Below are 55525 nucleotides of genomic sequence, written 5' to 3' on the forward strand. Positions count from 1 at the left end.
TCCACACCAGCACGGGCCGCTTCGATCCGGCCGTCTTCGGGGTCGGCGTCGTGACGTTGAGGTAGAGGCAGTCTTCGGACCCGCTGACGGCGCCCGCACCCGGTGTCGGCATCTGCACGCAGCGCTGCGCGGCCGTCGTCGCGTCCCGCACACCGTGCCAGGTGGTGGAGGGCACCGGGGCCCGCCAGCGCAGTGGTCCGGTCGGCGGCGCGGCGTAGGGAATGCCGAGGAAGGTGGCGTACGAGCCGTGTGACACGCCGCGTACCAGGCCGTGGTCGGTACGTACGACGGTGCCGTTCGGTCCTGCGGTGTACGGAGAACCGTGCGATGTGGCGGTCGCCGGTACGGCGGTGGCCGTGAGCAGGGCCAGGGCGCAGAGCAAGGGGAGGAGCACCGCACGGAGGCCGTGGCGTCGCCATGGACGCTGTGCTGTCGTGGTCGGGGACATGCGTATCCACCGTTCTTGGCCGGAGGGGACCGTACGCGGGCGCGACGCCGGCCAGGACGGAACGCCTGCCGGTATCGCCCCCCGTCGCTGCGGTCGGTCCTCAGTACGCTAGGACCTCCCCCACGCAGGAGATTCAACAGACTGTGATGCACGACACATGGACCATTGGCGAGCTCGCGGCCGGTACGGGGGTGCCGGTGAAGACCCTCCGCTACTACTCCGACAGCGGTCTGCTGCCCGTGGCCGGACGCAGCACCGGCGGTCATCGGCGCTACGGTCCCGACGCGTGGGAGCGCATCCGCCTCATCAGGCGCCTACGGGCGCTGAACACTCCGATCGCGACCATCACCCAGGTGGTCACCGGTGAGTGCTCGCTCGGCGAACTGGTGTCGACCGAGCTCGAAGCGGTGCAGGAACGGCTGACCGAACTGCGGTGGCGCCAGGCCACGCTCATGTCCCTCGACGACTGCACGAGCGAGGAACGGCTCCGGCGCCTGGAGATCCTCTCGCGCGTGCAGAAGCTCCCCGAGGCGCATCGCAGCCTCACCGCTCACTGGTATCGCGAACTGTCCCCGACCATGCCCGGGCACCGGCTCGACATCATGGTCGCCATGCTGTCCCCCGGCCCTCCGCAGGATCCCGGTCCCGCGTCGGCCCTGGCCTATGCCGAGCTCCATCTGCTCGTCGCCACGCCCAGCTTCACCCGCTGGACCCAGGACCACGACGAAGAGATGAGGGACGCCCCGGCCTTCTACGGGGAAATCGACGAAGTGGCCGCCCTGACTGCCGCCGCGGTGGCCCAGGGTCTGCCGCCGGGGCCGGGAGACGCGGTGAACGCGTTCGTATCCGCCCATGCACGAGCTCGGCGGGAGTCGGACACCCCCGCGTTCCGCGCGTACCTGCACGGGCTGGTGTCCAGGTCTTCCGGCTTCGACCCCCGCCTGGAGCGCTATTGGGCCCTGGTCGGCACGGCGACGGGCGGACGCGTGCTGAACATGACGGTGGCTCATCGATGGCTGACCGAGGGACTGTCGATGTCGATGTCCCCCGAACCCGTTCACGTCCAGGGTCTCCACACGCGCCCGTCGGCGCCGGTGCCGGACGAGATCCACGAATAGTCACCCTCCGCGTTTAGGTGGCGGGTATTTGGTAACAAGGAGTAGTGACGGCAAGTCAATACCCGGCGAAAGGCAGGAACATGAACCTCGTAGCCGTACTCATCCTCGTCGTGGCCCTCGTCCTCGTCGGTCTTCTGATCGTGGCCCCGAGCGCCACCGTCCGGCGCAACCCCTTCCCCGGCCGCCGAGCGCGCGCAGACCATCGCCGCTCGGCCGCTCCCCGGTCGACCCGGGTTCCCGGTCAGCGGGACGTCTGGCACCACGCGCGCTGACCCCGGGGTGGACTGCCGCCCTCGCCCCCGCGGTCAGGCCGGCGGCGGGGGCGGGGGCGGGCCCTGTGCGAGGATCCGGGCCGCGGCGAACTCCTCGCGGGAGGCCTGTTCGGCCAGGTCCAGGTAGCCGTACGCGTCGTCGCCGACCGGGATCCGCAGCGGTGTCGGGCCCTGGGCCGCGACGATGCCGAGAACCCGCGCGGCGAAGTCCTCGGGGCGCCCCGTCTCGGGGTTTTCCGCGAGACCTCGGGCACCCTCGAGCATCTCGCGGTTGGTCACGTCGTAGACCGGGATCCGGTGCTGCGCCTGCGCCATGGACGTGCCGTAGCGCGTGGCGAACATGCCCGGTTCCACCACCGTGACCCGGATGTTGTGCGGTGCGGCCTCGATGGCCAACGCCTGGCTCATGCCCTCCAGCGCGTGCTTCCCGGCGACGTAGGCGCCCATCCCCGGGAACGCGATCCGGCCGACCACGGAGGAGATGTTGACGACGTGGCCGTGGCCCTGGGCCCGCATCAGCGGCAGGACGAGCCGCGTGAGCCGCCACGGGCCCACGACCAGGGTCTCCAACTGATCGCGCAGCTCGGCGTCCGACACCTCCTCCACCGCGCCGAAGAGTCCGATGCCCGCGTTGTTGACGAGGATGTCGATGCCGCCGAGACGGTCGGCGGCTCTGCGGACGGCTTCCTCGCAGGAAGCGGCGTCCCGCAGTTCGAGCGGGATCGGGACGATGCGGCCGGGCCAGGCGGCGGCGAGGCCCTCCAGGTCGGCGGTCTTGCGGGCGGTGACGGCCAGTTCGTCCCCGGCCCGGGCCGCGGCCGAGGCCAGCGCGCGTCCGAGGCCGGAGGAGCATCCCGTGAGCAGCCAGCGTCGTCCCATCGTTACCCCCGTGACGAGCGAGTGTTCCGAACCGTGGTGGTGACGGTCATGGTGGTGGCGCGGGGGCCCGCGGTCATCCCTCCCTGCGGGGGCGTGCAGAGGCGCGCGAGCGCACGTACGGGCGCGCGGGGCACGGGCTGCCCGCGCCGCGACGGGGCCACGGCGCGACCGCGGCGGCCCGGCGCTCGACCGGTCAGACGGATTCGGTCGCGAAGAGCTCCAGGTGGCCGCAGTGCGGGCAGCGGTACGCCTCGATGCGCCGCCGGGGCCTGCCCAGCCGTTTGGCACCGCCGAACAGGCCGCGTTCCAGCGGCCCGGCGATCCAGCGCGCGTACCCCCGCGCTCCCTCCCCGGCGTCCTCGACGAAACCCGGCTCCAGGCCGACGCCACCGCAGTACGTACATCTCATCGCTTCCACGGGGCGAGTGTATGAAGCGGACCGCCCGCCCCCGCGCTCTGTTCCCCGGTGGAAGGGGGCCGGAATGGGGTGGACCGACGAGGGGGACGACGCCGTGGATCCGGTCACGCCGGCCGGCATCACCGCCGGGAGGTGGTTGCCCGCTCCCCCGGCGGCCAGGCTGCGGGCCAGCGCCTCCCACGGCCGCCGTGGTGCGGGCGTCGTGCCGCGAGGTGAGCGCGAACCGCAACGGGAGCCGGTCGGCAGGTCGGCAACCATGCTCGAAGCGCAGGCCCGCACCGACTGCGCCGAGAGCCCCTCAGGTCGCCGTCGGCCGCCGGGGACGACCACGGCTGCGGTGTCAGACCGCTGAAGTATCCTTCCCGCCACCGCACACCGACTCGGAGGACCAAGAGAATTGTCCGGCCTGTCTGCTTTCCCATTGCCCTTTCATGCATCCCGTTCCATATCTTTCGCGACTCCCCGAACGCTGCGGGAACTCCAGATGATGCAGTGCAGCTCGCATATCCGGGCGAAGCCGGGCTGGTTCGACAAGATGAACGACGCCGACGTCGTCGCCAGGTGGACACGGGAAGCGGTCGCCCAGGGCCTCACCGAAGCACAGGTTCGGTACGTGCTCGCCGAACTCGCGCATTACGCCGCGCTGCGGGACGGACGAACCGGCATCGAGGTGTCCGGCGTCGACGGGGTGTGGCAGTCGGACACGCTGGTCGGCGACGGGCTCAGGTCCCGGCTGAGCCAGGCGGTTCAGGTTCTGGAACAGGTCCCCGAAGCGGAACGGGACTGGCATCCCGGCTCCGACGGCCAGGTACTGGATCTGGTCCACCCCTCGCTGTTCTGCTTGGTGAGAGAGGTGAGCGGCGCGCCCGAGCGGGCTTGGCACAATCCGACGGACCGCTATTCGAAGTACGAGTTCTCGGAGAAGTTCCAGTGGCTGCCGACGGACGTGGACGTCAGTGACGACGGCGATGTCGCCTTCCGTTCGTACGTCAACAACGTCCACCCCGACGTACACGGCGAGCTCGCCTCCGTCCTCCCGGACGTGTTCGCGCGCATGCTCCCCCTGCTGGAGAACGTGCTCACCGATCTGCGCCATCCGCGGCCCTTGCGCATCAAGGCCGATCCTTACGGCTGGTACGACTCGAAGCCGGAGTATCCGAGCAAGTCGTCGTACGGCGATGACGGGGCCTACGCGGAGGCCCTCAGTGCGTGGGAACAGGCCCAGGACGACTGGTGGGAGAACCGGTGCCCGGTCATCCCGGACGCCCCGGCCTTCACCCCGCCCGGGCTGCCCGACGCTTCCGCCCGAGTCGATCTGCGCGGCCGCCGCCTCCAGGTCATCGTGAAACTCGCCACCATTCACCTCACCCCGGACAACCCCGAGTACACAGGCGGTTCCTGGCACGTCGAGGGGATGATGAACGAGCGGATCGTCTCGACCGGCATCTATTACTGGGACAGCGAGAACATCACCGAAAGCCGGCTGAGCTTCCGGGCTGCACTCGACGACCCGGACTACGAGCAGAACGACGACAACGGCATGCGCGAGGTCTACGGCTTGGAGGACGAGGACGCGCTGAACCAGGTGCTGGGCTCGACATCGACCCCGGCGGGCCGTTGCCTGGCGTTCCCGAACATCCTGCAGCACCGAGTCGGACCGTTCCGCCTCACGGACACGACCCGCCCGGGGCATCGCAAGATTCTCGCGTTCTTCCTGGTCGACCCGTCGGAGAAGATCGTCTCGACCTCCGATGTACCGCCGCAGCAACCATGGTCCGACACCTCGACCATGACGCTCGAACAGGCCAAGACCTACCGCGAACAGCTCATGCAGGAACGCAAGTTCTTCGTCGACGAACACAACGAGCAGCTGTACGAACGGGAATTCTCCCTCTGCGAGCACTGAGTTCCGCGCACTGCCACGTGTGCGATCTCGTTCGCCTTCGCCCGGTGTCCGTCCCCCCAGCCCCGGTCGCCACCTCCGTCACCCGGACATACGCTGGCCGTAGGGGAGGCGGCCACCGGCCGCCCTCATCAGAACACCGCGTTGCCGATGGCTCAGTCACCATCGCGCCCGCCGGCCGTGTTGCCCCCTTTCATGACCGTTGACCGTCGTGAACCGCGCCGGCACTCCCCGCAATTTCCGTGCGACCAGGGAGTCGCCATGACAAGACTTTCTCGTACACGCCGTCGAGCCGTGGCCATTGCGGCAACGCTGATGGCCGGAGGAATGGTGTGGGGGGCGGGCCAGGCGGCGTCCGCCGCCGTCTCGGCCAACGTTCCCGCCGAGGTCAGCCCGGCCGATCAGGCGGCCCTGCTGAGCGACACCAATGCGATACGCCAGACGGAAGGCGCGCCACCCATCACGTGGGACGCGGCTCTCGCCTCGGGCTCGCAGGCATGGGCCGACAACCCCGCTTCACACGCCGATGGGCTCGCGCACGACGACAGCTTCAACAACGGCGCCGAGAACATGTCGAGCGTCGGGCCGTCCCAGGCCGTATCGCAGTGGGCCGGAGAGAAGGCCGCCTATGACGCGGCCGGCCCGAACTGGAACACGGATGACCCCAGCTACAGGAACTGGGGCCACTACTGGAACATGGTCCAGAAGAACTACACGAAGATGGGGTGCGGTGCCACGGCCGGCGTGACCGTCTGCCGCTACGCCTGACCGGATCCTGAGACCACGGGCGGCGCCGGGCAGGCGTGGCACGCGGTGATGGTTACGCAGGGCTTCCGGATCGCCACCGAACGATTGCGGCCGCGCCCGGCACGCGGACCGCCGGGAAATTCCGTCGAACACGGGCCGGGCGATGCCGTAGGGTGGGGTTCACCGACGCGGGGTGGAGCAGCTCGGTAGCTCGCTGGGCTCATAACCCAGAGGTCGCAGGTTCAAATCCTGTCCCCGCTACTATCCGGAAGGGCCCGGATCCTCAAAGGATCCGGGCCCTTCTGCCGTACCAGGGCACCTGTGACGGGGGCCCGCAGATCAGTCGGTCCGTTTGCCCCGGCCGGAGAGGCGTGAACCGGCTCAGGAGTGGTAGACGCAGGGCGTCCGCGCCTCGGCGGACATGGGAGGTTCTCATGATTGTCCTCGGCGTTATTCTGCTGATCCTCGGCTTCGTCTTCGGGATATCCATCCTGTGGACGATCGGCCTGATTCTCCTCCTGGTGGGTCTGGTCCTGTGGGTGCTCGGTGCCCTGGGGCACGCGGTCGGAGGCCGACGGCACTATTGGTGACGCCCGGGGCACCGGGCCGTCCGCGCACCCGGCGACGTGAAGCAGCGCCATGATCCACCGATCGACAACCGTTTCGACCCGCCGGTGCACACCGGCGGGTCGGAGCGTTCACGGCCGACGAACCCCGCACCGCACCCGCGTGGTGCCCGCCGATCTATCCCAGGGGTCCGGTGGAGCCGTCCGGGGCGAGGTCTTCGCCGACCGCGGCGAGCACGAAGGCGTGACCGGCCGGGTCGGCGTACCGGCGCCAGGTGGTGCGGCTGCCCGGCGCGCCGCCGTCGTCCTCCGCGGCCACCGGGCGGGCGCCGAGGGCCACGGCCTCGCGCTCGGCCTCATCGAGGTGTCGCGCCCCGACGAGCATGTGCACGTGGGCCTGTTGGGACCCCTCCGGGAGCGGCCAGCTCGGCGGAACGTGGTCCGGATCGCGGCGGACTCCGAGTACGACGCCGGTGCGGCCGGTGACGAGGAGGAGCTCCTCGTCACCCGGGGCAGGTCCCGTGGTGCCACCGAGCAGTTCGGCGTAGAAACGTGCCAGCAGCTCGGGCTCGGCTGCGTCCAGGACGAGAACGGTTGTCTTGGGTACGGTCATGCACCCCGTTTGCCCTGTGTCGCCGCCCGTACACGGCACGTGCCCGCAGTCGCCGGACCGGACGGGCCCTGGACGACGTGAACCGGGAACCGGCTGTTCCGCCCGATCGTCAGGAGCGGGAGCGGACGCGCAGTTCGATCTCCGTTTCCTGGTCACCCGACACGGCTCCCATGTCCTCGACGGTGAAGAGCGCGGCGAGCGCGGCCCGCACGTGCTCCACCGCACGAGGACTTCCTTGGAGGGTGACTTTGACGGCGTCCTTCAGCCGAACGGGGGCCGCCCGGTCCTCCGCCGGTTCCGTCGGCTTCGCCGCGTCGAGGGTCGCGCTCCACACGGTCGCGGCCTGACCACCCTGCACCGCGCCGCCCGCCCCGGCGTCTGCGGGGAAGGAGCGCTCCAGCAGGCCGAGGACGGCGCGCGCGTCCTCCTCGGAGCAGTCGCCGGCCGCCACCAACACTTCGGCCACCGGGTTGTCCTTGTCATGGCTGTCCATCGAGAACCTCTCTCCTGCCGTGCAGCTCGGTGCGGAGCCCGGGAACAGGGACGTCGCGCGGGCCGCGGCCGAGCGCATCGGGGTCGCCCCTGGAGGCGGCGCCTCCACGCTCACACAGGGAACCGGGCCCCGCATCATCTGCCTCACGGAGGGTGCGCCCCCGAGCCTCGCCGACGCGGCGGGCGCGATGCCGGGCGGGGCGGGGTCAGGCGGGATCCGGGAGGGCGACGAACCAAGGGCCCGGGGACGGAGTGCGGCCCCGCGACGCCGAGGCGTCGGGGGCCGCGTCCTGGCCGCCCGTGAGCCCTGAGGGGGCTCACGGGGGTGGCGTCAAGTCCTGTCGCGCTTGTCGCTCAGGGAGTCCCTGACTCCGCGAGCGCGCTCCTCGGTCTCGCTCAGGGCTTCCTTCGCCTTGCCCTTGGCCTGGTCGGTCTTTCCCTCGGCCTTCATCCGGTCGTTGCCGGTGACCTTGCCGACCGCCTCCTTGGCCTTGCCCTTTGCCTGATCCATCTTTCCCTTGTCAGCCATGACGCACTCCTTTGGTGTGGGGATCCCAACTGGGCCCAAACTAGATGAAAACGGATGATTGCGCGCAGTGGAGCCCGGCAACCGTCCAACGGGCTTCCGCCTTCGCCGTGGCTACCAGCGGTACCAGCGGCCACCACCGCCTGCCGGGCGGGCCACGAAGCCGATGAGCCAGAGCACCAGTACCGCGATCGCGACCCACCACAGGACCTGGACCGCGAAACCCGCTCCGAAGAGGACCAGGACGAGCAGAAGGACGAGCAACAGGGGAACCATCGTTTCCACCTCCGACAGCCGTCTGCCCTGTCGTCCTCCCGGCATGCGCATGGATTCGCGATCCTCCGGATGCCCCGAGACCACCGACAGGGCCGAGTGGCGGAGTTCCGGGTGCCGGGGCCGGGGTGGGCGGGCACAGTGGGCGCGGAGGGGGGAGGCGGCGCGGCGGTGCCGTGCACGCGGGACGGCGCGTACTGCGCGGCGCGGGCTCGCGAGCTCGCGGCCACGCCGGGTACGCCGGGTACGGAGAGACGGGAGCACGGCGATGACATCGGACGCACCCATGCAGCTCGGCATGGTCGGACTCGGCCGGATGGGTGCCAACCTGGTGCGCCGGCTCATGCAGGACGGCCACCGGTGCGTCGTCAACGACGTCAGCCCCGATGCCGTACGGGCGCTGGAGGAGGAGGGCGCGACACCGGCCTTCTCGCTGGAAGAGCTCGTCCAGCGGCTGGAACGCCCCCGCGCCGTGTGGCTGATGGTGCCGGCGGGCGTGGTCCAGGAGACCCTGGACCGGCTGGTCGGGCTCCTGGACCCCGACGACACGGTCATCGACGGCGGCAACTCCTACTACCGGGACGACATCGCCCGGGCCCGGGCCCTCGCCGATCGCGGCATCCACTACGTCGACTGCGGCACCTCGGGCGGCGTCTGGGGCCTGGAACGCGGCTACTGCCTGATGATCGGCGGCGAGCGGGGCCCCGTGGAACGGCTCGGCCCCCTCTTGCGCACCATCGCGCCCGGCACCGGCAGCGCCGAGCCCACCCCCAGCCGGACCCGGACCGACGGCACCGCCCCGCACGGCTACCTCCACTGCGGGCCCAGCGGCGCCGGCCACTTCGTCAAGATGGTCCACAACGGCGTGGAGTACGGGATGATGGCCGCCATCGCCGAGGGCCTCGCCATCATCAGGCACGCCGACGCCGGCCTGCGCACGCGTACCGCCGACGCCGAGACCGCTCCCCTGTCAGATCCCGAGGCCTACCAGTACGAGATCGACGTGGCCGAAGTCGCCGAGGTGTGGCGCCGCGGGTCCGTCGTCGGCTCGTGGCTGGTCGACCTCACCGCCGACGCCCTGGCCCGCTCCCCTCGGCTCGACGACTTCTCGGGCCGCGTGTCCGACTCCGGCGAAGGGCGCTGGACCGTGCTGGCGGCCATCGAGGAGAGCGTGCCCGCCCCGGTGATCAGCGCTTCCCTCTACGAGCGCTACGAGTCCAGGGGCCTGGGCGAGTTCACCGCCAAGGTGCTGTCCGCGATGCGCAGCGAGTTCGGCGGCCACGCCGAGAAGCGCCCCGGCGCGGACGCGTGAGGGGGCCCGCCGTGGACAGGGATTCCGACGCTTCCCGGCCCCAGCCCCAGGCCCAGCCCGGACCGCGCCCCGCGGACCACGTCGTCGTGCTCTTCGGCGCGACGGGCGACCTCGCCCGGCGCAAACTCCTGCCGGGCCTCTTCCACCTCGCCAAGGCGGGGCTCCTGCCCCAGCGCTACCGCATCGTCGGTTCGGCCCCGGCGGCCGAGGCCCTGAGCGACGAGCAGTTCCGCGCCCACGCGCGCGAGGCCGTGGCCGAGTTCGGCCGCTCGAGCCCCGAGGGCCCCGCGTGGCAGGAGTTCGAGGCCTCCCTGTCCTTCGGCGCGGCCGACACGGGCGCGACGGAGCCGCTGGTGACGGCGGTGCGTGAGGCCGAGCGGGCCGTCGGCGGCACTCCGCGCCGGTTGTTCCACCTCGCCGTCCCGCCCGTGGCGTTCACTTCCGTCATCGAGCTGCTCGGGGCCACGGGGCTGGCCCAGGACGCGCGCGTCATCGTCGAGAAGCCCTTCGGAACGGACCTCGCGTCCGCCCGCGCGCTCAACTCGGCCGTCCAGGCCGTCTTCGACGAGTCCCGGGTGTTCCGCATCGACCACTTCCTCGGCAAGGAGGCGGTGGACAACATCCTCGCCCTGCGGTTCGCCAACGGTCTCTTCGAACCGCTCTGGAACCGCGAGCACATCAGCCACGTGCAGATCGACGTGCCCGAGCGGATCGACATCCAGGGCCGCGCCCACTTCTTCGAGGGCACCGGAACCTTCCGCGACATGGTCGTCACGCACCTGTTCCAGCTGCTCGGATTCGTGGCGATGGAGCCGCCGGTCGCCCTCGAAGCGCAACCGCTCCGGGACGAGCAGGTCAAGGTCTTCCGCAGCATGCGGCCCCTGGACCCCGCCCACGTCGTACGCGGCCAGTACAGCGGCTACCGCGCCGAGCCGGGGGTCGATCCGGCCTCGGACACCGAGACCTTCGTCGCGCTGCGCGTCGACATCGACAACTGGCGCTGGGCCGGCGTGCCCTTCCACCTGCGCTCGGGCAAGGCGCTGGCCGAGGGCCGGCACGTCGTCACCCTCGGCCTGCGCGAGCCGGTGCTGGGCATGTTCCCCCTGGACGCCCGGGAGGCGGCGGACGGCCGCGCCAACGAGCTCGTCATCGACTTCGCCGACCCCGGCTCCATCACCGCCCGCTTCCTCGCCAAGGAGCCCGGCCCCACCATGCAGCTCGCGGAAGCCGACATGGTCTTCGGCTACCAGAGCTCCTTCACCACCGACTACGCCCTGGAGGCGTACGAGCACCTGATCCTGCAGGCCATGCTCGGAGACCAGTCCCTCTTCACCCGGTCCGACGGCATCGAACGCCTGTGGGAAGTCGCCGCGCCGTTGCTGGACGCGCCTCCACCAGTCGTCCCGTACGACCCCGGATCATGGGGACCCGAGGCCATCGCCTCCCTCGTCGCCCCCCACCGGTGGCACCTGCCCGAACGCCACCGGCCCACCGGGCGGTGAGTCGACGCATGCTGGGACTTCCCGACCACATCAGCGCCTGCCTCTTCGACCTCGACGGCGTACTCACACGGACCGCGAAGGTCCACGCGGCCGCCTGGAAAGCGATGTTCGACGACTACCTGCGGCAGCGGGCCGGGCGCGACGGTTCGCCCTTCGTGCCGTTCGACGCCGTGCACGACTACGACGCGTACGTGGACGGCCGCCCCCGCGAGGACGGCGTACGCACCTTCCTCGCCTCCCGCGGCATCACGCTGCCCGAGGGCACGGGGAGTGACGGCCCCGGCCGGGAGACGGTCCACGGCCTCGGCACCCGCAAGAACGACCTGGTGCTCCGCGCCATCCGCGAGCAGGGGGTCGAGTCCTACGAGGGCTCCGTGGCCTACGTGCGCGCCGCACGCGACGCGGGGCTGCACCGCGCCGTCGTCTCCTCCAGCGCCAACTGCCGCGACGTGCTGGTCGCGGCCGGCATCGGGGACCTCTTCGAGGACCGTGTCGACGGCATCACCATCGTCGAGCAGGGACTGCGCGGCAAACCCTCCCCCGACAGCTACCTGGCGGCCGCCCGCCTCTTCGGCACCGACCCGGGCGATGCCGCGGTGTTCGAGGACGCACTCGCCGGGGTGGCCGCGGGCAAGGCGGGCGGCTTCGGCTTCGTCGTCGGCGTCGACCGCACCGGTCAGGCGGCCGAACTGCGCGCCCACGGCGCCGATGTCGTCGTCACCGACCTCTCCGAGCTGCTGGAGCGCGGATGATCACTCACGAGAACTTCGCGACCGAGCCCTGGCAGCTGCGCGAGACCGCCCTCGACCTCGACGTCCTCGCGCAGAGCGAATCCGTGTTCGCCCAGTCCAACGGTCATCTCGGCTGGCGCGGCAACCTCGACGAAGGGGAGCCCCACGGCCTGCCGGGCTCCTACCTCAACAGCGTCTACGCGAGCCGGCCGCTCCCCTACGCCGAGGCCGGGTACGGGTATCCGGAGTCGGGGCAGACGACCGTCAACGTCACCGACGGCAAGGTCATCCGGCTGCTCGTCGACGACCACCCCTTCGACCTGCGCTACGGCGAACTCCTCGCGCACGAAAGGGTCCTGGACTTCCGCACCGGTGTCCTGAGCCGGTCCGCGGAGTGGACCACGCCCTCCGGGCGCACCGTACGCCTGACCTCGCACCGCATGGTCTCCCTCGCGCAGCGGGCCGTCGCGGCGATCTCGTACAGCGTCGAGACCGTCAACGGCCCGGCCACCATCGCCGTGCAGTCCGAGCTCGTCGCCAACGAGCAGCTGCCCACCGCGTCCGGCGACCCGCGCATGGCCGCCGCCGTCGAATCCCCGCTGCTCCCCGAGGAGCACTACGCGCACGACACCCGGCTGCGCCTCGTCCACCGTACGGCCACGAGCGGGCAGCGCGTCGCGGTGGCGGCCGACCACATCGTGCGGGGCCCCGCCGGTACGGCCTGGGCCGCCGAGAGCGAACCGGACGTCGCCCGGCTGACCGTGACCGCCACCCTCGAACCCGGACAGCGGCTCGAGCTCGTCAAGTTCGTGGCCTACGGCTGGTCGGCGGAGCGCTCCCTGCCCGCCGTACGCGACCAGGTGGAAGGCGGGCTGGCAGGAGCCCGCACCACGGGATGGCAGGGGCTGCTCGACGCACAGCGGGCCTGCCTGGACGAGTTCTGGTCCTCTGCCGACGTCGAGGTGGAGGGCGACGAAGAGGTCCAGCAGGCGGTCCGGTTCGGCCTCTTCCACCTCTACCAGGCTTCCGCGCGCGGCGAGCGGCGTCCCATCCCTGCCAAGGGCCTCACGGGCACCGGCTACGACGGCCACGCCTTCTGGGACACCGAGTCCTTCGTCCTGCCCGTCCTCACGCACACCGCACCGTACGCCGTCGCCTCCGCGCTCGCCTGGCGGCATTCCACGCTCCCCCGCGCACTGGAGCGCGCCCGTCAACTCGGTCTGGACGGAGCGGCGTTCCCCTGGCGCACGATCAACGGCGACGAGTGCTCGGCCTACTGGCCCGCCGGAACCGTCGCCTTCCACGTCAACGCCGACATCGCCGCGGCCGTAGAGCGGTACGTGTTCGCCACCGGCGACCGGGAGTTCTACCGCGGTCCCGGACTCGACCTGCTGGTGCACACCGCGCGGCTCTGGCGCTCGCTCGGCCACTTCGACGCCGACGGCGCCTTCCACATCGACGGGGTCACCGGTCCCGACGAGTACAGCGCCATCGCACGCGACAACCTCTACACCAACGCCATGGCCCGGCGGAACCTCCGCGCCGCGGCGGACGCCGTATCGCGCCATCCGGACCGGGCCCCGGACCTCGGCGTCGGCGCCGAGGAGGTCGCGGACTGGCGCAACACCGCGGCGCGGACGGCCATCCCCTACAACCAGCGGCTCCAGGTGCACGAGCAGTCGGACGGCTTCACGGACCAGGAGCCCTGGGACTTCGACGGCACCTCCGAGGACCAGTACCCGCTGCTGCTGCACTTCCCGTACTTCGACCTGTACCGCAAGCAGGTCGTCAAGCAGGCGGACCTGGTCCTGGCCATGTTCACGTGCCCGGACGAGTTCACCGCCGAGGAGAAGGCCCGCAACTTCGCCTACTACGAGCAGCTGACGGTCAGGGACTCCTCCCTCTCCGCCTGCTGCCAGGCCGTGCTCGCCGCCGAGACCGGCCACCTGCGCCTCGCCTGGGCCTATACCCGCGAGGCGGCGCTGATGGACCTGGACGACCTCGAACACAACACGCGGGACGGCCTCCACATGGCCTCGCTCGCCGGCACCTGGATCGCCCTGGTCCAGGGCCTCGGCGGGCTGCGCCGCATCCGTCCGGCCCCGGAGACAGCCCCGCAGGACCGGCCGTCCGGGTTCCCGCAGGCCGCGGGAGCGGAGGCACCGGTACGCTTCGCGCCGCGCCTGCCGTCCTCGCTGACCCGGCTGGCCTTCAACATCCGTGTCCAGGAGCGGCGGATCCGCATCGACTTGGGCCGGTCGACGGCCCGCTACGCGCTCCTGTCCGGAGGGCCGCTCACCGTGCTGCATCACGGCACCCGGGTCGCGCTCACCATGGACGCGCCGACGGACCTGCCCGTCCCGCCCGCGCCCGACTCGCCCGAACCCCGCCAGCCCAAGGGCCGCGCGCCCGGCACCTGAGCTGCGCGACAGGGCGCGCGGATGCCGGCCCGGGCCGGCTCAGGCCCGCTCAGGACCGGCCGCGGCCACGCGCGGGGGCCACGCCGCGGGGTCCAGCAGCCCCAGGACGTAGGCGCGGGCGATCAGAGCGGGGCGGTTGGGTACGTCGAGCCTTCGGCAGAGGCGGGTCACGTGGTAGTTGACCCCGTCGACGGTGAGACCCACCTCGCGGGCGATGGCCGATCCCGCCGCCCCCGCCGCGACGAGCGGCAGGATGCGCGCCTCCTGGAGGCTCAGGCCGTCGGCCGGGTCCTCCGGAGGCAGCTCGGACCGGCCTCCGCCCGGTTCCCCGGTCAGCTCCTCGGTCAGCGAGACCAGCAGGCGGGGGACGTCGTCCTGCGGGTCGGAGACCGGTTCGACGGTGACCCGGCCGTGGCGGGCCGTACCCCGGACCTGCCAGGTCACTTCGACCGGGTAGCGGGACCTGCGGCGCGAACGCAGGGCTTCGTCCAGTCTGCGCAGTTGCCGGTCGTTGGTCGGAGTGAGGATGTCGAGGAGCCGGCGCCCTTCCAGTTTTCCGGGTTGGAGCTGCCACGCGGAGGCGAACGCGGGGTTCGCGCCGAGGATCAGGCCGTACGCGTCGCTGATCGCCAGCGCCACGGGCGCCCGGTCGAACAGACTGACGAAACGCGACCGCCAGGCCGTCGCCGCCTCGCCCAACGCCTGCCCTGACGGCTCCATCACGGGCTCCCCCTCTGCCACGGCCGAAGGCCTCCGATCAAGGCCCGGAACGGAAAACACCCCTACAAGAATAGGTAGTCGCCGTACGCCATCGCCCCGGCGGCCGCGTCACCGTGGACACACCACGGCTGACGTGACCAGAAGAGGCAGACGCCATGAATGAATCGCACACCACCGGACCCGGACCCCTCGACGACGCCGCCGCGCACCCGCCGGTCGTCGACGTGAGCGACTCGGGGATGACGAGCACCCCGCTGCAGACGGCCATGGGGCACGCGCGCCGGCTCGGTCCGGTCTTCGTCCAGCGCTTCCACGACCGGGAGACCGTGTTCGTGAGCTCGGCGGCTCTGGTCGAGGAACTCTCCGACGAGCAGCGCTTCGTCAAGGGCATCGGCCCGGCGCTGGAGAACGTGCGCGAGGTCGCCGCCGACGGCCTGTTCACCGCCTACAACGACGAGCCCAACTGGGCGAAGGCGCACGACATCCTGCTCCCTGCCTTCGCCCTCACCTCGATGCGCACCTACCACCCGCACATGCTGCGGGTCGCCAAGCGGCTCATCGGCTCCTGGGACGCCCGGTTCACCGCGGGCACCGACGTTTCGGCCCCGGTGGAGGTCGCCGAGGACATGACCCGGATGACCCTGGACACCATCGGCCTGTCCGGCTTCGGCTACGACTTCGCCTCCTTCGAGCGGGAGCGGGCGCACCCCTTCGTCCAGGCACTCGTCCGGGCCCTCGCCCACAGCCAGGCCAAACTCGGCCGGGTGCCCGGCTCCGACCACACGGCGGAGGACGGGGCTTTCGCCGAGGACGCCGCCTACCTGGCCCGGGTCGTCGACGAGGTGATCGAGCAGCGCAAGGCGTCCGGGGACACCTCCACGGACGATCTGCTGGGCCTGATGCTGGGCTCCCCGCATCCCCGGTCCGGCGAGGTGCTCGACGAGGCGAACATCAGGAACCAGGTGATCACGTTCCTGATCGCGGGCCACGAGACGACCTCGGGCGCGCTGTCGTTCGCGCTGTACCACCTCATGAAGAACCCGGCGGTGCTGCACCTGGCCCAGGCCGAGACCGACGCGCTGTGGGGCGAGGACCCCGACCCCGAGCCCTCCTTCGAGGACGTCGGCAGGCTGCGCTACGTACGGCAGGTCCTGGGCGAGACGCTGCGGCTGTGGCCGACCGCCGCGGCGTTCGCACGCGAGGCGCGCGCCGACACCGTGATCGGCGGCCGATACCCGGTCAGGGCGGGGCAGCGGATGCTGGTGCTGACCCCGATGCTGCACCGCGACCCGGTGTGGGGCGACAACGTCGAGGAGTTCGACCCGGACCGGTTCGCCGCCGAGGCGGAGGCGGCCCGTTCCCCGCACGCGTACAAGCCGTTCGGGACCGGGGAACGCGCCTGCATCGGAAGGCAGTTCGCCCTCCACGAGGCAACGATGCTGCTGGGCATGCTGGTGCACCGCTACCGCTTCCTCGACCACGGGCGGTACGAGCTGCGCATCAAGGAGACGCTCACGCTCAAGCCCGACGGGTTCACGCTGTCCCTGGCCCGGCGTACCCCGGCCGACCGCTCGCGCAACCGTGCGGCCCTCGGGGCGGTCCTCCCGGCCGGCCGCGGGGAAGACGTCGAGGCGCCGACGCCGGGCACCACCCCCACCCGGGCCGTTCCCGGTACGAAGCTGACGCTGCTGCACGGATCCAACTTCGGCACCTGCCGCACGTACGCGGAAGAACTGGCCGAAACGGCAGCGGAACTGGGCTTCGAGGCGCGTGTCGCGCCCCTCGACGCCCACCGTGACGGCGGGCTGCCGACGGACGGGCCGCTGGTCGTCGTCGCGGCTTCGTACAACGGACGGCCCACCGACGACGCGGCCGGGTTCGTCTCCTGGCTGACGCAGGCGGGACCCGGCGCCGCGGAAGGCGCGCGCTACGCCGTCCTGGGCGTCGGGGACCGCAACTGGGCCGCCACCTACCAGCAGGTACCCGCGTTCATCGACGCCCGCCTCGCCTCGGCGGGTGCGGAGCGGCTGATGGACCGAGCCGAGGCCGACGCCTCCGGGGACCTCGCGGGAGCGGTACGCGGCTTCACCGCCGCCCTGCGCCGTTCGCTGCTGGAGCGCTACGGGGACCCGGCGTCCGTGGCCCCCTCCCGGACGGCGGAATCACCCGGCCCGGCGTACGACGTCGCCGAGATCACGGAGGGGCCGCTCGACGCGCTGGCCCGTCGCCACGACCTCCGGCCGATGACGGTGACGCAGACCGGGGACCTCGCCGACCTGGGCCACCCGGCGGGCAGGTCGAAGCGCTTCCTGCGCGTCAGGCTTCCCGAAGGGGTCCGCTACCGCACCGCCGACCACCTCGCCGTCCTCCCGGCCAACGACCCCGACCAGGTGGAGCGGGCGGCCCGGGTCCTGGGCGCCGACCCGGGCACGGTGCTGAACATCCGGGCCCACCGCCCCGGCCGGACCACCCTGCCGCTCGACCGCCCCGTCACCGTGGGCGAGCTGCTCGCCCGGTACGTCGAGCTGCAGGCCCCGGTGTCGGCCGAGCAGGCGGCGGTCCTCGCGGCGCACAACCCGTGCCCGCCGGAGCAGGCCGCGCTGGAACGGATCGCGGCGGAGGCGGCGGGAGCCGACGGAGCCCGCCCGGGTTCCCTCGTGGACCTCGTCGAGGCGCACCCCGCGCTGCGGGGCCGGCTGCCGTGGCCCGTACTGCTGGAACTGCTGGAGCCGATGCGGCTCCGCCACTACTCCATCTCCTCGTCCCCGTCGGCAGGTCCGGAGCGCGCGGACCTGATGATCTCGCTGCTGGAAGCGCCCCACCGCTCCGGCCGGGACGGCGTGTTCCGCGGGGTGGGCTCCTCGTACCTGCACCGGGTGCGTCCCGGCGACACGGTCCTCGCCCGGGTGCAGCCGTGCCGGGAGGACTTCCGCGTGCCGCACGACGAGCGGACCCCGGTCATCATGATCGGCGCGGGTACCGGCCTCGCGCCCTTCCGGGGGGCGATCGCCGACCGTCGCGCGCTGCGTGCGTCGGGAGCCGAACTGGCGCCCGCGCTGTGCTACTTCGGCTGCGACCACCCGGATGTGGACTACCTCCACCGGGCGGAGCTGGAGGACGCCGAGCGCCACGGCGCCGTGTCCATGCGCCCCGCCTTCTCGCTGGCGCCCGAAGGCGAGGTCCGCTTCGTACAGCACCGGATCGAGGCGGAGGGCGAGGAGGTCTGGCGGCTGACCGAGGCGGGCGCCCGCATCCACGTCTGCGGGGACGGCTCCCGCATGGCCCCGGGCGTCCGCGAAGCGTTCCGGCGGCTGTACGTCCGGTACAGCGGGAAGGACGGGTCGACGGCCTCGGAGTGGCTCCAGGGACTGGTGGCTGACGGCCGGTACGTGGAGGACGTCTACGTGGGCGGCTGACGGGCGGCGGCCACCGGGCGCGCTGCGGCCGGAACAAGTGGGGCTCGATCGCGCACTGCTGACGCCCAGGACGTTCGCCCGCGGCGGGGTGACCGGGAAGCCACCGAGGAGTTTGCGTTCCGGCCCTCACCAGGGAATCGCGGCACGCGCGTAGGGGCGGATCACCGATTGCGCCGGGGTGCTGCGGTTTGCCGCTCGGGCGGGGGGCGGGAACCCCACGCTGTGGTCGGCCACAGCACACGCGCCGGACCGTGAGCCGCGAGAGGTCAGGCCGTGGTCGGGGTCGCGCACCGGGCGAGGGCGTCGGACCGAGGGACAGCGGCCGACGGCTGCGCGGGCCGGCCGTCGGCCATCGCCATCGCCGGCTTGGACCGCCTCGTCCAGCGCAACGTCCTGGCGATGAGCGGCCGGGCCGTGGAAACGGCCGGCGAGTGAACACCCTGTTCCTCGACAAGACCGGCACCATCACCACCGGCAACCGCGAGGCCGAACGCCTCGTCTCGCTGCCCGGCGTCGACCACGGCGAGCACGCCGGGCGGTACGGCCTGACGGCGCCCGCGGAACACGAGCGGAGCGACCCGCGCTTCGTCCACTTCAGCGACCGGACCCGGATGAGCGGCACCAACCTGAGCTGGGACAACGGCACCGGCTGCGCCATCCGCAGGGGCCGCGGCCGGTGCCGACGAGTACCTCGCCGAGACCGCTCCCGAGGACGAACTCGCCTTGATCAAACGGGAGCAGGAGGGCGGAAAGCTCGTCGCGATGACGGGCGTCGGGCGACGGGCGTCGGCACGAACGACGCGCCCGCGCCGGCACAGGCGGACGTCGGCGTGGCGATGAACACGGGCACCTCGGCGGCCAACGAGGCCGGGAACATGGTGGATCTCGACTCCAACCCCACCAAGCTCATCGACCTCGTGGTCTGCGCCGTCCCGGGACCCGGATGGTCCCGGCGCACCGGCCGTCCGGGCTGACGATCCCGTGCGGGATGTCACGGGTGTCGGTCGTGGGTCCGACCGGCGTCCGGGTTCAGATCACGGCGAGCCGGTCCACCAGCAGCTCCACCCTCCGGTCGGCGTCCGCCTGCGGCAGCCGTCCCGAACGGGTCAGGGTCGCCAGCCCGTGCAGGGAGGCCCGGAACAGCGCGGTGAACAGCGCCGGGTGGACGTCGTCCCCGGCGGCCTCGCCGAGGTTCTCCAGCAGGGCGGCGATGGCGTCCTTGAGGGGCTCCGGGGTGTCCTCCTGCGCGAACGCCAGGCCGCCGTCGAGCTGGAACATGGCGTCGTAGACCGCCGGATTGCGTTCGGCGCAGTCCAGGTAGGTGCGGGCCAGGGTGGCGACCCGGGCGCGCGGGCCGTCCGCGGCGGAGGCCGCGGCTCTCAGCGCCGCGGCCATCTCGGCGGCGCCCTCGAGGGCGCCGGCGCCGATGATCTCGCGTTTGCCGCGGAAGTGGCTGTAGAGGACGGGCTGGCTGTACTCGATGCGCTCGGCGAGCCGGCGGGTGGTGACCGCGTCCCAGCCCCACGGGGCCCGGCGGCTCGGGGCCGTGATGCCGTTCTGGTACATCGGCTCGCTCGCCCTCGCCGCGTTCTGGGCCGTCGCCGGCCGGAACGCCGACGGCGCCGCCCTCGTCGTCACCGCCGCCGGGCTGCTGATCCTCAGCGTGGTGATGTCGATCCTGCTGCTCGTCCCGATCAACAACCGGGTCAAGACCTGGACCGCCGAGGGGCTGCCGGCCGACTGGAAGCAGCAGATGAACCGCTGGGACCGCTTCCACTACGTCCGCGTCGCCGTCATCGTCGCCGCCTTCGCCCTGCTGGTCACCGCCCTTGCCTGAGCGCCTCCGCCGGCCTCCCCCGGAACGGGATACGGGTGATGGCCACGTCCCCGGGACGGGAACGTGGCCATCATCATGAGGCCGGCCGGGCGGTCACTCTCCCGGACCGTCGAGCGCCCGGCCGCGGAGGAGCTTCTTGTCCGGCTTGCCCGCGTCGGTCAGAGGCAGCGCGTCGACGAAGTCGATGCGCACGGGCTCGTACATGGAGCCCTTCCGCTCCCGAACCATGGCGCGCAGCTCCTTCTCGTCGACGTCGCCGCCCTGCGCGCGGACGACGACCGCGTGGACCCGCTCCATGAGGTTGGCGTCGGGGACCCCGAACACGGCGCTCTGCAGGACCTGCGGATGGGAGTTCAGGACGTCCTCCAGTTCCACCGTGTACACGTGGCCTCCCACCACCACGATCATGTCCTTCAGCCGGTCCACGATCGTGATGTAGCCGTCCGCGTCGACGAAACCGATGTCACCGGTGTGCAGCCAACCGTCCCGCAGCACCTCGGCGGTGAGCTCGGGCTGCTTCCAGTACCCCTTCATCACGTGCCGGGAACGCACGCATATCTCCCCGCGCTCGCCCGCGGGCAGCTGCCGCCCTTCGGCGTCACGGACGGCGACCTCGACGCCCTCGATGATCTTCCCGGCGGTCCGCAGCAGTTCCGGGCGCCGCGGATCGTGGTCCTCGGGCGGGAGCATGCTGATCCCGCCGGCTTCGTTCTGGCCGTAGAACTGGTTCAGCACGGGGCCGAAGCGCCGGACCGCCGCCGCGAGGCGGGTCGGGGAGGAGGCGCAGCCTCCGTAGGTGAGCGAGCGCAGGCTGGAGGTGTCGGTACGGTCGACCTCGGGGTGGTCCAACAACTGGTAGAGGAGCGGCGGCAGCAGGAACACGTGGGTGATGCGCTCGCGCTCGACGGCGTCGAGCACGGCACCCGCCTCGAACCCGTCCAGCAGGACGACGGTGCCGCCTCGGTGCAGCGCGCTGTCCGCCATGAGGCCCGCCGCATGCGCGAGGGTGGTGCACACCAGGGCCCTGACCGGTCCGCCGTCGGACCAGCCCGATCCGACCGGCACCCATTGCTCGAAGGTCGTGCAGATGGCCTTGGGATGGCCGGTGGTCCCACCGGTGTGACGGATGACGCAGATGTCCTGCGCGAGCGCCGAACCCGTGAACGCCTCGGCGGACTCCTCGGCGGCGAGCCTCACCAGATCCGGGCCCGCGCCGGCTCCTCCCCCGAGAACCAGCACCCGCGCCGACGGCACCCGCCGGGACAGTTCGGCGGCGCGCTCGCGGTGGGCCGGGTCGACGATCAGGACCCGGGTCTCGACGTCCCGGAGGATGTCGGCGTGCACGTCGGCGGAAAGGCCTGCGTAGAGGTGGTTCACGGCGCAGCCGAGCAGTCCGGCGGCGTAGCGGGCGGCGATCGTCTCGGGAAGGTTGCCGGCCAGGAGGGTGACCGTCTGGCCGCGCCGCACCCCCAGGGAGCGCAGCGCCCGGGCCATGCCGTGGACGAGATCGCGCAATTCACCCGCGCTCACGCGCCGGCCCCCGTGCACGAGGGCCTCACGGCCGGGTTCGTTTCCCAGCGCGTCGAGAATGTCTTCCACGTGGCTGCGGAAGCGTGCGGTGGTGTCGTCCATACCGATCCCCATTGGTTGACTTGAGCAACTAGCGGGAGGCTAACGGCCGGTGATCCACAAACCCAAAGCCGGACGCTCAAATCCGGCCAATGCCCACGTCCTCACCCAAACATCACGGACTACCGGCCTGGCGCACCCGCCCTGCCGTCCTCCCACGCAATTGAGGCGACAGGGCGACGGAGTTGCCGGACGATGGCGGGCGGTGGGTGGCGAAGACGACCTGGTGGTGAACGGGGCAGTGGTGACGGGAGCGTTGTCGAAGGCGCTGGATGCCGTGGTGTGGGACGGGCTTGAGACGCGGTCCGGGACGGATCCGGTCGAGGACGTGGCGCGGGCGCTTCGCCGGCTCTCCTCGGCGGGGACGGAGGCGGTGGAGGAGGACTGCTACCCGCTCTACTCCCTCGTCACGCGGGACGGGTGCGAAACGCCGTCCGCGGCGGCGGTCGCCCTGCCGTTCGTCATCGCGCTCGCCGCCGACCCGGCCATGGGCGTGCGGGTCGACCTCGTCGATCTGCTGGCGGCCCTGCACGCGCCGGCCCTGGCGGGCGAGGACTGGTCAGGGGCGTGGGCTCTGCTCGCGGATCCGGAGCCGACGGTGCGACGGGCGGCGACGGCGCTGCCGGCCGGGGTCGCACGGCTGCTGGAGCGGTGGCGGGTCGAGACGGACCCCACCGTGCGGCTGCCGCTGCTGCTCGCCCTCGGCGAGGCCGCTTCACGAGAGGCCGCTCCCGCAGAAGCCGGGGAGCCCGCCCGCGAGGCGCGAGCGGTCCTGGCCGGCGTACTGGACAGCGATGACCCGGTGCTGCGGGTCGCCGCCGTCCACGCCTCGGCGGAGCTCGACCGGGAGCTGCCGGTCCGGCAACTGGACCGGCTGATCGAGGTGTTCTCGGACCTCGCCCTGCGACCCCGCTTCGAAAGCGTCTGGTACACCCCGGACATCGAGGCTCCCTGGACCCGAGAGGACCTGGTCCGGTCGACGGCACGGCTGCTCGGGCACGATCCCGAGGCGGAACTCTCCTTCGCCGTAAGACTGGTCGAGAGCGCGCGGCGCTCCGGGGACGGCGCACTGTGCCGGGAGGCGCTGGACCTGGCGTGGCGGCTCCTCACCGAGCGGCGCTCCGTGGAGTCCTCCCTGCTGCCGCTCGCGGGCATGCTGCTGGCCGATCCCGACGGCGCCGTGCGGCTGCGGGCCGCGAACATCCTCGCGGTGCTGGGCCCGGCGGCCGCGCCGTACGCGGACCGGCTGGCCGAGCTGCTCGACGACGACGCGACCGACCCGTACCTCGACGGATCGGTCCGGGAAATCGCCCGGTGGGCACTGACCCGGATCGGTGACCCCCGCGCCCTTCCGGGACTGGTCGAGCAGCTCCGCGCACAGGAGGAGGAGCAGGGCCGCGGCTACGTCATCGGTGATCCGCGGCGCCCGGACACCAAAGACGTGCTGATCCCGCTGCGCGCACACGCGGACACCCTGCTGCCCGCGATCCGGGAGACGATCCGGCACTGCGGTGCCCGAGGCGGTGCGACCCGCAGCCTCCTCCCGGTACTGGAAGCCTGGGGCGAGGACGCGCTGCCCGCCCTGCCCGATCTCATCCCGCTGCTGGCGGACACCTGGACTTCGATCGACGTGATGAGGGTGCTGCTGGCGATCGGACCGGCCGCCGCACCGGCCGTACCCGCGGTGCTCACCAGCCAGGTGCTGGACCACCCGGGCAATCACCGGTTCGTGGCCCGCACCGCCGCCCGTCTCGGCGCGGACCGCGCCGAAGCCCCGCGCCTCGTCGGCGAGGCGGTCATGCGTGCGGAGGAACCCGAGCTCGGGCCGATCGGCGGCCTGTGCGAGTTCGGCCGGGACGCGGCGCCCTACGCGCAGCGGGTGCGGCTCGCGATGGAGCACTCGACGCATTGGCCGCGGCTCACGGCGGCGATCACGCTCTGGGAGATCACGGGCCGCGCCGAACCGACCCTGCGGGTCCTGGAGGAGTTCGTCCTGCCGATCGCCGACGGCGGTGACGGCTTCGGGCTCTTCGGCGACGCCCTGCGGGCCCTGATCCGGATGGGCGAGATCAGCCCGGCGATCCGGGAAGCGCTGCTGGCGGTGCGGCACTCGGATCGCCGCCTGTCCGCGGAGGGGGGCTACCCGATGGTCCTCCGCGACCAGGAACTGCGCGGCCTGATCGAGGAAGCCATGGCGTGCGCCGCCCTGGAGACGGGTGGGACGCCCTGATCGGCAAGACACCCCCTAGACGCGAAAGACCTTGCGCAGGAGCTCGCCGAACTCGGTGGGGTGCGTGGTCAGGCCGGTGTGCCCGCCGGGGAAGTGCAGGAGTTCCTTGCCGAGTTGATCGGCCAGGAGGGCGGCCGGACGGTAGGGCAGCTCGCCCCGCGAGTCCTGACCGCAGGCGAGCACGAGCCGGTCGGACAGCGCCGCCAGCCGCTGGACGTCAGGGGCGTAGGACATGAAGCTCGGCACGATGCGCTCCACGAAGTAGGGCAGGTTGGCCATCGTCCGCTCGACCCGCGCCGCGGCCTGCGGCGGAAGCTTGATCTCGGCTCTCGGCTCCGTGGCGTCGCCGCCCTTCTTCAGACCCGCGGCGAACACGGCCATCGCCGGCATGAGCCCCTCGGTGCGGAGCGTCGCCTGCACGCGCTCGATGAGCATGCGATGTTCGGGGGCGTCCGGAAGGACCTCCACCACCGGCGGCTCGTGCGCCACCAGGAGTTCGACGCGTTCGGGGCGGGCGGTGAGCAGGTGCAGGGCGGCGATCGCGCCCGAGCTGGAGCCGAAGACGCGCGCGGGCTCGCCGGGCGAGAGCAGTTCCAGCAACCGGAAGGCGTCGTCGGCGTGTTCCGCCACGTGCTGCTCGGCCCCGGGGTCGTCCAGCGCGCTTCGGGACATGCCGCGCGGGTCGTACGTCGCGACGGTGCAGGCGGCGGCCAGGTCGTCGGCGATGCCGTCGAAGGAGGCCGCACCGCCCGTCCCTCCCGGGATCAGCAGCAGGAGCGGGCCCCGGCCGCGCACTTCGTAGTGCAGGGTCGCGCCGTTCACGCGCAGGTTGCCGATGGTCGGGGCGGTCGTCATGCGGAGTCTCCTTCTCGGGACGGGGGCCAGTGCTCCAGGAGGGTGTGGAGGGCGTCGAGTGCGCGGATCCAGGACCGCTGCGGTGACCGCTCGTGCGCGAACCCGCCCGCGGCCTCCAGGGCGACGAAGCCGTGGAACGTGCTCCGCAGCAACCGGACCGCATCGGTCAGGTCCGGTTCGGCCAGTCCGTAGCCGCGCAGCATGCCGTAGGTCAGCTCGATAGCGCGCCGTGGTCCGGGCGCCTTCGCGGCCAGTTCCGGGTCGATCCGGATCGGTGCCTGCGTCGCCGTGTAGCGACCCGGACAGGTCAGGGCGTACTCCCGCCAGGCGTTGGCGTACGCCACCAGCGCGTCCTTGCCCGCCAGCCCCGAGGTCGCCTCCGCGATGCGGATGGTCTTCTCGTCCGCCGCCAGCAGCGCGATCCGGCCGCGCAGGTCCTCGAGGCCACGGACGTGCGCGTAGAGGCTCGCGTCCTTCACGCCCAGCCGCCGCGCCACTTGCGACATGGTCACCCGGTCGAGCCCGACCTCGTCCGCCAGCTCGGCGCCCGCGGCGGTCACGCGCTCCGCCGTCAGTCCTGCCCGCGCCATGCACCCTCCCCATTCCTAGGAACCCTAGGTTAAACCTAAGACCCCTAGGAATGCGAGCGAGATGTGTCGCCGCACCGCGAACGCGCAGGCCGAGGTGACCAATGCCCGCGTCCGGATCCCCGGCCGGCGCGGACAGCTGACGGAGTACCGGCCCTCCTCTGCCTGGATGGGGGCTCGCGTGACCAAGATCTGGACGGGCTCGCACGCGGTCAGGAGGGAACTGATCGGCCGCGACTTAGGACTGCAGCCGCTGTCGGCTCCGTTCCACATTCACGTTGTTCACATTCATCACAAGGGAGGTAAACCATGGGTCATCCCGTACCGCAGCGGATCGGTGTCGCAGCCGAGACAAGCCCGGGAGAAACGCGCGTGGCGGCCACGCCGTCGACCGTGCGCCAGTTGGTCGCGCTGGGCTACGAGGTCATCGTCGAGTCGGGAGCGGGCACGGCCTCCGGTTTCTCCGACGACGCGTACGTCGCGCAGAGCGCGAAGGTCGGTGACGCCTGGAGCGCCGACATCGTACTGAAGGTCAACGCACCGTCCGGCGAAGAGATCGGGCGCCTGCCTGACGGCGCGACGCTGGTCAGCCTGATCGGCCCGGCGCTCAATCCCGGCCTGGTCGAGGAGCTCTCGCGGCGTCCCATCACGGTGCTCGCCATGGACGCGGTCCCGCGCATCTCGCGAGCCCAGTCCTTGGACGTGCTCAGCTCCATGGCCAACATCGCCGGCTACCGCGCGGTCGTCGAGGCGGCACACGCGTTCGGCCGGTTCTTCACCGGTCAGGTGACCGCGGCCGGAAAGGTTCCGCCCGCCAAGGTCCTCGTCGCGGGCGCCGGCGTGGCAGGGCTCGCCGCCATCGGCGCCGCCAACAGCCTGGGCGCGATCGTTCGGGCCACCGATCCGCGACCCGAGGTGGCGGAGCAGGTCCGATCGCTCGGCGGCGAGTTCCTCGGTGTCGAGGTGGAGCACAAGGCCGGCACCGACGGGTACGCCAAGGCGACCTCCGAGGAATACGACCGCCGGGCCGCGGAAATCTACAGTGAGCAGGCCGCCGACGTCGACATCGTCATCACCACCGCCCTGATCCCCGGACGTCCGGCGCCGAAGCTGCTCACCGCCCAGGACGTCGCGAGCATGCGGCCCGGCAGCGTGATCGTCGACATGGCCGCGTCGCAGGGCGGGAACGTCGCCGGCACGGTCGCGGGAGAGGTGGTCGTCACCGACAACGGCGTCACGATCATCGGCTACACCGACCTGCCCGCCCGGCTGCCGGCCCAGGCGTCCCAGCTGTACGGCACGAACCTCGTCAACCTGATGAAGCTGCTCACGCCGGCCAAGGACGGCCGGCACGTGATCGATTTCGAGGACGTGGTGCAGCGGTCCATGACCGTGGTGCGTGACGGCGAGACGACCTGGCCGCCGCCACCGGTACAGGTGTCCGCCGCTCCGGTGGCGCAGGCGCCGGTGGCCGCGAAGCCGGTCGTACCCGAGAAGGGGCCGATGTCCCCGGCGGCCAAGTACCTGCTCGCCGGTACCGGGATGGCGGCGCTCTTCCTGCTGACCGCGTTCTCCCCGTCCCAGCTGATCGGGAACTTCACCGTATTCGTGCTCGCGATCGTCATCGGCTACTACGTCATCGGCAAGGTGCACCACGCCCTGCACACACCACTCATGTCGGTGACGAACGCCATCTCCGGGATCGTCGTCGTGGGCGCCCTCCTGCAGATCGCCCACACGGACATCACGATCACCGTGCTGTCGTCCGTCGCGATCCTGCTGGCCAGCATCAACATCTTCGGCGGATTCGCGGTCACCCGCCGCATGCTCGCCATGTTCTCGAGAGGCTGATCCCCCCATGACTGCCGCCACGGCCGCGCAGGCCGCTTACATCGTCGCCGCACTCCTGTTCATCCTCAGCCTCGCCGGGCTCTCCAAGCACGAAAGCTCCCGTTCGGGACTCGTGTTCGGCGCCTCCGGCATGGTGATCGCCCTCGCCGCCACCATCGGCCTGGCCTCGCGCAGCATCACCGCGACGGGGCTGACCCTGCTCGTCGTCGCGATGCTGATCGGCGCGGGTGTCGGGTTCTGGCGGGCCCGAGTGGTCGAGATGACCGGCATGCCCGAACTCATCGCCCTCCTGCACAGTTTCGTCGGTCTGGCCGCCGTACTCGTCGGCTGGAACGGCTACTTCGAGGTCGAGGCGCAGGGCCCCGGGCACGCCGCGGTGGCGCAGGACCTGCTCGGCATCCACCACACCGAAGTGTTCATCGGGACATTCATCGGCGCCGTCACCTTCAGCGGCTCGATCGTCGCCTACCTGAAGCTGTCGGCGCGCATCAAGTCCAGCCCGCTGGTACTGCCCGGCAAGAACCTGATCAACCTGGGAGCCCTCGCCGCGTTCGCCGTGCTGACGGTCTTCTTCGTCATCCACCCGAGCCTCGGTCTGCTCATCGCGGTCACCGCGGTGGCGCTCGCCCTCGGAGTACACCTGGTCGCCTCGATCGGCGGCGGCGACATGCCGGTCGTGGTGTCGATGCTCAACAGCTACTCCGGCTGGGCCGCGGCCGCGTCCGGCTTCCTGCTGAACAACAACCTGCTCATCGTCACCGGAGCGCTGGTCGGATCCTCCGGCGCGTACCTTTCGTACATCATGTGCCAGGCGATGAACCGCTCGTTCATCTCCGTGATCGCGGGCGGTTTCGGTGTCGAGGCCGCCGCGAGCGACGACACCGACCTCGGCGAGCACCACGAGATCACCGCCGAAGCCACCGCCGAGCTGCTCCTGAACGCCTCGTCCGTCGTGATCGCTCCGGGCTACGGAATGGCGGTCGCGCAGGCCCAGTACCCGGTCGCCGAGCTGACCCGCAAGCTGCGCGAGCGCGGGGTGGACGTCCGGTTCGGCATCCACCCCGTGGCCGGACGCCTGCCGGGGCACATGAACGTGCTGCTGGCGGAGGCCAAGGTGCCGTACGACATCGTCCTGGAAATGGACGAGATCAATGACGAGCTCTCCGACACCACGGTCGTGCTCGTCATCGGCGCCAACGACACCGTCAACCCCGCCGCCGCCGAAGATCCGGGCAGCCCCATCGCCGGCATGCCGGTGCTGCGGGTGTGGGAAGCGGAGAACGTCGTCGTCTTCAAGCGCTCGATGGCGACCGGATACGCGGGCGTTCCCAATCCCCTCTTCTACCGGGACAACACCCAGATGCTCTTCGGCGATGCCAAGCAGCGGATGGAGGACATCCTCGGGGCGCTCGGATCCGACGGTTCGTCGCACCGCTCGCCCGCCGCGGCCATGGCCTCGCGGTAGCCGGAGGGGCGCACCCCGCCTTCGCGCAGGATCGACCCGTCCGGTGGGACGGGTCGCAAGCCTCCGCGAGGGCGGGGTGCGTCCGCGTTCCGAGGGCCGGCCCCCCTCTGTGTCACCCCTTGCCCTCACCTATCGAAATTCGATAGATTTCCATCGTGAATCGATGGAAGGATGAGCCATGGGAAAGCTGACCGTGGGTGCGTTGCGCGCGGTGCTCGTGGTGGTGCTCACCGGGACCGTGCTCGTACAGGCGCTGATGGTGTGGACGTTGATCAGTGGCAACGACCCGGAGGACGGTTCGATCCCGTTGACCCCGCTGCGCGTGATCACGATCCTGGGCCTGGGGTCGGCCCAGGTCGTCATGGTCTGCGTATGGCGGCTGGTGACGATGGTGCGCAGCGGAACCGTGTTCTCCCACGCCGCCTTCCGGTACGTGGACGTCATGATCGGCGCGATCGTGTCGGCCGCCCTCGTGTGGTTCGCGGTCACGGCCATCAATGCGCCGGGCCAGCGGGAGGACCCGGGCGTCACCGTCATCATGAGCGGGATCGGCGTGGCCATCCTGGGGGTCGCGCTCATGGTCCTCGTCCTGCGGATGCTGCTCGCCCAGGCCGTCGCGCGCGACGTCGAGGCGTCTCGGATGCAGGCCGAGTTGGACGAGGTGATCTGATGCCGATCACCGTCGACATCGACGTGATGCTGGCCAAACGGAAGATGTCCGTGGGTGAGCTCGCGGACCGCGTGGGGATCACGCCCGCCAACCTGGCGGTGCTCAAGAACGGCCGCGCCAAGGCGGTGCGCTTCGCGACGCTCGCCGCGCTCTGCGAGGTGCTGAGCTGCCAGCCGGGTGACCTGCTGCGCTGGGAAGCCGAGGAAGCCGCGGAAGCCGAGGTCGGCTGACCCACCCGTGGGCCGGGTGTGAAAGCACCCGGCCCACCGGCACCACCGCCCTCGCGGCTGTCAGGCGCCGGCAGGCGTCATGGGACGGCCCGCCCGGTCGTCCTTCTTGGTCTGCCACGCGGTGCGGTGGGCACGTTCGACGGACTGGCCCCAGTACGTCCCGGTGATCATGAGGATGGCGCCCAGGAAGGCCCACGCGGTGAGCCGTTCGCCGCCGAGGGTGATCCCGACCGCGACCGCCCAGATCGGTTCGGTGCCCAGAAGGAGGCTGGCCCGGCTGGCGGAGGTGCGCTGCACGGCCCAGGTCTGGGCGAGGAACGCGAACACGCTGCAGAACAGGGCGAGATAGATCAGCTGGGTCCAGGTGGCGGCGCCGCTCTGGACGAGGTCCGGCAGGTGGGCGATGGCCGGCGGCAGGAAGAGCACCGACCCGACCACGGTCTGGACCGTCGTCAGGTGCAACGGGTCCACGGCGCGGCCGGCGGTGAGCCTTCCGACGAGTGCGACGTGCCCGGCCCGGACGACCGCGGCGGCGAGCATCAGCCCGTCCCCCAGTCGGGGGGCGTGCAGTCCGGTGCCGGAGATGAGCAGCCCGACGGCCAGGACGCAGAGGCCGGCGGCGAGGAAGAACGTCACCGGCATTCCCGGGCGTCCCCCGGTCCGGTCCATGAGCGGTGTCAGCACGATCGTCAAACTGATGATCAGTCCGGCGTTGGCCGCGCTGGTGTGCGCCACCCCGTACGTCTCCAGGACGAGAACGGCCGCTTGGGTGACCCCCAGGAGCGATCCGATGCGGATCTCCGCACGCGTCCAGGGCCGCGTCCTGCGGCGTGCGGCGACCAGGGCGCCGCACGCCAGCGCGGAGATCGCGTACCGGGCGAACAGGACGACCAGGACGGGGAGGACGACGGTGGCCGTCTTGGCTGCCAGATAACTGGAACCCCAGACGAGCGCGACCAACAGGAGTACCGCATCGGTACGGCGGGCAACAGGCATGCCCACACGCTGCACGATTGATGATGTTGAAGGCTATGACCAACTTCTTAAAGCAACCTGTAGCAGCCCTACACTGTGCGCATGGATGAACGGCAGCTGCGGATCCTGCGGGAGCTCGGGGAGCTGGGAAGCGTCACGGCGGTCGCCGAGGCACTGCACGTGACGCCTTCCGCGATTTCGCAGCAACTGCGGCTGCTGCAGCGTTCGATTCCCGTCCCGCTGACCGAACGCGCCGGGCGCCGGGTGGTGCTGACCGATGCCGGGCAGGCCCTGGCGGGGGCGGCCATCGAAGTGGAGACCGCGCTGGCACGGGCCCGGCACACCATCGCCGACTTCGCGGAGCAACCCGACGGCAATGTGTCGATGGCGGCGTTCCACAGCGCGGGCTCCGCGTTCTTCCCGCTGATGCTGCGCAGCCTCGCCGGCCCGGACCGCCCCCGCCTGACCCTCGCCGACGAAGACGTCGCCCAGGACCGCTTCCCCGCCCTCACCCGCGACTACGATCTCGTGCTCGCCCACCGCCTCGACCACGGTCCGCCTTGGCCGCGCACCGTGACCGCCACCACCCTGCTGCACGAGCCCCTCGACGTCGCCCTGCCCGTCGGCCACCCGCTCGCCTCCCGTCCGCGGCTCTCGCCGCAGGACGTGGCCGACCAGCCCTGGATCACGGTCCACGACGGCTTCCCGCTCATGGCCACCATCGAGGCCATCGCCGGAGCCGCCAACCGCCGGCTCGACATCGTCCACCGCATCAACGAATTCGCGGTGGTCGCCGAGGCCGTGGCCGCCGGCGGGGGCTTGGCGTTGATGCCGCGCTGGACCGCCCGCGTGCACCCCGACGTCGTCCTCAGGCCGTTGAGCGGGGTGCACGCCCGACGCCGCATAGACGTGCTCCACCGGCCCGAGCGCACCGCACGAAGAGCCGTCCGCACGGTCCTCGCCGAGCTGCACCGCGCCGCCGCGGCGATCCAGGGCCACGACACCCGTGCACTCCCGCAGGAGGGGGGCACCCGCGGCGGCTGACACGTACGACCGCGCGCCCCGCTGCGGCGACGGCACCGGTCGCGAGCGGGCACCTGCGCGGATCCGGGCCGCCGCTCCGAAGACCCGGGGGGCCGGCTTGGCGACCCCGAGGCGCGCCCCTCGTCTCCCCGCGCTGAACCGGACCTCCGGCGCGGGTGCTCCGTACGCGAGACGGGGGCGGCGCTCTGGCCGCCGGGGTGTCCATCGTCATTTAAGATTCAAGACGGCCGCTGGGCTGCGGCTCACCGTGCGCGGCGGCTGTGGAACGGTCAGGCCGGCCGGTCGAGGAGAGCGGCCCGAGTCAGAGCCCTGGTCCCGATGGGACCACATGACGCTGATCATGAAGATCCCGGGGAATCGCTTGACCACCGGCGTGCGTCTCAGTGGCGTGGGGCGCCCAGCCCACCCGCCCACGAACAGAAGACCCCCAGGGAGAAGTGAGGGATGCCAGTGATCTGCGTCGGAGGCATGATCGGAATCGGCAAGACGAGTGTCGCCGAGCTGCTCGCCAAGGAGCTGGGCAGCGAAGTCTTCTACGAGAGCGTGGACGACAACCCGATCCTTCCGCTCTTCTACACGGCGAGCCCCGAAGAGATCCAGGCGAAGCGCTACCCCTTCCTGCTCCAGCTGTACTTCCTCCAGACGCGGTTCGCCGCGATCAAGGAGGCGTACAAGCAGGGCGACAACGTCCTCGACCGGTCCATCTACGAGGACTGGTACTTCGCCAAGGTCAATCACGACCTCGGCCGGATCAGCTCCCTCGAAATGCAGGTGTACGAAGGCCTGCTGGGCGAGATGATGCGCGAGATCGACGGCCTGCCGTACCGCAAGGCACCCGACCTCATGGTCTATCTCAAGGCGGACTTCGAGACGGTGCTGCACCGTATCGGGCTGCGGGGCCGTGGTTTCGAACAGGACGAGAGCCTCGTCGACTACTACCGGACGCTGTGGTCCGGCTATGACGACTGGGTGCACAAGCACTACTCGGCCAGCGACGTCCTCGTCGTGGACATGAACCACACGGACGTGGTGAACAACCCCGAGGACGCGGCCCGCGTCGCGCAGGAGGTCAAGGACGCCCTGGCGGCGGTCGGGCACCGCGCCTGAGCTCACCGCCGCGTCCCTACCGCGGCCCATCGGGGGCCGGGTCCTCGGTGAGGAGCGGCCTGAGGGCGCCGAGGACCGCTCCGACGCAGACGTCGCGCAACTGCTCGCGGGTGCAGGTCTCGTGGGCGAGCCAGTCGACGCAGAGGATCCGGACGAAGACCAGCCAGCCCTTCAGGACGCCGGACACGGCCTCGCGGGCACCCGCGTCCATGAAGGGGAGCACGGCCAGCAGTCGCGCACGGAGCGCGTCCAGCTCGTTCGTCATGATCGTCTGGATCACCGGATCGCCCGCGAGGGCCTGGTTCGCGGCGAGAACGGCGTTGCGGTTCGCCACGAAGTAGTCGAGATGGACGTCCATGCCCTGGACGAGCTGTTCGACGAGTGAATCGGCCGGGGCGAGTCGGGTCTCGGCGAGCAGCCGGTCCGCCGCCTGCTGGTAGACGGCGGCGAAGAGGGCGTTCTTGCTCGGGAAGTGCCGGTAGAGCAGGGCCCGGGAGACACCGGCCTCCTCGGCGACCTGCTCCATCAGCACGTCGGCGTACGGGTGGGCGGCGAAGAGCCGTGCGCCGACGGCGAGGAGCTGGGCGCGGCGGTCGGCGGGAGCCAGTCGCTGGCGGGGAGACATGGATCCAGCTTAGTTGACACACGTCTACTACTGCCCTCAAGGTGATTAGTAGACCTGTGTCTACCAGGCTCCACCAAGACGGCTGGGAGGGTTCATGGCCAGGACTCTGCGCGTGCTCACGCAACTGATGGGCTGGGCCAACGTCGCGATCGGCCTGCTCCACGTGGCACTCGGCAACGCGGCGATCCCCGGCGCGGGCGGCGCCGGCGCCACCATCGACAGCTGGGGCCGGTTCATGGGGGCCGTCTTCGCCGGATACGGGCTGGCCTGGCTCTGGGCGGCACGGCAGCACCCGATCCCGGCCTCGGCGATCCGGTGGCTCGCCGGCATCCTCCTGCTGGGAGGTGTGGGCCGGGTGCTCTCCCTCGCCGCGCACGGCTGGCCGCACTGGTTCCAGATCGCCCTGGCGGCGATCGAACTCGGCCTGCCGCCGCTCTTCTTCTGGCTGGCCGACGCGGAGGAGCGGGCCACGCGCGGCGACGTCCAGGCCGTATCGAACGGCACGAGCCGGGAGTTCAACCCGCGGTCATGACCGGCCGGGCCGGTCGAGGCGTTCCGTGGAGCCGGCGAAGGCCAGGAACGTGGTCCGGGTGGCGAGCAGCCATGTGCCGTCGACCTTGCGGAACGTGTCCTCGTAGTGGCCCACCTGAACCGGGGGCCGGGGCGCCGCGATGCCCTCGGAGTAGCCGTCGACCCGGTACGTGACGAAGTAGCTGGTGGCAGTGGCCTCGTCCGCAGAGGCCACGGTGACCAGGACGTTGGTGCACATACGCCGTGACAGGCGGTCCGCGGGCCGGCCGCCGAAGTAGTCACGAAGAGCCGTACGACCCTCCACTCGGCGATCGCCGGCCGGCCATGCCCAGCTCCCGTCCGGCGTGAACAGGTCCGCCACCGAGCCCGGTTCCCCGAGGTCGAGCCGGCGGACGAACTCGACGATCAGCCGCTCACAGGCCCGTTCGGCGATCAGGCGTTCCATCGGGTCAAGGGTTTCGACATCCATGATCAACCCATATCAGTTCCGCACGCGGGGACTTCACCCGGGGCCGGGGCCGGGGCGACGGTCCGGGGCGCGTGATGCGGCCCTGCCGCAGCCCGCCGCACCCGAGGTCCGCCCCCGGTACGCACCGGGGGTGACACCCTCCCAGCGGCTGAACGCCCGGACCAGGGCCGCGGCTCCGCTCAGGCCGACGAGGGGGGCGATCCGGTCGAGCGGCAGGTCCGTGGTCTCCAGCAGCCGACGGGTCCGGCGGTGCCGGGCGTCGTCGAGGAGGGCCCTCCAGGAGGTGCCCTCCTCCTGGAGGGCACGGCGCAGGGTGCGGGGGCTGAGGTGGACGTCCCTGCCCGCGTCGGCGGGGCCGGCGCCGTCGAGGGGGGCGTGGTCCAGCCATCGCCGGACCCGCTCGGCGAGGGTCACGGACGCCGACAGCTCGCGCAGCAGCCGGTCGGCGTAGGCCCGGTGCAGGGCGCCGAGTTCGGGGCCGTGCGGGGCTCGGGGCCGGTCGAGGTCGCGGTTGGCGACGGTGATCGCGTTCTCGGGGGCGTCGAAGGCGACGGGGCAGCCCAGGATCCGGGCGTACGGTTCGGCGGAGCCGGTACGGGTGTGGGTGAAGGACGCCGACCTCGGCGCCCAGCCGTCCCCGGCGATCCAGCGGGCGGCCCGCACCATGCCCGCGACGATCGCCTCGACCTGCTGCGGGTGCATCGTCGCGGGGTCGACGGTCGGCCGGTAGCGGATGAGAGTGGTCCCGCCGCCGCGGTGCGCGGTGACCGTACCGGCCTGGCTGACCAGGGGGTGGTAGCGGACGGCCGCTTCGACGGCCTCCGCGAGGCTCGCGCTGGTGAGGACCACGTGGCCGAGGACGTGCAGACTACCCGGCGCGATCGCGTCCCCGATACGAAGGCCGGCGTACGGGTCGCCGCCGCGAGTGCCGATCACCGTGTCCCAGAGGGCGCGTACCTCGGTGAACGGGAGCCGCGCCAAGGGCGAGGCCCAGGCCCCCGGCGCGGCCTCGCCGGCCGCGCCGTCCGGCGTGGCGTTCAGGACGGCGCGCGCGTACGACGCGGCGACGGTGGACGGCTCGATGCGGGGCATGGCGGCCAGTCAATGCCGGGGGCGGCCCACCGTCAACCGGCGGCGGGGGCCGGGGAGTCAACGAGGTGGCCGCCGGGGTCAATGACCGTGCCCGGCGGTGCTCCTAGGGTCGGGCTGCCCCCTGCGGCAGGCCCGTACGCCTCCACGCCGGCGCGCCGGCAGTTCGCCGCGTACGCACCTGAAGGAGCACCCTTTGATCGTCTTTCTGCTGCCCTCGTCCGGCTTCGACCCGACCGAGGCGGCCGTGCCCTGGGCCGCGCTGCGGGACGCCGGGTACGACGTACGGTTCGCGACGCCCGACGGGCGGGTCGCACTCGCGGACCGCCGGCTGACCGACACCGGCTTCTCCTGGCTCTCCCCGTGGCTGATGACCCGGCGCGCCGGGCTGGAGGCCTACCGGCGGCTGACCGATGACCCCCGGTTCCGTGCCCCGCTGTCCTACGCCGAGGTCGATCCGGCGATCCTGACGGGGCTGTTCGTCCCCGGCGGGCACGCCCCCGGCATGCGTACGCTGCTGGAGGACGCGATCGCGCAGCGGTTGTTCGCGCGGGTCTTCCTCGTGGGGCTGCCGGTGGGGGCGGTGTGCCACGGCGTGCTGCTGGCCGCCCGCGCGAAGGACCCCACGACCGGCCGGTCGGTACTGCACGGGCGGCGGACCACGGCGCTGACCTCGCTGCTGGAACTCACCGCCTGGAACCTGACCCGGCTGTGGCTGGGCCGCTACTACCGGACCTATCCGGCGACCGTCCAGGCGGAGGTCACCGCAGCCCTCGCCGAACCGGGACACTTCCTGGCCGGCCCTCCGTGGCCGGTCCGGGACACCGCGGCGCGCCCCCGGCGCGGGTTCACCGTACGGGACGGCAACTACGTCTCCGCCCGCTGGCCGGGCGACTGCCACCGCCTGGCGGCGGACTACCTCGCGCTGGTCCGCTCGTACCGGCGCTCCCCCGCGACGTCCACCGCGGAGAGCGGGCACTGACATGGCCCATCGCGCCGACCGGCCACCGGGGCGCTGAGGGCCGCACTGGGTACGGGGGGCGACGGGGGCTCCCCGCGGCGGCCTCGAACCGGGCCGCCGCCGCGCCTCAGGCCGTACGGGCGGAGATTCGGCGGGCCCTACGCGGCAGTAGTTCGAATTTGAACGTTATGCTGAAGGTGCCCACATCGAGCCAGACCATTCGAGCCACCGGGAGTGCTGCCGCATGTCCGTCCGCCGCCTGAACCACGCCGTGCTCTGGATCCGTGACGTCGAGCGCTCCGTGGCGTTCTACACCGACGTCTTCGGATTCCAGGTCGACCACCTGACCGCCGGTCGCGCCGCCTTCCTGAGCGCCCCCGGCAGCCTCAACGACCACGACCTCGGGCTGTTCGCGATCGGTGCCGACGCGCCCGGTCCCGAGCAGGGCCGGGTCGGCCTCTACCACCTGGCCTGGGAGGTCGGCACCCTCGGTGAGCTCGCCGAGCTGGGCCGCAAGCTCACCGACCGCGGTGCGCTGGTGGGTGCGAGCGACCACGTGGTCTCCAAGTCCTTCTACGCCAAGGACCCGGACGGCAACGAGTTCGAGGTGATGTGGCGGGTCCCGCGCGAGGACTGGCCCGCCGGGGACTCCGACCAGCGCCCCGGCCCGCTCGACCTGCCGGCCGCGATGGCGCGCTGGGGCGCCGACCTCGCCACGGGTTCGGCGGCGGGCTCCGCCACCTGACGGCGCCGGGGCACGCCGCCGCCGTACGTGCCCACCGCAACCGCCCGCGCCGGGCCGGTGCCGGGTCAGCGGACGACGTCGAAGACCTGCTTCTGGAGGCCGTTGGAGTAGGCCTCGTACTCGACCAGCTTCAGCTTCTGGGCATCCTTGTCCGTGGTGCTGAACAGGCGCTTGCCCGCTCCGAGCAGCAGCGGGAAGACCAGCAGGTGGTAGCGGTCGATCAGGCCCGCGTCCGAGAGGTCGCGGTTCAGGCGGGCGCTGCCGTGGACGATGATCGGGCCGCCGTCGGTCTCCTTGAGGGCGGCGACCTCGTCGAGCGAGCGCAGGATGGTGGTCTCGCCCCAGTCGGAGACGAGGTCGTCGTCGGTGAGGGTGGTGGAGACGACGTACTTCGGCATCGTCTTGTACCGCGCGAAGTCGGCCATGCCCGGCCACACGGGGCTGAAGGCCTCGTAGCTGGTCCGGCCCAGGAGCATGGCGGTGGACTCCTGCTGTTCGCGGCCCTTGATCTCGAACGCCTCGGGGACGAACTCGATGTCCTTGAAGGTCCAGCCGGAGTTGCGGTAGCCGGGTTCGCCGCCCGGCGCCTCGACGACGCCGTCGAGCGAGATGAAGGCCGTGCTGATCAGAGTGCGCATGAGAGGTGTTTCCTCGTCGTCTTGGATGGGTGTCAGGTGAAGAGGCCGGTCAGCCACTGCTGCCAGGCGGCTTCGGCGCGGACGGTGTCCCGGCCGAAGAGGTGGTGGAACATCAGCGCGATGCCGCGGCCGTGGTGGAAGGTGTAGAGGCCGTCGGAGGTACGGACCTCGAAGCGTTCGTCGTCCGTCCAGGTCACTTCGCCGTCGACGGGAGGCGCACCGGCCGGCTCGGCGGACGCCCGGGCGCCCACGACGACCGGGCTCGGCAGTGACAGGCCGCGCACGAGGGCCTCCCGGACCTCGCGCGCCGACCGCTCGCCGGTGAACGCCATGGCGAAGACGGGGACGCCGGTGCGCCCGGGGAAGTGGGCCAGGTACTCGCGGAGCGTGTGGAGGTGGAAGGGCCAGCCGCGGCGCAGTGCGTCGTATTCGTCCTGCCAGTCGTCGCCGAGCATGCCGCTGTGCACGACGCGCAGGACGGTGCTGCCGCCGTCGCGCCCCTCGATCAGGTACTCGAAGGCCATGAAGCGGCCGTCGTCGTCGGTGGCGGTGCGGGAGGCCAGGCGTTTGCCCGGTTCGTAGGCGGTGATACGGGCTTCCTGACGGTTGCCGCCGGTGTCCATGGCGGCGGTGCCGCCCACGCGCGGCTCGAGTTCGTTGCGACCCATGAACCAGGAGTCGATCCCCGGTCCGGTGGCGATCGCCTCCCAAACCTGTTCGGGGCCGGCCGGCAGGACCGTCTCCTGCTCGATCTCGAACGGGTGCGTCATCGCGGGTTCTCCTGTCGTGCTGGGGATCCGTCTGCGGATCCGCGTCCTGAGGCCTCCCCGGGATCGTGCTGCGGTCCGCCCTCGTCCGCGGCGGCGCCGGGCGGCGGGGCGGGGATCTGATGGAGTCCGACGATCAGCCGGTGACTGCGGCCCTGCGGGGCGCTCTCGTCGTGGTAGCGGCTGACGAGGGCCGTCACGGCCTGGGTCAGCTCGTCGGCGAACGCCATCCGGTCCGCCGCGGAGGCGAACCGCACCTCCGCGTCGACGGCGAAGGTGGCGACCCGCCGCCGGGCCCGGGCCGCACCGGTCACCAGAGCGCCGACCTCCTGCACCAGTCGGGCCCCGAGCGCCAGCAGCCAGTGGGCCGAGAGCTGGTCCGGGGACCGGGAGGGATCCGGACTGACGGAGGCGAGGGCGCTGGGAGAGATGACGTAGGAAGCCGCGGTGGCGGCGTAGATCCGCTCGGTGACGTTGCCCTTGCGCCTCTCCTCGGCGAGCTCGACCAGCCCGTGACGCTCCAGCTCCTTGAGGTGGTAGTTGACCTTCTGCCTGGGCAGCCCCAGGCGGACGGCCAGCATGGCGGCCGAGCCCGGCTCGGCCAGAGCGGCGAGGATCCGGGACCGCATCGGGTCCAGGGAAGCCTCCGCCGCGGCGGGTTCTTCGATCACGGCGACGTCCAGCACCGTTCCAGGATCCGACCGACAAAATAATTTGTCAAGACAAGATGAGCTGTCGGTGATCGGTGCAGCGGACGACGGCACACGGCGGTCCGGTGCGCATCGACCGATCGGATGACGACCGCGAGCCGGTCCGGGCGCGGTGTGGCGTCGGCGCAGGGGGAGGATCGGACCAGGACATCCGGCCGCGAGGCCGTGGAGCGGGTGAGGGGTACGGGATGAAGGCCGTCGACCGTCAGTTGCTGGACGCCGCACGGGCGGGGGACGCCGCCGCCGTACGGGCGGCCGTCGAGGGGGGCGCGAACGTCGAGGTGCGTGATACGGAGCTGCGCACGCCGCTCCTGCTCGCCGCCCTCGGGAACCACGTGGAGGCGGCCGGGGTGCTCGTGGCGGCGGGCGCCGACGTCGACGCGCAGGATGCCAGGGAGGACAGCGCCTGGCTGGTCACCGGGGTGACCGGCAGCGTGGCGATGCTACGCGTGCTGCTCCCGGCGGGGCCGGACCTGCGGCGCACCAACCGCTTCGGCGGCGTGTCGCACATCCCGGCGAGCGAGCGCGGGCACGTCGCGTACGTACGGGAGGTACTGGCGGTCACGGACATCGACGTCGATCACGTCAACCGGCTCGGCTGGACCGCCCTGCTGGAGGCCGTGATCCTCGGTGACGGAGGCCCGGCCCACCAGGAGATCGTACGGCTGCTGCTCGCGGCCGGGGCCGACCGCGGACTGGCGGACGGCGACGGGGTGTCGGCGCTCGCCCACGCGCAGCGGCGCGGGTACGCCGAACTCGCGGAACTGCTGCGGTGAGGGCGCCGCGGGCCTCCGGGGGCGGGGCGCGTCGGCCGGCCCCGGCCGGTACCGGGGTCGCCGTGCTCGCCGTGCTCGCCGCGCTCTCCGTGTTCGCCGGGTGCGCGGCGGGCGGGGGCGGCACGAGCGCCACGGACGGGCCGGGCGCCGCGACGGCGGCACCACGGGGTGGGCCGTCGGCGGCCTCCGCGGGTGTGCCCACGGCCCGCGGCACCCTCCTGGTCACCGACTTCGGCGGTTCGACCGTGACCTCGTGGACCCGGCGCGCGGCCCGGTCGGCTCCGTGGAGGTGGGGACCGCGCCGTACGGGCTGGCGGTCGGCGCCGACGGGCGCGCCTGGGTCGCGACGGCGGAGGGCGTCGCCGTCGTGGACACGACGACCCGCACCGGCCTGGGCCGCATCCCGTACCGCACGCCCGGTGGGCCCGTGACCACCGGCGAGTACCGGGGCGGCGGGATGGGCATCGCGCTCGCGCCCGACGGGCGGCGACTGTACGTGGGGGTCAACGTGCCCGGCGGGCCGGGGGTGTTGGAGGTCATCGACACGGGGACCCGTACGGTCACGGCCACCGTGCCCGTCGGCCGCCGCCCGTTCGACGTGGACGTCGCGGCGGACGGCCGCGAGGTGTACGCGACCGGGCACGACTCCTACGACGTGACGGCGGTGCGCGTCGACACCCTCGCGGCGCGGCGACTGGTGGTCGCCCCGTACGGGGAGCGGGGCCTCGGCTCGTGGCTGAAACCGCACTACGCGGTGGTGCGGCCCTCCGACGGGCGGCTGCTGCTGCCGTTCGAGGGCGAGGAGCTGGCGGTGCTCGACCCCGGCACGGGCCGGGTCGCCGTCGAGCCGATGACCGCGGACGTCCACCGGCACGGGGCCGCCCTCGCCCCCGACGGCACGCTGCTGGTGGTCGGCGCGGCGGAGGACGAGGATGGGGCCTCGCTGACGGTCCGCTCCCCCGGCGGGACGGAGCGCACCGTCCCGCTGGACGGCCCGCACGAGGACGTCGCGGTCACCGCGGACCGGCCGCACCGCGTACGTCACGGGCGGCTTCACGCGGGACGGGTACTGGGACGGGATCACCGTCGTGGACCTGCCGAGCGGTACGACGCGCCGCCTCCGGGCCGGCCATCGTCCGCTGGGGATCGTGGTCCTGTAGGACACCGCCACCGCCCTCGGGGCCGTCCCGGCAACCGGGCACGGGGCCGCCGCCCGGCGACGCGTCATCCTCGTGCGCGGAGGTACGCCTCCAGGGCGGCGGCCCCGGCCAGCATCGCCCGGCCGCGGGCGGACAGCCGGCCGCGCCAGTCGCACAGCGCGGCCTCCAGCGGCTCGAGGCCGCCGGCCTGACGCACCTGGGCGATCAGCGGGGCGATGCGGTCCAGCAGGTAGCCGCCCCGCCTGAGTTGGTGGGCGAGCCGGGCGTCCCGTACGTCGGCCTCGTCGTAGACGCGGTACCCGGTCAGCGGGTCGCGGCGCGGGCGCACCAGTCCGGCGCGCTCCCATGTGCGCAGCGTCGCGGGCCGGATGCCGAGCGTCTGCGCCAGCGGTCCGATGAACACGCCCGTGCTCGGCGGCCCTGCCGCGGCGGCCTGACCGGGCGCGGTGGCCGGGTGCGGCGCGGTGGCCGGGTGCGGCGCGGTGGCCGGGTGGGGCGCGGTGGTCGCCCCGAGGTCGCGGAGGGCGCTCTCCACCGCCTGGAGGGTCCGCCGGTCGTCGAGGAGCTGGGCGTGGCTCTCGTCGATGAGGCGGAACGCCTCGTCGACGGCGTCCTCGTTCACGGCGTGCATGATCGATGCCGCCGTCCGATGGCCGTGGCCGGGCACCAGGGCGAGAAAGGCGCGCAGGGCTCCCGCATGCAGCGAGGTGTAGGTGCGGTAGCCGTGGGCCGTGCGATCGGCGGCCGGGAGGATGCCGGCCTCCTCGTAGTTCCTGACCGCCTGTGTCGACAGACCGTGTCCGCGCGCCAGGTCGACCGGCCTGAGCCGTTCCTTGCTTTGAAGCTTTTCCCGCATGGAGCCGACGATATATCGGAAAAGTTTCAACCGGAGGTTCAAAGATACCGTTGAAGCCATGGAAGCCATGGCTACTGACATCAAGGACAGCGCCCATATCGTCGAGGCCGCCGCCGTCATGGGGCTGCTCCCCGCCCGGCCCCGGATCCTCGCCCTGGGCGAACCCACCCACGGCGAGGACGCTCTGCTCGAACTGCGCAACGAGCTCTTCCGCCGGCTCGTCGAGCAGGAGGGCTACCGGACGATCGCGATCGAGAGCGACTGCATGACGGGCCTGCTCGTGGACGACTACGTCACGGCGGGGACGGGCACCCTCGACGAGGTCATGGAGCGCGGATTCAGCCACGGGTGGGGCACCTCCGCGGCCAACCGCGAGCTCGTGCGCTGGATGCGCGCCCACAACGACGGCCGGCCCGCGTCCGAGTGGCTCCGCTTCGCCGGCTTCGACGGCCCGCTGGAGATCACGGGCGCCGCGAGCCCCCGGCGGGCCCTCACCGGGCTCCACGGCTACCTCTCGGCCCGGGTCGACGCCGGCCTGCTCCCCTGCACCGCGGAAACGCTCGACGGCCTGCTCGGCGCCGACGACCGGTGGACCGATCCCGCGGCGATGACGGACCCGGCCCGCTCCGTGGGGCAGTCGGCCGAGGCCGGTCGGCTGCGGCTCATCGCCGACGATCTGGTGGCCCTGTTCGAGGCGCAGGCGCCGTACCTGGTGACGGCGACCCCACGGGAGGAGTGGGACCGGGCAGTGCTCTACGGGCGCACCGCGACCGGCCTGCTGCGCTACCACCACTGGATGGCCGACGACTCACCCGCCCGCATGGCGCGACTGTGCGCGCTGCGGGACCTGATGATGGCCCACAACCTGCTCGCCGTCGCCGCCAGGGGCCCGGCGCTCGTCCACGCCCACAACTCCCATCTCCAGCGGGAGAAGAGCACGATGCAGATGTGGCAGGGGCGGGTGGAGTGGTGGAGCGCCGGTGCGCTGGTGAGCGCCCGGCTCGGCGCGGAGTACGCCTTCGTGGCCACGGCCCTCGGCACGATCCGGCACCGGGGTGTCGACGCGCCGCCGCCGGAGACCCTCGAAGGGATCCTGTACGCGCTCCCGGAGGACCGTTGCCTCGTCGACGCCCCGCGGCTTGCCGGCGCCCTCGGCGACACGCCGCCGGCGCCCCGCGTTTCCCCCTGGTTCGGCTACGCCCCGTTCGATCCGGCCCACTTGGCGGACTGCGACGGCCTCGTCTTCGTCAAGGACGTCCCGCAGAGTTGGTGACCCTCAGCGGTGCGGCTGCCGTGATGCGGTGTGCGCCGGGTCGTCTCGCGGCACACTGACCCCATGACGCACTCCTCCTTCCGCGCCGTCGGAGATTCCCCGCTCTCCTTGTGGTCCAGGGACTCCTTCCTGTCGATCGGCTCCGTGGGGTCCGTACTGTCGATCGGGTCGGTGGGCTCCGCCCTGTCCATCGGCTCGATCGGCTCCGCCCTGTCCGTCGGCTCGATCGGGTCCGCGATGTCGCTGGTGTCCTACGGCTCCGTTCAGAGCATCGGAAGCGTGCTGTCCGTCCATGCGCGGTGGTCCCTGCTGACCGCCGGCCCGTGCCGCGCACTCGGCTCGCGCGGCACGCGCACCGTGCTCGGCGTGAGCGGCCTCGCGGTGGTCGGCGCGGTCGCCCTGCTGACACGGGGCGTCAGGCGGTGACGGGCCCGGGTCGGCCGCGCAGGGGGTCCGGGATGCCGGCCTCGGCCTGGGCCGAGCGGCAGATCGCCTCCGTCCGCGACGATCCGGCAGGCCGGCTGGCCTTGACGCAGCGCTGCTACCACGGTCCGTTCGGCAAGGCCCCGCACCATCTGCCCTTTCGCCGGGCGGCGATGTCCTCCATGCGGTGGCAGCTCCGGCGGGGTCCGCTGCGGCCCCTGTCCGGCGATCGCGCCGGCAGTCCGTGGTGGCGTGCGGTGAACGAGCGCATCCTTCGTGACGGCTGCGAGGCGGTGGCCTTGAGCGGGGACCTTTCCGGTCCGGCCTCCTCGCGGACGGTCGAGTTCTGGACGGCCTTTCGCCGGCCGTCCGACGGCCCGGGCCTGGTACCGGGCGCACAACGGGAGCGTGGTCGCCGCCCACCTCGAACACCGCGACCTTAAGGAGGCGGAGAACGAGGCGGAGCGCTTCTTCGTGAACGTCGTGCTCTGCCGGGTGCTCTACACCCACGCCCTCGTCGCGGCCCCCGGATCTCGCCGGGGTGGCTCCGCCCGCTCGGCCCGTTCCTCGGTGACCCGAGGCTGGATGTCTGGCAGCCCCCGAGGTCGTTCCCGGTCCGGACGGCCCGTCGGCTGGTCCCACCCGAACGAAGCGGCTGAGGCACACGGGAGGGGCCCGACGTCAGGCGGGGGTGCCGAAGCGGACGGGGACTCCGGGTGAGAACAGAACGCTGACCGGCGGGGCGGCCGGGCACGGCAGACCGGCCGCGGTGATCAGGTTCTCGTCGAGGTGGAGCAACTCCGCGCGGTGCAGTCTCCACGGCGGGTGCACGTTCGGGAGGTAGAGGGTCCTGCCGTGCCGGTCGCTGTGCATGCCCCAGCGGGCCGTGAGGAAGTCTTCGAGCCCGCTCGGCTCCGCGATCCGCTCTCCGACACGGAGCCCCAGGCGGGCGTGCGCTCCGCCGCCGCCCTCCGCTCGCGGCCAGCGCCGCCGGGTGGCGTAGTCGACGCCGTCGCCCTTGCGGTGGAACGACATCTCGGCCCACATGTACGGCAGCCGGAAGCCCAGGCGTGCGATGAGCACCGGGAGCAGCCGCGACGCCTCGAACGACCGGAAGACCACGCCGCGGCGGCCTCGTCCGTCCACCGAGTACAGGCGCACGTTCGTCTCCGGGAAGTTGCCGAAGTACGGCACGCCGGGCAGTCCGAGCCAGCCGACCCGGTGCATCCGCAGGGCGATCAGCCCCACGTACGTCGCGCCCCCGTACACGTCGGGACGGACGCCTCGGGGCAGCAGCCCGCCCACCGACTCCGGGGCCACCGCCCAGTGCACGAACGCCACGTCCAGCCAGGACTGGTGGAGCAGCGTCCTGCGCAGCGGGCGCGGCGGCTCGGGTGTCACCGGCTCGGGTGTCACCGGCTCGGGTGTCACCGGCTCCACCGGCGCGGACCCGGCTCCGTCGTGCGGATCGCTCACCTGGTTCCGCTCCTCCCGGGCCCGGCGCCCACCGGCAGGTGTTCGGACGCGTGCGGAACTCCATTCTGCTCCGGCGGGCCGTTCGCCGCGTCGGGTTCAGTGCGGGATCACCCAGTCCGGCGTCCAGGTCCCGGCGGCATCGTGACCGGCCTCCGTGGTGGCGAGGTGGGCGCGCAGCGTCGCCAGCGCCGGGTGGGGGTTGTCGCGGTGCCAGAGGAGCGAGTGTGGGTAGACGGGCGTCGGGTCGGTCACCGGGATGCGGCGCAGGCCGTGACCGGCGGGCCAGACGAGGCGGGTGTGGCCGCCCATGAAGGTGGCAAGGGCGGGGGTGTCGGCGACGGTGTCGAGGAGTGCGTCGGAGCCGAAGTTGGGGCCGGTCGCCTCGATGGTGAGTCCGAACTGCGCGACGAGGTCGTCGTAGTAGGCCGCCCACTCGGTGCCGGGGACGATTCCGGGCATCCAGATCCGGTGACCCGCGAGCTGGGCGAGGGGCACGGAACGGGCGCCCGCCAGCGCGTGGGCGGGGCCGGTGAGGAGCTGCAGCGGCTCGTCGAGGACCCGGACGGACTCGATGTCCTCGGGAAGCGGCCGGCCGGGCGCGGCGACGGCGCGGAAGGACGCGTCGATCTCGCCGGAGCGGATGGCGGCGAGGGCCGTCTCGATGTCGAACAGCATGAGCACGTCGAGGTCGGTGTCCGGGTGCGCGCGGTGGAAAGCGCGCATCAGACCCGACGCGGCGCCGCGCGAGGCGATGATGTCGACGCGCAGCGGGCGGCGGGCGGTGCGCACGGACGCGGCCGCACGCTCGGCCACGCGCAGCAGCTCGCGCGCGTGGGGCAGGAACGCCTGCCCGTCGATGGTGAGCTCGGCGCCGCGCGGGGTACGGGTGAACAGCCGCACGCCGAGGCTGCGCTCCAGCACGGCGATGCGTTTGGAGACCGCCTGCTGGGTGACCGCCAGCTCGGCGGCCGCCTCCTGGAACTGGCCCGTGTCGGCGGCCGCGACGAAGGTCCGGACGGTGTCGAGGTCCATGCCACAAGCCTAGGTGCACAACCGATGGTTGTGGCCGGCGGCCCGGTGGTTGTTTGATCCCTGGTCGTGATGCTCGCTTTGATGATTCCGAACGCGGATCGGTTGTGCGGACGGGTGGCGAGGGGCGGCAGGCGTGAGGAGCGGGCACCGGCTGGGGCGGCGGTTCGGGTGGCTCTGGGGAGCGTACGGGACCAGCGCGCTCGGCACGTGGCTCGCCTTCGGCGCGTTCCCGCTGATCGCCATCCAGGTGCTGCACGCCGGACCTGCCGAGGTCGCCGCGCTCTCCTCCGTGGGGGCCGCGGTGGGCGCGGCCGTGGCGGTGCCGCTCGGACCGTGGGTGGAGTTCCGCCGCAAGCGGCCGGTCCTGATCGCGATGGACCTCGTACGGTTCGCGGCGCTGCTGACGGTACCCGCCGCGTACGCGCTCGGCGTGCTCACCTTCCCGCAGCTGCTGCTGGTCTCCGCGGTCGTCGCGGCGGCCGACATCACCTTCCGCGCCGCCTCCGGCGCGTACGTGAAGACGCTGCTGCCGGCCGAGGACCTGCTCGTCGCCAACGCCCGGTTCGAATCCACGGCCTGGACGACCACGATCATCGGACCGCCGCTGGGCGGCGCGGCGATCGGACTCCTCGGTCCCGTGGTGACGGTGGTGGCCGACGCGGTCAGCCACCTGCTCTCCGCCCTGGGCATCCGCGCCATGGGCGGGCACGAGCCGGGGCCCGAGCACCGGGAGGCCGACCGGATGCGGGCCGGCGACCTGCTCGACGGCTGGCGCTGCATCCTCGCCGACGAGGTGCTGCGTCCGCTCTTCTTCAACACGGCCTTGTTCAACGGGCTGGTGATGGCCACCCAGCCGCTGCTGGCCGTCCTGATGCTCGGGCGCCTCGGGTTCGCGCCGTGGCAGTACGGCCTCGCCTTCGCCGCGCCCTCGATCGGCGGGCTGCTCGGCGCGCAGCTGGCCCGACCGCTCGTCACCCGGTTCGGACAGCGCCGGGTCCTGGTCGCGGCCGGGGCGGCGCGCGCGCTCTGGCCCGTCGGCCTGGCCTTCGTCGGGCCGGGCACCGGCGGACTGCTGCTGGTGACGGGGGTCGAGCTCGGGCTCATCTTCTGCTGCGGGGTCTTCAACCCCGTCTACGCCACCTGCCGCCTCCAGCTCACCGCGCCCGGCCGCGTCGCCCGTACGCTGTCCGCCTGGGCGGTCACGGCCAAGGCCTCGACCGCGCTCCTGACGGCGGCCTGGGGCGTACTGGGCGCCCTGCTCGGCCCGCGTACGGCCATCGCCCTGGCCGGCGTACTGCTCCTGGCGACCCCGCTGCTCCTCCCCCGCCGCGCGGCGGACCGCTCAGTCGGCGGAGTTCTCGTCGAGGAGTGAGGCGAGGCCGTCCAGCAAGCGCTGGAGGCCGAACTCGAAGAGGGCGTCGAGGTCGAGGTGGTAGCCGGCCGCGGCGAGGCGTGAGAGCGCGGGGAACCGGCCCGTGGCCAGGACCTCCAGGAGCGCGGGCTCCTGGAGGTCCGTCCACTCCTCGCTGTCGAGGCCGCTGTGCGCCTCGGCTTCCCGCTCCGCCTCCAGGTTCACGGCGATTCCACGGGCGTAGTTGAGCAGCATCAGGTGCGCCGTGAAGGCGGCGTGCAGGTCCAGTCCGTGCGAGTGCAGCACGGCGAGGATCCACTCGCTGTACGGCAGTGCCGAGGTGACCAGCTGAGGGCGTGTCACCGACAGGGCCGGTGCGAACCACGGGTGGCGGCGGAAGAGTTCCCACAGCTGCCGGGCCGCCAGCTCGATCGCCTCGCGCCAGCCCTGCGGCGGTGCGGCGGGCAACGGGTGCTCCGCGATGGCCGTGTCCATCATCCGGGTCAGCAGGTCGTCCTTGTCGGCCACGTGCCGGTACAGCGACATGGGCGCCGCCCTCAGCTCGCCGGCCACCCGGCGCATCGAGACGGCCGCCAGCCCCTCCGCGTCGGCGACCTTGACGGCGGCGGCGACGATCCGTTCGAGCGTGAGCCCCGACGGGACCGGTGTCGCGTCAGCCGTTCCTCCCCGCCCCGGACCCTGGCCCGGGGCGGACGCGGGGCGGGCGGCGCGCACCGGGCGGCTCGGGGCCTCCACGACGGTGCCGACGCCGGGGACGGCGCGGACCAGGCCTTCCCGGCGCAGCTCGGTGAGCACCTTCGTCGCGGTCGCCATGGCGACGCCCCACTGCTTCGTGATCTCGCGGGTCGAGGGCAGTCGATCGCCCGGCGCCAGCTCGCCCGTCTCGATCCGACGCCGCAGTTCGACGACGATCCGGCTGTAGCGCGGTACCGCCCGTTCGCCCACCCGACACCCTCCGCACTAGTGCACCTGAATGGGCGTCATCCTAGCCGCCGACGCCCGCCGATGGCCCCGCGTGGGCGACCTTCGGCACATCCGCACTAGTGCAGTATCAGCCAACACCCCATACTGAAAAGCATGTTCATGCTTGCATGGCACCACGCGTACGCCGTACGTTCGGGTCATGCCGAACAACGAGATCCTCATTTGCGGTGCCGGCATCGCAGGTCCTGCGCTGGCGTACTGGCTACGCGCCAGAGGCTTCCGGGTCACCATCGTCGAACGTGCGCCGCAACCCCGGCCGGGCGGCCAGACCGTCGATCTGCGCGGCGCCGGCCGCACCGTGATCGAGCGGATGGGCCTGATGGACCGGGCGAGGGCCGAGAGCGTGGTCCAAAGCGGCCTCGCGTTCGTCGACGCCTCCGGGCGGATCACGGCCCGGATGCCCGCGGACAGCTTCGGCGGCGAGGGGATGGTCTCCGAGATCGAGATCCTGCGCGGGGACCTCGCGCGCCTGCTGTACGAGTCCACCCTGCCGGACACGGAGTACCTGTTCGACGACACCGTCACCGGGATCGATCAGGACGCGGACGCGGTCACCGTCACCTTCGAGAAGTCCGCATCGCGCCGGTTCGGGCTGATCGTCGGCGCGGACGGCCCGCACTCCGTCGTGCGCGCCCTGGCCTTCGGCCCGGAGGAGCAGTTCGTCCGCCCGCTCGGCCTCTACACGTCCTGGTTCACGGCCACGGGCGACCTGGAGCTCGACGGCTGGTACCTGATGCACAACGCGCCCGGCGGGCTGGTCGCCTCCGCCCGGCCCGGCCGGCTCCCCGGTGAGATCAAGGCCGGCTTCAGCTTCCGCTCGGCACCGCTCGCCCACGACCGCCGCGACGTCGCCGCCCAGCGGGAACTGGTGGCCCGGCGCTTCGAACACGTCGGCTGGGAGGTCCCGCGGCTGCTGCGGGCCATGCGCACCGCCCCGGACTTCTTCTTCGACTCCATGGGCCAGGTCCGCCTCGACCACTGGTCGCGCGGCCGTGTGGTGCTGCTGGGCGACGCCGGATACTGCGCGACCCCGCTGACCGGTCTGGGGACCAGCCTGGCCCTGGTCGGGGCGTACGTACTGGCCGGAGAGATCGGCGCCGCCGCCGGCGACCACCGCACCGCCTTGCGCCGCTACGACGAGGTGATGCGTCCGTACGTGAGCCAGGCCCAGCAACTCCCGCCGGGCGGCGCCTCGGGATACGCGCCATCGGGCCGGCTCGGCATCCGCCTGCGGGACCTCTCGATGCGGCAGATGTCCCGCTGGCCGATGAGGAACCTGCTCGCCGCGCAGTTCGCCAAGGCCGGGGACATCGCGCTGCCGGAGTACCCGGACACCAGGTGACCGGCGCCGGCGCGCGGAGGGCCCGTACGGTCCTCCGCGCGCCGGCCTCATGGTGTGCCCCTGGTTCGATCAGCCCACCGGAACGGGGCGCTCCTTGTCATCGGTGCGCCCGGTGTGGCCGGCGTGCCCGGTGTGGCCGTACTCGCCGGCCCGGTCGGTGCGCCGCGGTCGTACCGGCCACCAGATCGACCGGCCCAGCAGCGCGGCCAGCGCCGGAACCAGCACCACCGACAGGACGAACGCCGACAGCATGATCCCGAGCGCCGTGGCGAAGCCGATCTCCTGGGTGCCCGGATTCGGGTTGACGGCCAGGCTCCCGAACGACGCGGCCAGGACGAGGCCCGCCGTCGCGATGGCCGGCGCCGTGTGCCGTACGGCCCGGGCGACGGCCGCCCGGGCCGGGCCGGGCTTCTCCATCTCCTCCCGTATCCGGTCGCTGATCAGGATGTTGTAGTCGGTGCCCAGTGCGACCACGAACAGGAACAGCACCAGCGGCAGCATGAAGTTCACCCCCGGCCGGTCAAGGAGGTCCTGGGAAACCAGCGCCGAGGCACCGAGGGTCGCCGCGAAGCCCAGGCCGACGGAGACCATCAGGACCAGCGGTGCCAGCAGACTGCGCAGGAGCAGGAGCAGGATCAGCGAGATCAGCCCCGCGGCCACCGGGAAGACCACCTTCAGGTCGCCGGAGACGGCGGACGAGATGTCGGCGAAGAGCGCGGCCGTACCGCCCACGTGGACCTCCGTGCCCGCCGGCCGGTGCGCGGCCACCGCGTCCCGGAGCGGTCCGGACACCAGGTCGCGGGCCCCCTGTCCCTGCGGATCGGCGGTCAGGAACACGTCGATCCGCGCCGCCCTGCCGTCGTGGCTGGGTACGGCCGGGGAGACCTGGCCGACGCCCTCGACCGCTGCGAGCGCCTTCGAGAGCCCGCCCAGCGACTCGGTCGCGACCTTGCCGCCGCCGGAGGCGGTGACGAACACGGTGGTCGGGTCCGACACCCCGGCGGGCAGGGCGCGCGCGATCTCCGCCGCCGTCCGCGCCGCCGCCGTACTCGCGTCGCCTGCGCCGCCCGGCCCGTAGTCGGTGTGCATCCCGGCCAGGCCCGCCGCCAGCGCGCCGAGCAGGGCCAGCGAGGCGAGCACCATCGTCACGGGACGCGCGGCCACCCGGCGGCCCACCCGCCCGGCCATCCCCTCCGGGGGCTCGCGGTGCAGGCCGCGCGAGGGCCAGAACATCTTCCGCCCGGTGACGGCCAGCAGCGCCGGCATCAGGGTGAGGCTGCCCAGCAGCATCACGAGCACGGACACGGCGATCGCCGGGCCGAGCACCCGGAACTGGCCGAAGGACGCGACGGCGAGGGTGGAGAACGCGGCGACGATCGTCAGCGCCGCGGAGGTGACCGCCGTGCCCACCCGTCCGGCGACCTCGGCCGCCGCGGCGCGCCCGGTCTGCTCGGGCCGGCTGCGCAGCTGCTCGCGGAAGCGGAACAGCAGGAAGAGGAAGTAGTCGATCCCGATCCCGATCAGCACCACGTTGATCAACTGCGGGGTCGAGGCATCGAGTCGGATGCCGGTGAGCAGGGAGGTCCCGACCACCACCCCGGCGGCCGCGCCGCCGATCACCGACACCACGAGGAGCGGCAGCAGTGCCGCGAGGACACTGCGGAACACCATCACGTGCAGCAGCACGATCACCGCGAGCATGGCGATGCCGACGATCGTCGAGCGGGTCTTCTCGGCGTCGGCGGTGTCCACGCTGTCCGCGAGCCCGGCCGTGAAGCCGGTCCGCAGCCCGGCCCCGGTGAACTCGGCGCGGGCCTGGTCCCGGAACGCCCGGTACAGGTCCTGCATCCCGGGGTCCAGGGGATTGCCGGTCAGCTCGACCGACAGCAGCCGGAAGCTCCGGTCCGGGGCGGTCATCGCCGGGCTGACCCGGGGGACCTGGGTGTGGTCCTCGGTCAGGGGCGGCGTGTCCTTCGTCTTCGGCATCGCCACCTCGCGCCGCGCGAGCTTCGCGGCCTCGGCGTCGATCCTCCGCTCATCGGACTCGGTCAGCTTCGCCCCGTCCGCCCGGGCCACCAGCATGGTGAGCGGGTTCGCGTCGGGCTTGAAGCCGAAGTGCTCCTCGGCGACCTCCAGCGCGGCCGCCGAATCGTAGGTGGCGGGCAGGAACTCGCCCACGCTGGGCTGGGTGGCGCGGAAGAGGAACGCCTGGCCGAGGACTGTCATGGCAATGCCCAGCACCGCCCAGAGGGCGATGACCTTCCAGGGACTTCGGGTGGCGAAGCCGGTCAGGGCGCGGATCACAGGGTCCTCCGTAACTCGATCGACCGGGTGTTCCCGGACGTCGTCCAGCTCATCAGCGCCCGCGCCGCGAAACGTCGTGACCGGGGAGGAACCCGCACCCGGGACCGGGGTCCGGCGCACCCCCCGGACCAGGACCGGAGTCCTGGTCCGGACTCCCCCTGCGGGTCGCGAGCCCGCCGCACCGCCACTGCGAGAATGGTTCCCGTACGCGAATCGCGGTGCCCCGGTACGGATCCGGCGGGCCGGTGACGAAGGGGGACCGGCGGGCATGCCGATACGCAGTGGGGGCCGGGCCGGCGACGGAGGGGCGAAGGCGCGCGGGCCTGTCTTCGACTGGACCCGCAATGACGCGCTCGTGGCCATCGGGGCGGCCGTGAACGACCTGATCGGCTATTCGCTCGGCGCCGCGGACGACGGCCGGCCCCTCACCGTGCAGGCCCTCGTCCTCGTGGTCCTCGCCGCGCCCTGCCTGCTGGCCCGCCGGGCCAGGCCCGTGACCGTGCTGTGCGCCGTCCTCGCGCTCGGCGCCGCGCTGAACCTGACCACCCCGCAGGGCCCGCACTTCTCCGCCGCCTACATGGTCGCGCTGTACACCGTGACCCGCCTGCGCGGCCCCGTGGTCACGGCCGTGGCCGCCGTCGCGACCGTACCGCTCACGATGATCAGCGGCGGCTACGGTGACTCGTCCGTCCTGACGGGCCTGCTCGGCAACACGGTCGCGGTGGTGCTCGTCGTCGGCACCGGGCTGGTCGTCCGGCGCTGGCAGCGCGAGGCCGAGGCCAGGCGCACTCTGCTGGCCGACCGGGCGGTGGCCGGGGAACGCCGCCGGATCGCGCGCGAGTTGCACGACATCGTCGCGCACCACATCACCACCATGCAGCTGATGGCCGGCGGCGCCCGGGCCAACCTGGCGCACGACCCGGGTGCGGCCCGCGATGCGCTGGTCACGCTGGAGGACTCCGGGCGGATGGCGCTGCGGGAGATGCGGCAGCTCCTCGACGTCCTGCGGGCCGGGGAGGAACCGGAGCAGGTCCCGCCGGCGCCGCAGCCCGGGACCGGGGACCTCGGCCGCATCATCACCGAGTCCCGGCTGGCCGGTACGCCCACCGAGTTCACGGTGCGCGGCACGGCCCGCTCGCTGCCGCCGACGGTCGGCCTGACGGTGTTCCGGATCGTCCAGGAGGCCCTGACCAATGCCCGTAAGCACGCCGTCGGCGCGCGGGCGCACGTACGGCTGACGTACGGTCCGGACGGCGTCGAGGTGGAGGTACGGGACGACGGCGCGGGCGGCGCCCGCCCGGGGTACTCGCGGCCGGCGGCTTCGCGGCACGGCTCCGGCAGCGGGTACGGTCTGATCGGAATGCGGGAACGCGTCGCACTGCAGGGCGGCACCCTGGAGACCGGCTCGTGCGACGACGGCGGATTCAGGGTGGCGGCCAGGCTCCCGGCGGGCGACCCGGGGGGACACGGAGAGGACCGACGCGGATGATCCGTGTGCTCATAGCCGACGACCAGCCGCTGGTACGGCGGGGCCTGGCCCTGATCCTGGCGCCCGACCCGGCGTTCGAGGTGGTCGGCGAGGCCGAGGACGGTGCGCGGGCGGTCGCACTCGCCCAGGAACTGCGGCCCGACGTGGTCGTCATGGACATCCGCATGCCGGTCCTCGACGGGGTCCGGGCCACCGAGGAGCTCGCACGGGCACTGCCGGAATCCCGCGTTCTGGCCCTCAGCACCTTCGACATGGACGAGTACGTGGTCGCCGCCCTGCGCGCCGGCGCGTACGGCTTCCTCCCCAAGGACGTCTCCCCCGAGGAGCTCATCGCCGCGGTCCACACCGTCCACACCGGCGAGGCCGCCGTCGCGCCCCGCCTGCTCACCCGGCTGATCTCCACGTACGTACGGGCCTCCCCCGCCCGTCCACGCCCGGCGACGACGGCCCCGGCCGGACTCACACCGCGCGAGCTGGAGATCTGGCAGCTGCTGGCGACCGGGTTCGACAACGCGGAGATCGCCGGGAACCTGGAGATCAGCGTCTCCACGGTCAAGAACCACATCACCGGCATCTTCACCAAGCTGGGCGTCCGCGACCGCGCGCAGGCGGTCATCGCGGCCTACGAATCGGGCCTGGTGGCGGCGGGACACGGAGCCGGCTGACCGCCGACCGGCCGAAGTGGCGCCGGACGGCGGCGCGGCCGTCCTGCCCGGACCGGCCGTCACGCTCCAATATGATCTTCGGATGACGGATCCTCTCCGCCTGCCGGTGCGCCTCCCCTTGGTGGCCGGACTCCCCGGCAGCGCTCCCTCTGTCCCGCACCATCCTCATCCTCCGCGCCGGTGATCGGTTCCGCACGCCGGTACGGTCGGGGCCACCGCTCGTTGGGAATCAGGTGTCGCCTCCGCATCGCCCTTCGCCCGAAGTCCCTCCTCCACCCCGCAAGCACTTCGTCCTCGCGGCGATGGGGTGCGCCGGGGGGATGGTCCTGCTCGACCAGACCGTCGTCGCGGTCGCGCTCGACCCGATGGCGCGCAGCCTGGGCCTGACCACGTTCGCGATGCACGGTGTGGTGCTCGTCTACGTGCTGTCGCTCGCCGCGTTCGCGCCGGTCGGCGCCATGGCCGCCCGCAGGTTCGGCATTCTGCGCGTCTTCGGGTTCGGGACCGCGCTCTTCGTGACCTCCTCCGCGGTCTGCGCACTCACGCCGTCCGGGGGCGCCGCCGAACCCTTCCTGCTCACGGTCAGGGCCGTCCAGGGCGCCGGTGCCGCGCTGATGCTCCCGGTGGCCACCACGGTGATCACCGACGTGTACGGGGAACGGGAGCGCGGCAGGGCGCTGGCGGTGTACGCGGGGCTGGCGCAGGTCTTCTTCGTCCTCGGCCCCGTCGTGGGGGCGCTCCTCATCCAGTTCCTCGGGTGGCGCTCGGTCTTCCTCGTCAACGTGCCCGTCGGCGTGGCGGTCCTGTGGGCGATCGCCCGGGCACGGCTGCGCGGGGAGGCGGAGGGCGGCGCGCTCATCGCGCTCCAGCCCCTCGTCGTCATCTTCGCTCTGGTCGTGCTGGTCTTCGGGCTCTACCAGTGCGGTGTCTGGGGCTTCACCGACCCCAGGACGTTCGCCACCGTCGCTTCGGGCGCCCTGGTACTGGCCTTGGCGGTGCGGC

The 55525-nt window shown here is 72.3% G+C and carries 52 protein-coding genes, 1 tRNA gene and 4 pseudogenes (2 of these 57 only partly in view); 33 read left to right on the plus strand and 24 right to left on the minus strand.

The genetic code is table 11. The annotated features are described in order from the left end of the window. Positions 1–394 carry the 5' portion of a carboxylesterase/lipase family protein gene (locus K7B10_RS02145; protein WP_229334245.1) on the minus strand. It extends 1244 nt beyond the left edge of the window, so only the first 394 of its 1638 coding nucleotides appear in the window; it begins with the start codon at positions 392–394; the stop codon falls past the left edge of the window. A gap of 200 nt (positions 395–594) precedes the next feature. Here K7B10_RS02145 and K7B10_RS02150 point away from each other — a divergent pair, with 200 nt between their 5' ends. Both K7B10_RS02150 and K7B10_RS02155 read left to right on the plus strand, forming a co-directional pair. After that, a complete protein-coding gene (locus K7B10_RS02150; RefSeq protein WP_229344702.1) occupies positions 595–1566 on the plus strand; it encodes a helix-turn-helix domain-containing protein in 972 nt (323 codons plus the stop codon). An 80-nt stretch (positions 1567–1646) separates the two neighbouring features. Further along, positions 1647–1838, plus strand: coding sequence for a hypothetical protein (locus tag K7B10_RS02155; RefSeq protein ID WP_229334246.1), 192 nt, complete (start codon positions 1647–1649; stop codon positions 1836–1838). A 33-nt stretch (positions 1839–1871) separates the two neighbouring features. Here the strand turns inward: K7B10_RS02155 and K7B10_RS02160 are convergent, their stop codons facing one another. Further along, positions 1872–2717: an SDR family oxidoreductase gene (locus K7B10_RS02160; RefSeq protein ID WP_229334247.1), complete on the minus strand. Its 846-nt coding sequence runs from the start codon at positions 2715–2717 to the stop codon at positions 1872–1874. Between the two features lie 193 nt (positions 2718–2910). After that, the gene (locus K7B10_RS02165; protein WP_037883320.1) at positions 2911–3126 is read right to left on the minus strand and encodes a hypothetical protein; all 216 of its coding nucleotides are present in this window, start codon (positions 3124–3126) and stop codon (positions 2911–2913) included. Positions 3127–3532: 406 nt separating this feature from the next. On the opposite strand from K7B10_RS02165, the gene K7B10_RS02170 reads away from it, so the two are divergent. The 4 genes from K7B10_RS02170 to K7B10_RS02185 all read left to right on the plus strand — a co-directional run bounded on the left by K7B10_RS02170 (position 3533) and on the right by K7B10_RS02185 (position 6375). Further along, positions 3533–5041 (plus strand): DUF4246 domain-containing protein, encoded by a 1509-nt coding sequence (locus tag K7B10_RS02170; RefSeq protein WP_229334248.1) that lies wholly within the window; start codon positions 3533–3535, stop codon positions 5039–5041. A 291-nt stretch (positions 5042–5332) separates the two neighbouring features. Then, positions 5333–5806 carry a CAP domain-containing protein gene (locus K7B10_RS02175; RefSeq protein ID WP_229334249.1) on the plus strand — a complete coding sequence of 158 codons (474 nt, stop codon included), beginning with the start codon at positions 5333–5335 and terminating at the stop codon, positions 5804–5806. Between the two features lie 166 nt (positions 5807–5972). Next, positions 5973–6046, plus strand: a tRNA-Met gene (locus tag K7B10_RS02180). A 173-nt stretch (positions 6047–6219) separates the two neighbouring features. Then, positions 6220–6375, plus strand: a complete 156-nt coding sequence (locus tag K7B10_RS02185) for a DUF6131 family protein (RefSeq protein ID WP_229334250.1) — start codon at positions 6220–6222, stop codon at positions 6373–6375. 154 nt (positions 6376–6529) lie between these two features. On the opposite strand, the gene K7B10_RS02190 is transcribed toward K7B10_RS02185, so the two are convergent. From K7B10_RS02190 to K7B10_RS02205, 4 genes are all read right to left on the minus strand, one after another. Continuing rightward, positions 6530–6964, minus strand: coding sequence for a VOC family protein (locus K7B10_RS02190; protein WP_229334251.1), 435 nt, complete (start codon positions 6962–6964; stop codon positions 6530–6532). Between the two features lie 109 nt (positions 6965–7073). After that, positions 7074–7457, minus strand: coding sequence for a hypothetical protein (locus K7B10_RS02195; protein ID WP_229334252.1), 384 nt, complete (start codon positions 7455–7457; stop codon positions 7074–7076). A gap of 330 nt (positions 7458–7787) precedes the next feature. Beyond that, on the minus strand, positions 7788–7985 hold the full coding sequence (locus tag K7B10_RS02200; RefSeq protein WP_229334253.1) for a CsbD family protein: 198 nt from the start codon (positions 7983–7985) through the stop codon (positions 7788–7790). Positions 7986–8096: 111 nt separating this feature from the next. Continuing rightward, positions 8097–8303 carry a hydrophobic protein gene (locus tag K7B10_RS02205; RefSeq protein WP_229344704.1) on the minus strand — a complete coding sequence of 69 codons (207 nt, stop codon included), beginning with the start codon at positions 8301–8303 and terminating at the stop codon, positions 8097–8099. Positions 8304–8523: 220 nt separating this feature from the next. Between K7B10_RS02205 and gnd the strand changes: the two genes are divergently transcribed. Genes gnd through K7B10_RS02225 form a run of 4 tightly spaced genes read left to right on the plus strand, consistent with a single transcriptional unit; the run spans position 8524 to position 14220 of the window. After that, on the plus strand, positions 8524–9567 hold the full coding sequence (gene gnd, locus K7B10_RS02210) for a phosphogluconate dehydrogenase (NAD(+)-dependent, decarboxylating) (protein ID WP_372481352.1): 1044 nt from the start codon (positions 8524–8526) through the stop codon (positions 9565–9567). 11 nt (positions 9568–9578) lie between these two features. After that, on the plus strand, positions 9579–11069 hold the full coding sequence (gene zwf, locus K7B10_RS02215; protein ID WP_229334254.1) for a glucose-6-phosphate dehydrogenase: 1491 nt from the start codon (positions 9579–9581) through the stop codon (positions 11067–11069). 8 nt (positions 11070–11077) lie between these two features. Next, on the plus strand, positions 11078–11821 hold the full coding sequence (locus tag K7B10_RS02220) for a beta-phosphoglucomutase family hydrolase (protein ID WP_229334255.1): 744 nt from the start codon (positions 11078–11080) through the stop codon (positions 11819–11821). Then, on the plus strand, positions 11818–14220 hold the full coding sequence (locus tag K7B10_RS02225; RefSeq protein ID WP_229334256.1) for a glycoside hydrolase family 65 protein: 2403 nt from the start codon (positions 11818–11820) through the stop codon (positions 14218–14220). The genes K7B10_RS02220 and K7B10_RS02225 overlap by 4 nt, the downstream gene beginning before the upstream one ends. A gap of 39 nt (positions 14221–14259) precedes the next feature. Here the strand turns inward: K7B10_RS02225 and K7B10_RS02230 are convergent, their stop codons facing one another. Further along, a complete protein-coding gene (locus K7B10_RS02230; protein ID WP_229344709.1) occupies positions 14260–14940 on the minus strand; it encodes a PAS domain-containing protein in 681 nt (226 codons plus the stop codon). A 155-nt stretch (positions 14941–15095) separates the two neighbouring features. On the opposite strand from K7B10_RS02230, the gene K7B10_RS02235 reads away from it, so the two are divergent. Beyond that, on the plus strand, positions 15096–18356 hold the full coding sequence (locus K7B10_RS02235; protein ID WP_229334257.1) for a bifunctional cytochrome P450/NADPH--P450 reductase: 3261 nt from the start codon (positions 15096–15098) through the stop codon (positions 18354–18356). A 345-nt stretch (positions 18357–18701) separates the two neighbouring features. Then, a pseudogene (locus tag K7B10_RS02240) lies at positions 18702–19276 on the plus strand (hypothetical protein); the annotation flags it as partial. Positions 19277–19385: 109 nt separating this feature from the next. Here K7B10_RS02240 and K7B10_RS02245 read toward each other — a convergent pair. Continuing rightward, positions 19386–19922: a TetR/AcrR family transcriptional regulator gene (locus K7B10_RS02245; RefSeq protein WP_229334258.1), complete on the minus strand. Its 537-nt coding sequence runs from the start codon at positions 19920–19922 to the stop codon at positions 19386–19388. Between K7B10_RS02245 and K7B10_RS02250 the strand changes: the two are divergent. Then, a pseudogene (locus tag K7B10_RS02250) lies at positions 19879–20193 on the plus strand (anthrone oxygenase family protein); the annotation flags it as partial. The gene K7B10_RS02245 and the pseudogene K7B10_RS02250 overlap by 44 nt on opposite strands. Before the next feature lie 93 nt (positions 20194–20286). On the opposite strand, the gene K7B10_RS02255 reads toward K7B10_RS02250, so the two are convergent. Then, a complete protein-coding gene (locus K7B10_RS02255; RefSeq protein ID WP_229334259.1) occupies positions 20287–21825 on the minus strand; it encodes an AMP-binding protein in 1539 nt (512 codons plus the stop codon). Positions 21826–22027: 202 nt separating this feature from the next. On the opposite strand from K7B10_RS02255, the gene K7B10_RS02260 reads away from it, so the two are divergent. After that, positions 22028–24052: a HEAT repeat domain-containing protein gene (locus tag K7B10_RS02260; RefSeq protein ID WP_229334260.1), complete on the plus strand. Its 2025-nt coding sequence runs from the start codon at positions 22028–22030 to the stop codon at positions 24050–24052. A 15-nt stretch (positions 24053–24067) separates the two neighbouring features. Here the strand turns inward: K7B10_RS02260 and K7B10_RS02265 are convergent, their stop codons facing one another. Next, entirely contained in the window at positions 24068–24907 is an 840-nt protein-coding gene (locus K7B10_RS02265; protein ID WP_229334261.1) for an alpha/beta fold hydrolase, read from the minus strand. Then, positions 24904–25497 (minus strand): TetR/AcrR family transcriptional regulator, encoded by a 594-nt coding sequence (locus tag K7B10_RS02270; protein WP_229334262.1) that lies wholly within the window; start codon positions 25495–25497, stop codon positions 24904–24906. Before K7B10_RS02270 ends, K7B10_RS02265 begins: the two co-directional genes overlap by 4 nt. A 61-nt stretch (positions 25498–25558) precedes the next feature. Here K7B10_RS02270 and K7B10_RS41515 point away from each other — a divergent pair. From K7B10_RS41515 to K7B10_RS02290, 5 genes and pseudogenes are all read left to right on the plus strand, one after another. Beyond that, positions 25559–25723: pseudogene (locus tag K7B10_RS41515) on the plus strand (acyl-CoA dehydrogenase family protein); the annotation flags it as partial. 80 nt (positions 25724–25803) lie between these two features. Continuing rightward, positions 25804–27345 carry a Re/Si-specific NAD(P)(+) transhydrogenase subunit alpha gene (locus K7B10_RS02275; RefSeq protein WP_229334263.1) on the plus strand — a complete coding sequence of 514 codons (1542 nt, stop codon included), beginning with the start codon at positions 25804–25806 and terminating at the stop codon, positions 27343–27345. Positions 27346–27352: 7 nt separating this feature from the next. Then, on the plus strand, positions 27353–28810 hold the full coding sequence (gene pntB, locus K7B10_RS02280) for a Re/Si-specific NAD(P)(+) transhydrogenase subunit beta (RefSeq protein ID WP_229334264.1): 1458 nt from the start codon (positions 27353–27355) through the stop codon (positions 28808–28810). 178 nt (positions 28811–28988) lie between these two features. After that, on the plus strand, positions 28989–29480 hold the full coding sequence (locus K7B10_RS02285; RefSeq protein WP_229334265.1) for a DUF2975 domain-containing protein: 492 nt from the start codon (positions 28989–28991) through the stop codon (positions 29478–29480). Beyond that, complete coding sequence (locus K7B10_RS02290) at positions 29480–29710, plus strand: helix-turn-helix domain-containing protein (protein ID WP_229334266.1); 231 nt, start codon at positions 29480–29482, stop codon at positions 29708–29710. The genes K7B10_RS02285 and K7B10_RS02290 overlap by 1 nt, the downstream gene beginning before the upstream one ends. Positions 29711–29770: 60 nt before the next feature. Here the strand turns inward: K7B10_RS02290 and K7B10_RS02295 are convergent, their stop codons facing one another. Then, complete coding sequence (locus K7B10_RS02295; protein ID WP_229334267.1) at positions 29771–30706, minus strand: DMT family transporter; 936 nt, start codon at positions 30704–30706, stop codon at positions 29771–29773. 81 nt (positions 30707–30787) lie between these two features. Here K7B10_RS02295 and K7B10_RS02300 point away from each other — a divergent pair, with 81 nt between their 5' ends. Both K7B10_RS02300 and K7B10_RS02305 read left to right on the plus strand, forming a co-directional pair. Beyond that, on the plus strand, positions 30788–31729 hold the full coding sequence (locus tag K7B10_RS02300) for a LysR family transcriptional regulator (protein WP_229334268.1): 942 nt from the start codon (positions 30788–30790) through the stop codon (positions 31727–31729). 444 nt (positions 31730–32173) lie between these two features. Beyond that, positions 32174–32836, plus strand: coding sequence for a deoxynucleoside kinase (locus K7B10_RS02305; protein ID WP_229334269.1), 663 nt, complete (start codon positions 32174–32176; stop codon positions 32834–32836). 16 nt (positions 32837–32852) lie between these two features. Here K7B10_RS02305 and K7B10_RS02310 read toward each other — a convergent pair whose 3' ends face one another. After that, entirely contained in the window at positions 32853–33461 is a 609-nt protein-coding gene (locus tag K7B10_RS02310) for a TetR/AcrR family transcriptional regulator (protein ID WP_229334270.1), read from the minus strand. 94 nt (positions 33462–33555) lie between these two features. On the opposite strand from K7B10_RS02310, the gene K7B10_RS02315 reads away from it, so the two are divergent. Continuing rightward, positions 33556–33993 carry a DUF4345 domain-containing protein gene (locus tag K7B10_RS02315; protein WP_229334271.1) on the plus strand — a complete coding sequence of 146 codons (438 nt, stop codon included), beginning with the start codon at positions 33556–33558 and terminating at the stop codon, positions 33991–33993. Here K7B10_RS02315 and K7B10_RS02320 read toward each other — a convergent pair. Both K7B10_RS02320 and K7B10_RS02325 read right to left on the minus strand, forming a co-directional pair. After that, positions 33988–34461: a nuclear transport factor 2 family protein gene (locus K7B10_RS02320; protein WP_229334272.1), complete on the minus strand. Its 474-nt coding sequence runs from the start codon at positions 34459–34461 to the stop codon at positions 33988–33990. The two genes, K7B10_RS02315 and K7B10_RS02320, sit on opposite strands and share 6 nt — an antisense overlap. Positions 34462–34494: 33 nt before the next feature. Then, complete coding sequence (locus tag K7B10_RS02325) at positions 34495–35553, minus strand: AraC family transcriptional regulator (RefSeq protein ID WP_229334273.1); 1059 nt, start codon at positions 35551–35553, stop codon at positions 34495–34497. 193 nt (positions 35554–35746) lie between these two features. On the opposite strand from K7B10_RS02325, the gene K7B10_RS02330 reads away from it, so the two are divergent. Both K7B10_RS02330 and K7B10_RS02335 read left to right on the plus strand, forming a co-directional pair. Further along, complete coding sequence (locus K7B10_RS02330; protein WP_229334274.1) at positions 35747–36532, plus strand: type 1 glutamine amidotransferase domain-containing protein; 786 nt, start codon at positions 35747–35749, stop codon at positions 36530–36532. 223 nt (positions 36533–36755) lie between these two features. Further along, complete coding sequence (locus tag K7B10_RS02335; RefSeq protein ID WP_229334275.1) at positions 36756–37256, plus strand: VOC family protein; 501 nt, start codon at positions 36756–36758, stop codon at positions 37254–37256. Positions 37257–37321: 65 nt separating this feature from the next. Here K7B10_RS02335 and K7B10_RS02340 read toward each other — a convergent pair whose 3' ends face one another. From K7B10_RS02340 to K7B10_RS02350, 3 genes are read right to left on the minus strand one after another with little or no spacing between them, the layout of a single operon-like run. Then, positions 37322–37894, minus strand: a complete 573-nt coding sequence (locus tag K7B10_RS02340; protein ID WP_229334276.1) for a dihydrofolate reductase family protein — start codon at positions 37892–37894, stop codon at positions 37322–37324. A 32-nt stretch (positions 37895–37926) separates the two neighbouring features. Further along, complete coding sequence (locus K7B10_RS02345; protein ID WP_229334277.1) at positions 37927–38664, minus strand: SRPBCC family protein; 738 nt, start codon at positions 38662–38664, stop codon at positions 37927–37929. After that, entirely contained in the window at positions 38661–39347 is a 687-nt protein-coding gene (locus K7B10_RS02350; protein ID WP_229334278.1) for an ArsR/SmtB family transcription factor, read from the minus strand. Before K7B10_RS02350 ends, K7B10_RS02345 begins: the two co-directional genes overlap by 4 nt. A gap of 212 nt (positions 39348–39559) precedes the next feature. Here K7B10_RS02350 and K7B10_RS02355 point away from each other — a divergent pair, with 212 nt between their 5' ends. Both K7B10_RS02355 and K7B10_RS02360 read left to right on the plus strand, forming a co-directional pair. Then, positions 39560–40147 carry an ankyrin repeat domain-containing protein gene (locus tag K7B10_RS02355; protein WP_229334279.1) on the plus strand — a complete coding sequence of 196 codons (588 nt, stop codon included), beginning with the start codon at positions 39560–39562 and terminating at the stop codon, positions 40145–40147. A gap of 62 nt (positions 40148–40209) precedes the next feature. Further along, positions 40210–41307, plus strand: a pseudogene (locus K7B10_RS02360) (YncE family protein). Between the two features lie 64 nt (positions 41308–41371). Here K7B10_RS02360 and K7B10_RS02365 read toward each other — a convergent pair. Further along, positions 41372–42163 (minus strand): TioE family transcriptional regulator, encoded by a 792-nt coding sequence (locus K7B10_RS02365; protein ID WP_229334280.1) that lies wholly within the window; start codon positions 42161–42163, stop codon positions 41372–41374. A gap of 67 nt (positions 42164–42230) precedes the next feature. Here K7B10_RS02365 and K7B10_RS02370 point away from each other — a divergent pair, with 67 nt between their 5' ends. Both K7B10_RS02370 and K7B10_RS02375 read left to right on the plus strand, forming a co-directional pair. Then, positions 42231–43436, plus strand: a complete 1206-nt coding sequence (locus K7B10_RS02370) for an erythromycin esterase family protein (RefSeq protein ID WP_229334281.1) — start codon at positions 42231–42233, stop codon at positions 43434–43436. 63 nt (positions 43437–43499) lie between these two features. Further along, positions 43500–43862, plus strand: a complete 363-nt coding sequence (locus tag K7B10_RS02375) for a hypothetical protein (RefSeq protein ID WP_229334282.1) — start codon at positions 43500–43502, stop codon at positions 43860–43862. Between the two features lie 678 nt (positions 43863–44540). Here K7B10_RS02375 and K7B10_RS02380 read toward each other — a convergent pair. Together K7B10_RS02380 and K7B10_RS02385 are read right to left on the minus strand one after the other, a co-directional pair. Next, complete coding sequence (locus tag K7B10_RS02380; protein WP_372481528.1) at positions 44541–45299, minus strand: YqjF family protein; 759 nt, start codon at positions 45297–45299, stop codon at positions 44541–44543. A 132-nt stretch (positions 45300–45431) separates the two neighbouring features. Further along, positions 45432–46367 (minus strand): LysR family transcriptional regulator, encoded by a 936-nt coding sequence (locus tag K7B10_RS02385; protein WP_229334283.1) that lies wholly within the window; start codon positions 46365–46367, stop codon positions 45432–45434. A 133-nt stretch (positions 46368–46500) separates the two neighbouring features. Here K7B10_RS02385 and K7B10_RS02390 point away from each other — a divergent pair, with 133 nt between their 5' ends. Next, the gene (locus K7B10_RS02390) at positions 46501–47739 is read left to right on the plus strand and encodes an MFS transporter (protein WP_229334284.1); all 1239 of its coding nucleotides are present in this window, start codon (positions 46501–46503) and stop codon (positions 47737–47739) included. Here K7B10_RS02390 and K7B10_RS02395 read toward each other — a convergent pair. After that, entirely contained in the window at positions 47710–48684 is a 975-nt protein-coding gene (locus K7B10_RS02395) for a TetR/AcrR family transcriptional regulator C-terminal domain-containing protein (protein ID WP_229334285.1), read from the minus strand. The genes K7B10_RS02390 and K7B10_RS02395 overlap by 30 nt on opposite strands. Positions 48685–48862: 178 nt before the next feature. Between K7B10_RS02395 and K7B10_RS02400 the strand changes: the two genes are divergently transcribed. Further along, positions 48863–50065, plus strand: a complete 1203-nt coding sequence (locus K7B10_RS02400; RefSeq protein WP_229334286.1) for an FAD-dependent monooxygenase — start codon at positions 48863–48865, stop codon at positions 50063–50065. Between the two features lie 69 nt (positions 50066–50134). On the opposite strand, the gene K7B10_RS02405 is transcribed toward K7B10_RS02400, so the two are convergent. Continuing rightward, a complete protein-coding gene (locus K7B10_RS02405) occupies positions 50135–52369 on the minus strand; it encodes an MMPL family transporter (RefSeq protein ID WP_229334287.1) in 2235 nt (744 codons plus the stop codon). A gap of 268 nt (positions 52370–52637) precedes the next feature. On the opposite strand from K7B10_RS02405, the gene K7B10_RS02410 reads away from it, so the two are divergent. The 3 genes from K7B10_RS02410 to K7B10_RS02420 all read left to right on the plus strand — a co-directional run. Beyond that, positions 52638–53858 (plus strand): sensor histidine kinase, encoded by a 1221-nt coding sequence (locus K7B10_RS02410; RefSeq protein ID WP_229334288.1) that lies wholly within the window; start codon positions 52638–52640, stop codon positions 53856–53858. Then, complete coding sequence (locus tag K7B10_RS02415; RefSeq protein WP_229334289.1) at positions 53855–54523, plus strand: response regulator; 669 nt, start codon at positions 53855–53857, stop codon at positions 54521–54523. Before K7B10_RS02410 ends, K7B10_RS02415 begins: the two co-directional genes overlap by 4 nt. 320 nt (positions 54524–54843) lie before the next feature. After that, on the plus strand, positions 54844–55525 hold the 5' portion of the coding sequence (locus tag K7B10_RS02420) for an MFS transporter (RefSeq protein WP_229334290.1). The gene runs 782 nt beyond the window's last position; 682 of the gene's 1464 nt are visible here — the first part of the coding sequence; it begins with the start codon at positions 54844–54846; the stop codon falls past the right edge of the window.

Source organism: Streptomyces flavotricini, assembly GCF_020639365.1.
GTDB lineage: Bacteria > Actinomycetota > Actinomycetes > Streptomycetales > Streptomycetaceae > Streptomyces > Streptomyces flavotricini.

Coding starts and splice junctions, on each gene's coding strand:
- K7B10_RS02195 (WP_229334252.1), bottom strand. CDS start 7,457: ATGGACAGCCATGACAAGGACAACCCGGTGGCCGAAGTGTTGGTGGCG.
- K7B10_RS02385 (WP_229334283.1), bottom strand. CDS start 46,367: ATGGACCTCGACACCGTCCGGACCTTCGTCGCGGCCGCCGACACGGGC.
- K7B10_RS02255 (WP_229334259.1), bottom strand. CDS start 21,825: ATGGACGACACCACCGCACGCTTCCGCAGCCACGTGGAAGACATTCTC.
- K7B10_RS02270 (WP_229334262.1), bottom strand. CDS start 25,497: ATGGCGCGGGCAGGACTGACGGCGGAGCGCGTGACCGCCGCGGGCGCC.
- gnd (WP_372481352.1), top strand. CDS start 8,524: ATGACATCGGACGCACCCATGCAGCTCGGCATGGTCGGACTCGGCCGG.
- K7B10_RS02415 (WP_229334289.1), top strand. CDS start 53,855: ATGATCCGTGTGCTCATAGCCGACGACCAGCCGCTGGTACGGCGGGGC.
- K7B10_RS02400 (WP_229334286.1), top strand. CDS start 48,863: ATGCCGAACAACGAGATCCTCATTTGCGGTGCCGGCATCGCAGGTCCT.
- K7B10_RS02370 (WP_229334281.1), top strand. CDS start 42,231: ATGGCTACTGACATCAAGGACAGCGCCCATATCGTCGAGGCCGCCGCC.
- K7B10_RS02305 (WP_229334269.1), top strand. CDS start 32,174: ATGCCAGTGATCTGCGTCGGAGGCATGATCGGAATCGGCAAGACGAGT.
- K7B10_RS02295 (WP_229334267.1), bottom strand. CDS start 30,706: ATGCCTGTTGCCCGCCGTACCGATGCGGTACTCCTGTTGGTCGCGCTC.
- K7B10_RS02310 (WP_229334270.1), bottom strand. CDS start 33,461: ATGTCTCCCCGCCAGCGACTGGCTCCCGCCGACCGCCGCGCCCAGCTC.
- K7B10_RS02410 (WP_229334288.1), top strand. CDS start 52,638: ATGCCGATACGCAGTGGGGGCCGGGCCGGCGACGGAGGGGCGAAGGCG.
- K7B10_RS02335 (WP_229334275.1), top strand. CDS start 36,756: ATGTCCGTCCGCCGCCTGAACCACGCCGTGCTCTGGATCCGTGACGTC.
- K7B10_RS02155 (WP_229334246.1), top strand. CDS start 1,647: ATGAACCTCGTAGCCGTACTCATCCTCGTCGTGGCCCTCGTCCTCGTC.
- K7B10_RS02165 (WP_037883320.1), bottom strand. CDS start 3,126: ATGAGATGTACGTACTGCGGTGGCGTCGGCCTGGAGCCGGGTTTCGTC.
- K7B10_RS02225 (WP_229334256.1), top strand. CDS start 11,818: ATGATCACTCACGAGAACTTCGCGACCGAGCCCTGGCAGCTGCGCGAG.
- K7B10_RS02245 (WP_229334258.1), bottom strand. CDS start 19,922: ATGTACCAGAACGGCATCACGGCCCCGAGCCGCCGGGCCCCGTGGGGC.
- K7B10_RS02275 (WP_229334263.1), top strand. CDS start 25,804: ATGGGTCATCCCGTACCGCAGCGGATCGGTGTCGCAGCCGAGACAAGC.
- K7B10_RS02375 (WP_229334282.1), top strand. CDS start 43,500: ATGACGCACTCCTCCTTCCGCGCCGTCGGAGATTCCCCGCTCTCCTTG.
- K7B10_RS02320 (WP_229334272.1), bottom strand. CDS start 34,461: ATGGATGTCGAAACCCTTGACCCGATGGAACGCCTGATCGCCGAACGG.
- pntB (WP_229334264.1), top strand. CDS start 27,353: ATGACTGCCGCCACGGCCGCGCAGGCCGCTTACATCGTCGCCGCACTC.
- K7B10_RS02190 (WP_229334251.1), bottom strand. CDS start 6,964: ATGACCGTACCCAAGACAACCGTTCTCGTCCTGGACGCAGCCGAGCCC.
- K7B10_RS02235 (WP_229334257.1), top strand. CDS start 15,096: ATGAATGAATCGCACACCACCGGACCCGGACCCCTCGACGACGCCGCC.
- K7B10_RS02230 (WP_229344709.1), bottom strand. CDS start 14,940: ATGGAGCCGTCAGGGCAGGCGTTGGGCGAGGCGGCGACGGCCTGGCGG.
- K7B10_RS02200 (WP_229334253.1), bottom strand. CDS start 7,985: ATGGCTGACAAGGGAAAGATGGATCAGGCAAAGGGCAAGGCCAAGGAG.
- K7B10_RS02205 (WP_229344704.1), bottom strand. CDS start 8,303: ATGCCGGGAGGACGACAGGGCAGACGGCTGTCGGAGGTGGAAACGATG.
- K7B10_RS02150 (WP_229344702.1), top strand. CDS start 595: ATGCACGACACATGGACCATTGGCGAGCTCGCGGCCGGTACGGGGGTG.
- K7B10_RS02315 (WP_229334271.1), top strand. CDS start 33,556: ATGGCCAGGACTCTGCGCGTGCTCACGCAACTGATGGGCTGGGCCAAC.
- K7B10_RS02290 (WP_229334266.1), top strand. CDS start 29,480: ATGCCGATCACCGTCGACATCGACGTGATGCTGGCCAAACGGAAGATG.
- K7B10_RS02340 (WP_229334276.1), bottom strand. CDS start 37,894: ATGCGCACTCTGATCAGCACGGCCTTCATCTCGCTCGACGGCGTCGTC.
- K7B10_RS02185 (WP_229334250.1), top strand. CDS start 6,220: ATGATTGTCCTCGGCGTTATTCTGCTGATCCTCGGCTTCGTCTTCGGG.
- K7B10_RS02345 (WP_229334277.1), bottom strand. CDS start 38,664: ATGACGCACCCGTTCGAGATCGAGCAGGAGACGGTCCTGCCGGCCGGC.
- K7B10_RS02365 (WP_229334280.1), bottom strand. CDS start 42,163: ATGCGGGAAAAGCTTCAAAGCAAGGAACGGCTCAGGCCGGTCGACCTG.
- K7B10_RS02285 (WP_229334265.1), top strand. CDS start 28,989: ATGGGAAAGCTGACCGTGGGTGCGTTGCGCGCGGTGCTCGTGGTGGTG.
- K7B10_RS02220 (WP_229334255.1), top strand. CDS start 11,078: ATGCTGGGACTTCCCGACCACATCAGCGCCTGCCTCTTCGACCTCGAC.
- K7B10_RS02265 (WP_229334261.1), bottom strand. CDS start 24,907: ATGACGACCGCCCCGACCATCGGCAACCTGCGCGTGAACGGCGCGACC.
- K7B10_RS02325 (WP_229334273.1), bottom strand. CDS start 35,553: ATGCCCCGCATCGAGCCGTCCACCGTCGCCGCGTCGTACGCGCGCGCC.
- K7B10_RS02300 (WP_229334268.1), top strand. CDS start 30,788: ATGGATGAACGGCAGCTGCGGATCCTGCGGGAGCTCGGGGAGCTGGGA.
- K7B10_RS02355 (WP_229334279.1), top strand. CDS start 39,560: ATGAAGGCCGTCGACCGTCAGTTGCTGGACGCCGCACGGGCGGGGGAC.
- K7B10_RS02160 (WP_229334247.1), bottom strand. CDS start 2,717: ATGGGACGACGCTGGCTGCTCACGGGATGCTCCTCCGGCCTCGGACGC.